55 protein-coding genes and 4 tRNA genes (2 of these 59 only partly in view) are annotated in these 55441 nt (G+C 64.5%); 33 read left to right on the forward strand and 26 right to left on the reverse strand.

Annotation, left to right across the window (positions count from 1 at the left end):
• Positions 1-391, reverse strand: partial view of a DUF4132 domain-containing protein gene (locus tag SK1NUM_RS03985; RefSeq protein ID WP_212325646.1) — the beginning only. It extends 455 nt beyond the left edge of the window; 391 of the gene's 846 nt are visible here — the first part of the coding sequence; it begins with the start codon at positions 389-391; its stop codon lies beyond the left edge, outside the window.
• A gap of 233 nt (positions 392-624) precedes the next feature.
• Here SK1NUM_RS03985 and SK1NUM_RS03990 point away from each other — a divergent pair, with 233 nt between their 5' ends.
• Positions 625-1956, forward strand: coding sequence for a hypothetical protein (locus SK1NUM_RS03990; RefSeq protein WP_212325648.1), 1332 nt, complete (start codon positions 625-627; stop codon positions 1954-1956).
• A 73-nt stretch (positions 1957-2029) separates the two neighbouring features.
• On the opposite strand, the gene SK1NUM_RS03995 is transcribed toward SK1NUM_RS03990, so the two are convergent.
• Together SK1NUM_RS03995 and SK1NUM_RS04000 are read right to left on the reverse strand one after the other, a co-directional pair.
• Positions 2030-3067 (reverse strand): 2-oxoacid:ferredoxin oxidoreductase subunit beta, encoded by a 1038-nt coding sequence (locus tag SK1NUM_RS03995; RefSeq protein ID WP_212325650.1) that lies wholly within the window; start codon positions 3065-3067, stop codon positions 2030-2032.
• On the reverse strand, positions 3067-4932 hold the full coding sequence (locus tag SK1NUM_RS04000) for a 2-oxoacid:acceptor oxidoreductase subunit alpha (protein WP_212325652.1): 1866 nt from the start codon (positions 4930-4932) through the stop codon (positions 3067-3069). Before SK1NUM_RS04000 ends, SK1NUM_RS03995 begins: the two co-directional genes overlap by 1 nt.
• A 454-nt stretch (positions 4933-5386) precedes the next feature.
• On the opposite strand from SK1NUM_RS04000, the gene mptB reads away from it, so the two are divergent.
• A complete protein-coding gene (gene mptB, locus SK1NUM_RS04005; protein ID WP_212325654.1) occupies positions 5387-6877 on the forward strand; it encodes a polyprenol phosphomannose-dependent alpha 1,6 mannosyltransferase MptB in 1491 nt (496 codons plus the stop codon).
• Here mptB and SK1NUM_RS04010 read toward each other — a convergent pair.
• Positions 6853-7761, reverse strand: a complete 909-nt coding sequence (locus SK1NUM_RS04010) for an exodeoxyribonuclease III (protein ID WP_212327478.1) — start codon at positions 7759-7761, stop codon at positions 6853-6855. The two genes, mptB and SK1NUM_RS04010, sit on opposite strands and share 25 nt — an antisense overlap.
• A gap of 99 nt (positions 7762-7860) precedes the next feature.
• On the opposite strand from SK1NUM_RS04010, the gene SK1NUM_RS04015 reads away from it, so the two are divergent.
• Together SK1NUM_RS04015 and SK1NUM_RS04020 are read left to right on the forward strand one after the other, a co-directional pair.
• The gene (locus tag SK1NUM_RS04015; RefSeq protein WP_212325656.1) at positions 7861-8754 is read left to right on the forward strand and encodes a DUF808 domain-containing protein; all 894 of its coding nucleotides are present in this window, start codon (positions 7861-7863) and stop codon (positions 8752-8754) included.
• 9 nt (positions 8755-8763) lie between these two features.
• A complete protein-coding gene (locus SK1NUM_RS04020) occupies positions 8764-9384 on the forward strand; it encodes a class I SAM-dependent methyltransferase (protein WP_212325658.1) in 621 nt (206 codons plus the stop codon).
• A gap of 7 nt (positions 9385-9391) precedes the next feature.
• On the opposite strand, the gene SK1NUM_RS04025 is transcribed toward SK1NUM_RS04020, so the two are convergent.
• Positions 9392-10123, reverse strand: a complete 732-nt coding sequence (locus SK1NUM_RS04025) for a GntR family transcriptional regulator (RefSeq protein ID WP_212325660.1) — start codon at positions 10121-10123, stop codon at positions 9392-9394.
• 368 nt (positions 10124-10491) lie between these two features.
• On the opposite strand from SK1NUM_RS04025, the gene deoC reads away from it, so the two are divergent.
• Together deoC and SK1NUM_RS04035 are read left to right on the forward strand one after the other, a co-directional pair.
• The gene (gene deoC, locus SK1NUM_RS04030; RefSeq protein ID WP_212325662.1) at positions 10492-11241 is read left to right on the forward strand and encodes a deoxyribose-phosphate aldolase; all 750 of its coding nucleotides are present in this window, start codon (positions 10492-10494) and stop codon (positions 11239-11241) included.
• Positions 11242-11896: 655 nt separating this feature from the next.
• Positions 11897-13114: a winged helix-turn-helix domain-containing protein gene (locus SK1NUM_RS04035; protein WP_212325664.1), complete on the forward strand. Its 1218-nt coding sequence runs from the start codon at positions 11897-11899 to the stop codon at positions 13112-13114.
• A gap of 939 nt (positions 13115-14053) precedes the next feature.
• Here the strand turns inward: SK1NUM_RS04035 and SK1NUM_RS04040 are convergent.
• Entirely contained in the window at positions 14054-14545 is a 492-nt protein-coding gene (locus SK1NUM_RS04040; protein WP_212325666.1) for a YajQ family cyclic di-GMP-binding protein, read from the reverse strand.
• Positions 14546-14656: 111 nt separating this feature from the next.
• On the opposite strand from SK1NUM_RS04040, the gene SK1NUM_RS04045 reads away from it, so the two are divergent.
• Positions 14657-14738, forward strand: a tRNA-Tyr gene (locus SK1NUM_RS04045).
• 76 nt (positions 14739-14814) lie between these two features.
• Here the strand turns inward: SK1NUM_RS04045 and SK1NUM_RS04050 are convergent.
• Positions 14815-16179: a glycoside-pentoside-hexuronide (GPH):cation symporter gene (locus tag SK1NUM_RS04050; protein ID WP_212325668.1), complete on the reverse strand. Its 1365-nt coding sequence runs from the start codon at positions 16177-16179 to the stop codon at positions 14815-14817.
• 124 nt (positions 16180-16303) lie between these two features.
• Between SK1NUM_RS04050 and SK1NUM_RS04055 the strand changes: the two genes are divergently transcribed.
• From SK1NUM_RS04055 to SK1NUM_RS04065, 3 genes are all read left to right on the forward strand, one after another.
• Positions 16304-17122 (forward strand): MerR family transcriptional regulator, encoded by an 819-nt coding sequence (locus SK1NUM_RS04055; protein WP_212325670.1) that lies wholly within the window; start codon positions 16304-16306, stop codon positions 17120-17122.
• Positions 17123-17268: 146 nt separating this feature from the next.
• A complete protein-coding gene (locus SK1NUM_RS04060) occupies positions 17269-18471 on the forward strand; it encodes an ATP-binding protein (protein WP_212325677.1) in 1203 nt (400 codons plus the stop codon).
• Positions 18472-18635: 164 nt separating this feature from the next.
• Positions 18636-20423, forward strand: coding sequence for an AMP-dependent synthetase/ligase (locus tag SK1NUM_RS04065; protein WP_223927792.1), 1788 nt, complete (start codon positions 18636-18638; stop codon positions 20421-20423).
• A gap of 293 nt (positions 20424-20716) precedes the next feature.
• On the opposite strand, the gene SK1NUM_RS04070 is transcribed toward SK1NUM_RS04065, so the two are convergent.
• The 3 genes from SK1NUM_RS04070 to SK1NUM_RS04080 all read right to left on the reverse strand — a co-directional run bounded on the left by SK1NUM_RS04070 (position 20717) and on the right by SK1NUM_RS04080 (position 23732).
• Positions 20717-21595: an aminoglycoside phosphotransferase family protein gene (locus tag SK1NUM_RS04070; RefSeq protein ID WP_223927794.1), complete on the reverse strand. Its 879-nt coding sequence runs from the start codon at positions 21593-21595 to the stop codon at positions 20717-20719.
• A gap of 191 nt (positions 21596-21786) precedes the next feature.
• Positions 21787-22692, reverse strand: a complete 906-nt coding sequence (locus SK1NUM_RS04075; protein ID WP_212325688.1) for a nucleotidyl transferase AbiEii/AbiGii toxin family protein — start codon at positions 22690-22692, stop codon at positions 21787-21789.
• On the reverse strand, positions 22689-23732 hold the full coding sequence (locus SK1NUM_RS04080; protein ID WP_212325690.1) for a type IV toxin-antitoxin system AbiEi family antitoxin domain-containing protein: 1044 nt from the start codon (positions 23730-23732) through the stop codon (positions 22689-22691). Before SK1NUM_RS04080 ends, SK1NUM_RS04075 begins: the two co-directional genes overlap by 4 nt.
• Positions 23733-24065: 333 nt before the next feature.
• On the opposite strand from SK1NUM_RS04080, the gene bluB reads away from it, so the two are divergent.
• Positions 24066-24698: a 5,6-dimethylbenzimidazole synthase gene (gene bluB / locus SK1NUM_RS04085; protein WP_212325692.1), complete on the forward strand. Its 633-nt coding sequence runs from the start codon at positions 24066-24068 to the stop codon at positions 24696-24698.
• A gap of 5 nt (positions 24699-24703) precedes the next feature.
• On the opposite strand, the gene SK1NUM_RS04090 is transcribed toward bluB, so the two are convergent.
• Entirely contained in the window at positions 24704-26113 is a 1410-nt protein-coding gene (locus SK1NUM_RS04090) for an ABC transporter permease (protein ID WP_212325694.1), read from the reverse strand.
• Positions 26114-26122: 9 nt separating this feature from the next.
• Positions 26123-26962: an ABC transporter ATP-binding protein gene (locus SK1NUM_RS04095; RefSeq protein WP_212325695.1), complete on the reverse strand. Its 840-nt coding sequence runs from the start codon at positions 26960-26962 to the stop codon at positions 26123-26125.
• Positions 26963-27117: 155 nt separating this feature from the next.
• On the opposite strand from SK1NUM_RS04095, the gene SK1NUM_RS04100 reads away from it, so the two are divergent.
• The 6 genes from SK1NUM_RS04100 (at position 27118) to rplI (ending at position 30100) form a co-directional block, all read left to right on the forward strand.
• Positions 27118-27492, forward strand: a complete 375-nt coding sequence (locus SK1NUM_RS04100) for a rhodanese-like domain-containing protein (RefSeq protein ID WP_212325704.1) — start codon at positions 27118-27120, stop codon at positions 27490-27492.
• A gap of 8 nt (positions 27493-27500) precedes the next feature.
• Positions 27501-28241: an SGNH/GDSL hydrolase family protein gene (locus SK1NUM_RS04105; protein ID WP_212325706.1), complete on the forward strand. Its 741-nt coding sequence runs from the start codon at positions 27501-27503 to the stop codon at positions 28239-28241.
• Between the two features lie 92 nt (positions 28242-28333).
• Positions 28334-28621: a 30S ribosomal protein S6 gene (gene rpsF / locus SK1NUM_RS04110; protein WP_212325708.1), complete on the forward strand. Its 288-nt coding sequence runs from the start codon at positions 28334-28336 to the stop codon at positions 28619-28621.
• A 98-nt stretch (positions 28622-28719) separates the two neighbouring features.
• Complete coding sequence (locus SK1NUM_RS04115) at positions 28720-29298, forward strand: single-stranded DNA-binding protein (RefSeq protein WP_212325710.1); 579 nt, start codon at positions 28720-28722, stop codon at positions 29296-29298.
• Positions 29299-29398: 100 nt separating this feature from the next.
• Positions 29399-29638 carry a 30S ribosomal protein S18 gene (gene rpsR, locus SK1NUM_RS04120; RefSeq protein ID WP_014847330.1) on the forward strand — a complete coding sequence of 80 codons (240 nt, stop codon included), beginning with the start codon at positions 29399-29401 and terminating at the stop codon, positions 29636-29638.
• 15 nt (positions 29639-29653) lie between these two features.
• The gene (rplI, locus tag SK1NUM_RS04125; RefSeq protein ID WP_212325712.1) at positions 29654-30100 is read left to right on the forward strand and encodes a 50S ribosomal protein L9; all 447 of its coding nucleotides are present in this window, start codon (positions 29654-29656) and stop codon (positions 30098-30100) included.
• 102 nt (positions 30101-30202) lie between these two features.
• Here the strand turns inward: rplI and SK1NUM_RS04130 are convergent, their stop codons facing one another.
• The gene (locus SK1NUM_RS04130; RefSeq protein ID WP_223927796.1) at positions 30203-31993 is read right to left on the reverse strand and encodes a PKD domain-containing protein; all 1791 of its coding nucleotides are present in this window, start codon (positions 31991-31993) and stop codon (positions 30203-30205) included.
• A gap of 821 nt (positions 31994-32814) precedes the next feature.
• On the opposite strand from SK1NUM_RS04130, the gene SK1NUM_RS04135 reads away from it, so the two are divergent.
• Positions 32815-34482, forward strand: a complete 1668-nt coding sequence (locus SK1NUM_RS04135; RefSeq protein ID WP_212325716.1) for a bifunctional metallophosphatase/5'-nucleotidase — start codon at positions 32815-32817, stop codon at positions 34480-34482.
• Entirely contained in the window at positions 34479-35717 is a 1239-nt protein-coding gene (locus SK1NUM_RS04140) for a hypothetical protein (protein ID WP_212325719.1), read from the forward strand. Before SK1NUM_RS04135 ends, SK1NUM_RS04140 begins: the two co-directional genes overlap by 4 nt.
• 8 nt (positions 35718-35725) lie before the next feature.
• Here the strand turns inward: SK1NUM_RS04140 and SK1NUM_RS04145 are convergent, their stop codons facing one another.
• From SK1NUM_RS04145 to SK1NUM_RS04155, 3 genes are all read right to left on the reverse strand, one after another.
• Entirely contained in the window at positions 35726-36346 is a 621-nt protein-coding gene (locus SK1NUM_RS04145) for a hypothetical protein (RefSeq protein WP_212325721.1), read from the reverse strand.
• Positions 36343-36879: a hypothetical protein gene (locus SK1NUM_RS04150; protein WP_223927798.1), complete on the reverse strand. Its 537-nt coding sequence runs from the start codon at positions 36877-36879 to the stop codon at positions 36343-36345. The genes SK1NUM_RS04145 and SK1NUM_RS04150 overlap by 4 nt, the downstream gene beginning before the upstream one ends.
• Before the next feature lie 155 nt (positions 36880-37034).
• Positions 37035-37745: a hypothetical protein gene (locus SK1NUM_RS04155; RefSeq protein ID WP_212325724.1), complete on the reverse strand. Its 711-nt coding sequence runs from the start codon at positions 37743-37745 to the stop codon at positions 37035-37037.
• A gap of 230 nt (positions 37746-37975) precedes the next feature.
• Between SK1NUM_RS04155 and SK1NUM_RS04160 the strand changes: the two genes are divergently transcribed.
• Positions 37976-38452 carry a peptidoglycan-binding domain-containing protein gene (locus SK1NUM_RS04160; RefSeq protein ID WP_212325726.1) on the forward strand — a complete coding sequence of 159 codons (477 nt, stop codon included), beginning with the start codon at positions 37976-37978 and terminating at the stop codon, positions 38450-38452.
• 137 nt (positions 38453-38589) lie between these two features.
• Here SK1NUM_RS04160 and SK1NUM_RS04165 read toward each other — a convergent pair whose 3' ends face one another.
• The 9 genes from SK1NUM_RS04165 to SK1NUM_RS04200 form a co-directional block, all read right to left on the reverse strand.
• Positions 38590-39735: a sn-glycerol-1-phosphate dehydrogenase gene (locus SK1NUM_RS04165; RefSeq protein ID WP_212327483.1), complete on the reverse strand. Its 1146-nt coding sequence runs from the start codon at positions 39733-39735 to the stop codon at positions 38590-38592.
• Entirely contained in the window at positions 39732-39854 is a 123-nt protein-coding gene (locus tag SK1NUM_RS15410) for a hypothetical protein (RefSeq protein ID WP_263407063.1), read from the reverse strand. Before SK1NUM_RS15410 ends, SK1NUM_RS04165 begins: the two co-directional genes overlap by 4 nt.
• Entirely contained in the window at positions 39847-40209 is a 363-nt protein-coding gene (locus SK1NUM_RS04170; RefSeq protein ID WP_212325728.1) for a PTS glucitol/sorbitol transporter subunit IIA, read from the reverse strand. Before SK1NUM_RS04170 ends, SK1NUM_RS15410 begins: the two co-directional genes overlap by 8 nt.
• Before the next feature lie 18 nt (positions 40210-40227).
• Positions 40228-41235, reverse strand: a complete 1008-nt coding sequence (srlE, locus tag SK1NUM_RS04175) for a PTS glucitol/sorbitol transporter subunit IIB (protein WP_212325730.1) — start codon at positions 41233-41235, stop codon at positions 40228-40230.
• Positions 41228-41791 (reverse strand): PTS glucitol/sorbitol transporter subunit IIC, encoded by a 564-nt coding sequence (gene srlA, locus SK1NUM_RS04180; RefSeq protein ID WP_223927800.1) that lies wholly within the window; start codon positions 41789-41791, stop codon positions 41228-41230. Before srlA ends, srlE begins: the two co-directional genes overlap by 8 nt.
• 106 nt (positions 41792-41897) lie before the next feature.
• Positions 41898-42365, reverse strand: coding sequence for a transcriptional regulator GutM (locus SK1NUM_RS04185; RefSeq protein ID WP_212325732.1), 468 nt, complete (start codon positions 42363-42365; stop codon positions 41898-41900).
• A gap of 4 nt (positions 42366-42369) precedes the next feature.
• Positions 42370-44262, reverse strand: coding sequence for a PRD domain-containing protein (locus SK1NUM_RS04190; RefSeq protein WP_212325734.1), 1893 nt, complete (start codon positions 44260-44262; stop codon positions 42370-42372).
• A 42-nt stretch (positions 44263-44304) separates the two neighbouring features.
• Positions 44305-45378 (reverse strand): NAD(P)H-dependent glycerol-3-phosphate dehydrogenase, encoded by a 1074-nt coding sequence (locus SK1NUM_RS04195; protein WP_212325736.1) that lies wholly within the window; start codon positions 45376-45378, stop codon positions 44305-44307.
• A gap of 157 nt (positions 45379-45535) precedes the next feature.
• Positions 45536-46231 carry a DNA alkylation repair protein gene (locus SK1NUM_RS04200; protein WP_223927802.1) on the reverse strand — a complete coding sequence of 232 codons (696 nt, stop codon included), beginning with the start codon at positions 46229-46231 and terminating at the stop codon, positions 45536-45538.
• Positions 46232-46530: 299 nt separating this feature from the next.
• Between SK1NUM_RS04200 and SK1NUM_RS04205 the strand changes: the two genes are divergently transcribed.
• The 13 genes from SK1NUM_RS04205 to rplA all read left to right on the forward strand — a co-directional run bounded on the left by SK1NUM_RS04205 (position 46531) and on the right by rplA (position 53372).
• Positions 46531-47196 (forward strand): DUF3887 domain-containing protein, encoded by a 666-nt coding sequence (locus SK1NUM_RS04205; RefSeq protein WP_223927804.1) that lies wholly within the window; start codon positions 46531-46533, stop codon positions 47194-47196.
• Positions 47193-48137 (forward strand): CPBP family intramembrane glutamic endopeptidase, encoded by a 945-nt coding sequence (locus SK1NUM_RS04210; protein ID WP_212325740.1) that lies wholly within the window; start codon positions 47193-47195, stop codon positions 48135-48137. Before SK1NUM_RS04205 ends, SK1NUM_RS04210 begins: the two co-directional genes overlap by 4 nt.
• Before the next feature lie 65 nt (positions 48138-48202).
• Positions 48203-48275: transfer RNA gene (locus tag SK1NUM_RS04215), tRNA-Thr, on the forward strand.
• Positions 48276-48309: 34 nt separating this feature from the next.
• Positions 48310-48385: transfer RNA gene (locus SK1NUM_RS04220), tRNA-Met, on the forward strand.
• 52 nt (positions 48386-48437) lie between these two features.
• Complete coding sequence (rpmG, locus tag SK1NUM_RS04225; protein ID WP_124843412.1) at positions 48438-48608, forward strand: 50S ribosomal protein L33; 171 nt, start codon at positions 48438-48440, stop codon at positions 48606-48608.
• 73 nt (positions 48609-48681) lie between these two features.
• Positions 48682-49110 carry an FAS1-like dehydratase domain-containing protein gene (locus tag SK1NUM_RS04230; RefSeq protein WP_212325742.1) on the forward strand — a complete coding sequence of 143 codons (429 nt, stop codon included), beginning with the start codon at positions 48682-48684 and terminating at the stop codon, positions 49108-49110.
• A complete protein-coding gene (locus SK1NUM_RS04235) occupies positions 49103-49516 on the forward strand; it encodes a MaoC/PaaZ C-terminal domain-containing protein (protein ID WP_212325744.1) in 414 nt (137 codons plus the stop codon). The genes SK1NUM_RS04230 and SK1NUM_RS04235 overlap by 8 nt, the downstream gene beginning before the upstream one ends.
• A complete protein-coding gene (locus tag SK1NUM_RS04240) occupies positions 49509-50531 on the forward strand; it encodes a UDP-N-acetylmuramate dehydrogenase (RefSeq protein ID WP_212325746.1) in 1023 nt (340 codons plus the stop codon). The genes SK1NUM_RS04235 and SK1NUM_RS04240 overlap by 8 nt, the downstream gene beginning before the upstream one ends.
• Positions 50532-50618: 87 nt before the next feature.
• A tRNA-Trp gene (locus SK1NUM_RS04245) sits at positions 50619-50691 on the forward strand.
• Between the two features lie 75 nt (positions 50692-50766).
• Complete coding sequence (gene secE / locus SK1NUM_RS04250; RefSeq protein WP_223927807.1) at positions 50767-51276, forward strand: preprotein translocase subunit SecE; 510 nt, start codon at positions 50767-50769, stop codon at positions 51274-51276.
• Positions 51273-52064 (forward strand): transcription termination/antitermination protein NusG, encoded by a 792-nt coding sequence (gene nusG / locus SK1NUM_RS04255; protein ID WP_212325748.1) that lies wholly within the window; start codon positions 51273-51275, stop codon positions 52062-52064. The genes secE and nusG overlap by 4 nt, the downstream gene beginning before the upstream one ends.
• Positions 52065-52163: 99 nt before the next feature.
• Complete coding sequence (rplK, locus tag SK1NUM_RS04260; protein ID WP_212325749.1) at positions 52164-52592, forward strand: 50S ribosomal protein L11; 429 nt, start codon at positions 52164-52166, stop codon at positions 52590-52592.
• Between the two features lie 81 nt (positions 52593-52673).
• On the forward strand, positions 52674-53372 hold the full coding sequence (gene rplA, locus SK1NUM_RS04265) for a 50S ribosomal protein L1 (protein WP_212325751.1): 699 nt from the start codon (positions 52674-52676) through the stop codon (positions 53370-53372).
• Between the two features lie 664 nt (positions 53373-54036).
• Here rplA and SK1NUM_RS04270 read toward each other — a convergent pair.
• Positions 54037-55441, reverse strand: the 3' portion of a protein-coding gene (locus SK1NUM_RS04270) for an amino acid ABC transporter ATP-binding/permease protein (protein WP_212325760.1). 260 nt of this gene lie beyond the right edge of the window; 1405 of the gene's 1665 nt are visible here — the last part of the coding sequence; its start codon lies beyond the right edge, outside the window — the gene reads right to left on this strand; its stop codon occupies positions 54037-54039.

The raw sequence follows: 55441 nt of genomic DNA on the forward strand, positions 1-55441 counted from the left end.
GCTCAGCGGAGATGGACACGGATTCACCGTCCAGGTCGACGATGCCCAGGCCGTCGGAATTAGCCGCGCGCAGGAAACCTGCGATCTCGCCGTGCTCAGCCGCTACCACCAGGTCGGTCAGCCAGGAACGCCAGGCCTCATCGGCCCACACCTGTGTCAGCATCGCCCGGGGCACCGGCAGGGAACGTAGCAGCCAGCGCTCAATCTCAGCGCCCACCTCGGCATCGTGTGCGTGGAGGAAGGATAAACTGGCGTCCAGATCCTCCCACACAGGGGTTTTCTTCGCCGCAGCGGGGACTCTGAACAGCTTCTTGCCACCGTCGCTGCGCGCGACGATCTTGCCGTCGCTGATTGCCAGCTCGTGTCCGGTGCCGGTCGGGATCCACTGCATACGCCAAAAGTTACCGGGTGCCCCTGACAAGAACCCTGGCTTCGGCGCGGCCGATGCCCAGCCCTCGCGCAGAGGCAACGGCGGGTGGGCATAAACCCTAGTGATCAACAGGTGTAGCGGAATGAACTCGCTGTAGGTCATCATTGGTGGCAGTGGGTTTGACTCAGCGATGTCCTTACGAAGGGCTTGAGCGAAACCCGTGAGTTTCATGACCTGGGCTAGGAAGGATTCAGATGTCAATGCCCCATGACCCCAACAATCCTAACCAGCAGTTTGGACCTGGCCAGTCGGTGGGCGGCTCCGGCCAGCCGCCGCAGCCACCCCAGAACCCGCCGGGCCATTACTCGTCGCCTGCCGGCCCTCAGCAGGGAGGTCCTCAGTTCGCATCGCCGGCTCAGGGCCAGCAGCCTCAGGCGGGGTATCAGGGCATGCCGCCCCGGCCCGGTGCCCAGGGTCCCCAGGGAGCGCAGGGCCAGCAGCAGATGTACGCGGCTGGCTACTCCCAGCAGGGCTACGGCCAACCCGCACCGCAGAAGAAGCCGAAGACGGGGCTGTGGATCGGTCTCGGAGCTGTCGCTGTGGTGCTGGTCGCCGCCCTGGTTCTCGTCTTCTCAGGCGTTTTCGGCAACAAGACTGCTGAGAGCGGCGCCGGCGGGGACAGTTCCGCCCAGCTGCCCGCAGATCCCAAGGAGGCCGCCAAGACTGTCGTCCAGAACTACCTGACAGCTCTGTCCGAAGGCCGCGCCGACGACGCCAAGGCGCTCCTGGGCTCCTCTTCAGCATTGGATGGTGCCCTGCTGACGGCCGACGTCCTCAAGGATTCACTCAGTCGCGCACCGATCACGAACATCCAGGTCAACGAACCCACAGGAAGCGATCCCACCTTCAGGGTTCCCGTCTCCTACACCATTGGGGACTCCACCGCCACTGAGGATTTCAAGGTCGATGCTGCGAGCAAGAAGATTGAGACGCAGTTGCCCAAACTGAGGATCAGCCAGGGTAGCAAGGCAGACCTCACAGTGAATGGGACAGCGGTGAAATCGGATGAGGTCACCGTGTTTCCTGGAAGCTACCAGGTCGCCAGTGGCAACAAATACCTTGAGCTCAAGGGAGAGACCCAAGCTCTTGTGAAGAACTCGCTGGAGTCCAACTATGTGTCGGTAGAGTTCACCCCGAGCCAGGCAGGTATCGACCTGTTCCGGGAGAAAGTCCTGCCTGAGGCCAAGGCGTGTCTCGCATCCGCCAATCTCGATCCTGGGTGCAACATGGCTCTGAGTGAGTCTTTGAGCGATGGCACCACGCTTACTGACGGAACGATCAAGCGAACCCAGGATTCTGAGGCAAGCGCGACCATGGAGAACGTCACCCCCAAGGTGGGCAGCTCAGTGCCGACCATTCTCTCGTCCAACGAGTTTGGGAACTTCAAGATCAGCGCCACCTGCACTAAGGGCGGGCGGACTGGTGAATGCAACGTTCTCGGATTTGGCAGCAAGGGGACGAGGTGGCCGAAGGCCTCGATCAATGTCGCTGACGCCGATCCCAAGGTGACGTGGGAAAACAGCTAGTCACAGTGGATAGGTGGCATAAGGCCCGGCGATCCTCATGGCTCGCCGGGCCTTACCCATGCGTGGGGTTTTCTCAGCCGATCTCCCAGAAAGTCTTCCCAGCCATCGCATCTTGCAGCGCCTCGTGGGGGTTCTCCGCCCGAGCCTCGGCCACCTGCTCGCGCAGCAAGTCGTCGTAAGCTGGCCGCTCCACCTGGCGGAAGATGCCGACCGGAGCCCGGTGCATCACGCCGTGATCAGTGAGCTGCGCCAGCGCGAAGGCCTGCGAGGGATCCTGGCGCCCGGCATCATGGATGACGATCTGCCCCGGCTCAGCTGACGCGGTCTCGGCCACCGTGAGCTGTCCGTCCGCCTCCCGGACCACGCAGAACTGCTCCTCGGTACCGAAGACGACGGGCTCGCCATCCCGGAGCCGAATCAGCGAGTTCGCGGACTCCGGTCCCTTCAACGCATCAAAGGCCTCGTCATTGAAGATCGGGCAGTTCTGGTAGATCTCGATCAGCGCTGCGCCGCGATGCTGGGCTGCGGCATGCATGACCTCGGTCAGCTGCGCCCGGTCGGAGTCAACGGCGCGGGCCACGAAAGACGCCTCCGCGCCGAGTGCCAGCGCCACCGGGTTGAAGGGCACGTCCAGAGAACCGTAGGGCGTCGACTTCGTGAGCTTGCCCTGCTCCGAGGTGGGGGAGTACTGACCCTTGGTCAATCCGTAGATCCGGTTGTTGAACAACAGGATGTTGAGATTCACATTGCGGCGCAGCGCGTGGATCAGATGGTTGCCGCCGATCGACAGCGCGTCACCGTCTCCCGTGATCACCCACACGTTCAAGTCCTCGCGGGCCGCCGCAACCCCCGTCGCGATGGCCGTGGCGCGGCCGTGGATGGAGTGCATGCCGTAGCAGTCCACGTAGTAGGGGAACCGCGACGAGCAGCCGATCCCGGAGATCACCACCGTGTTCTCGCGGGCGATACCGAGATCGGCCATCATGGCCTGGAAGGTCGAGAGGATCACGTAGTCGCCACAGCCGGGGCACCAGCGGACCTCCTGATCACTGGTGTAGTCCTTGCGGGTCTGCGGCGCCTGGGCCAGGGGAACCCCTGCCAGCCCGTGCATCACTTCACCTCCAGCGCGTCGAGTTCGGCTATCAGGTCGCTCTCAAGCTCACCCACCGAGATGGGTAGGCCACGCACCCGGGAGTAGCTCTGGACATCCACCAGATAGCGGGCACGCAGCAGGAAAGCCAGCTGACCGAGGTTCATCTCGGGCACGATCACCTTGTCATAGCTCCTCAACACCTCACCCAGATTCGCGGGCATGGGGTTGAGGTGCCGCAGATGCGCCGTCGCGACCTCCCTGCCTCCCAGCCTAACGCGGCGGGCGGCGGCCGTTATCGGACCGTAGGTCGAACCCCAGCCGAGCACCAGGAGCCTGGCCTGCCCGGACGGGTCATGGACCTCGACGTCGGGGATGTCACGGACGATGCCGTCGATCTTCGCCTGCCGGGTCCGGACCATCAGGTCGTGGTTGTCCGGATCGTAGGAGATGGCCCCCGTCACGGAGTTCTTCTCGATGCCGCCGATGCGATGCTCCAGGCCCGGTGTGCCGGGGACCGCGATGGCGCGAGCCATGTTCTCGTCGCGCAGATAGGGGTGGAAGACGGGATCCCCGTTCGATCTGGTCGCGTTCGGCTCGGTGGCGTAGCCGGGCACGATGGGCGGGATGTCGCCGAGGTCCGGGATACGCCAAGGCTCGGCTCCGTTCCCGAGATAGCCGTCGGTGAGCATGATCACCGGGGTGCGGTATTTCACCGCGATGCGGCAGGCCTCGACAGCGGTGGTGAAGCAGTCAGCGGGGGACTGGGCGGCCAGCACAGCCACCGGCGACTCGCCGTTGCGACCCAGCACCGCCTGGAACAGGTCAGCCTGCTCGGTCTTCGTCGGCAGCCCCGTCGACGGGCCGGCGCGCTGCACATCCACGACCACCAGCGGCAGCTCCGTCATCACCCCCAGGCCGACAGCCTCCATCTTCAGCGCCATACCCGGCCCTGAGGTGGTGGTGACCCCGAGCGCCCCCGCATAGGACGCGCCCAGTGCGGCGCAGATGCCCGCGATCTCGTCCTCAGCCTGCACCGTGGCCACACCGACGTCCTTGCGGCGGCTCAGCTCGTGGAGGATGTCGGAGGCGGGGGTGATCGGGTAGGAGCCCAGGAACAGCTGTAGCCCGGAGCGGTCGGCGCCGGCCATCAGTCCGTAGGCGGTGGCGAGGTTGCCGGTGATCTGGCGGTAGCGGCCTGGCTTCATGGGGGCCGACGCCACGTGGTACCGGTGCTCGAAGATCTCGGTGGTCTCGCCGTAGGCATGCCCGGCCTTGAAGGCGGCCAGGTTCGCGTCGCGGATCTCCGGTTTCGAGGCGAACTTGGTCTTCAGGAAGTCGATGGTGCCGGAGGTGTCGCGCGAGTACAGCCAGCACAGCAGGCCCAGGGCGAACATGTTCTTCGTCCGGCCAGCGTCCTTGCGGCCCAGCCCGAAGGGCTTCGCGGCGGCTGTTGCCATCCCCGTCAAGTCCAGGGAGTGGACCTTCCAGGCGTCCAGGGAGCCGTCTGTCAGCGGATTGGAGGCCCAGCCCACCTTCGCCAGGTTCCGCTTCGTGAAGTCGCCCTCGTCGACGATGATCACGCCTCCTTGGGGCAGGTCGCCGAGGTTGGCCTTCAGGGCGGCGGGGTTCATGGCGACGAGCACGTCGGGCCGGTCGCCGGGGGTGACGATGTCGTAGTCGGCGAAATGCACCTGGAAGGACGAGACTCCTGGGATGGTGCCCTGGGGAGCACGGATCTCCGCGGGGTAGTTGGGGAGGGTGGCGATGTCGTTTCCGAGTGAGGCAGATTCAGCGGTGAAACGATCCCCCGTCAACTGCATTCCATCGCCGGAATCCCCGGCGAAGCGGATCACCACCCGGTCCAACGATCGTGTTTCAGCCACCAATAATCCTCTTTCTCAAAGCTCCGGGCAAGTGTATAGCGGCAATGCCGGTGACGGGTCTGGGCCGTAGGATGCCCCTCATGGGCCAATTCTGCGACTCGCCAGTGCACGTCCCCGGCGTGCTGCTGCCGCGCTGCGCCTCCGAATGGCGGCTGCCCGCCGGGGAGCGCCCGCCCGCTCCAGCTTCTGCGGATGCGCTCACGGTGCCCGGAGCTCCCGTGCCGGCGGTGGGGACTCGTGCCGGGCAGCGCTCAGATCAGTCCGTTGGCGTCTCCGGTGTCTGCCCAAGGAACGGCCGGATACACGAGGTTTCATACTCCGCGGTTAAGGAAACCAGGAAAATTCACATTGACATTGATCATCTGGCGAGGTTTTCTGCCGGCGCCCGCTCCTGGACGCTGACGCACGTGCCCGCCGCCCTTCCGCGGGCTGCCGCTCGCGATCGGGAGCAGCTGTGAAAGATGTCCTGGCAGAAGCGGTGAAGGCGCTTCGGGATGCCTTCGATGCCCGCGCGGTCCGGTTCGGTTTCCTGGGATCGGTGCTGCTGGTCCTGGGGTCGCTGACCCCCGCCTACCTGCCCCAGGTCTCGCCGCTGACCCGTGCGATGGCCTCGCTGGGGCTGGCAGGTGTCGAGTGGCGGTGGATCGGCACCATCTTCACGATGGTGGGACTGGCGCTGCTGCTCGAGTTCTGGCTCCGGGTACGCCCAGCGCGGCGGGAGTCCCGGGGGCAGCCGCAGCTGCGCCACTGGGCGGTACTGGCGATCGTCGCCGCGCCCATGCTGGCCGCCCCACCGATCTTCAGCCACGACGCCTATTCCTATGCGGCGCATGGCTGGCTGCTGCACAACGACCTCAATCCCTACCTGGTGGGGCCGGGGATACTGCCGGGGCAGTTCGCCGACCAGGTGGCGTGGGTGTGGCGCGACACCCCCGCGCCCTACGCGGCCCTGGCGCTCCAGATAAGCCACTGCCTGATCGTCCTCGTGGGCTTCGACCCCTATTGGTCGACGGTGATCATGAGGGTCCCGGCGCTGATCGGGGTGGGGATGATCGGCTGGTGCATCCCACGCATCGCGGGAAGGTTCGGCATCAACCCGGCTGCCGCCAGCTGGTTCGTCCTGGCCAATCCCATCCTCATCATCGACTTCGTCGGAGGCGCCCACAACGACGCCCTCATGATGGGCCTGGCCCTGCTGGGAATCTGGGTCACGGCCAGGTGGCGCACCTGGTGGTGGGGAGCGGTCGTGGTCGGGGTCGGCGCGTCCATCAAGCAGCCGGCGCTCTTCGTAGCGGTCGTCCTGCCGTTCATCACCCACGCGTGGACGTCCTGGCGGCTCCGCCCCCTGGCGATCGCCGCCGGCCGTGCCATCGCGTCGCTGGCCATCTCCGTGGCCGTGTTCGTCCTGTTGAGCATCGTCACGGGGCTTGGATTCGGCTGGATCAATGCCGTCGACGTCCCTGGCAGGGTGACCACGCCGTCACCGTTCACCCTGATCGGGCAGGGCATCGAGTATCTCCTGAACCTTTCCGGCATCGACCAGGGAGGCGATACGGCCGTAACGGTAACGCGTCTCCTGGGCCTGCTGGTCTGCCTGATCGGCATCGTGGTGCTGGCGATCAGGCACATCGGGAGACACCCCCTTCATTTCGTCTGCTGGGGGCTCCTGCTGGTCGCCTTCTGCTTCCCGGCCCTCCACTCCTGGTACCTGCTGTGGGGCGGGGTGCTGTTCCCCATGACCCGGCCCAGCAACCGCCGGCTGAGGATCGCGATCATCATCACCGCGGTGCTGCTCGGTTACGAGGCCATGGTCTTCGCCGTCCGGAACGGCACCTGGCTGCTCGCGCTGCTGCTGCTCTGGGCCATCTGGGAGTCGGTCAAGGCCCATGAGCTCACCCAGAACTGGGAGGCCAAGGCCCCTCAGGAAAGCCTGGCCGAGTCGTAATCGACGGCAACGGGGCAGTGGTCGCTGACCCGGGAGTCGTAGTCGGCCTCGCGCAGTGACTCCGCCCGGACCGCGGCCTTTGCCAGTTTCGGCGTGGCCAGGTGGTAGTCGATCCGCCATCCGGAATCGTTGGCGAACGCCTGCCCGCGCCATGACCACCACGAGTAGGGGCCGTCCTGGCCCGGATACGCGGATCGGATGACGTCCACCAGCGTCCGGGGACTGAGCTGGGCAGTGAACCACTCGCGTTCCTCGGGAAGGAAGCCGTCGGTGCGCTGGTTGGCGCGCCAGTTCTTCAGATCGAGCTCGGTGTTGGCGATGTTGAAATCCCCGGTGATCACGTATTCACGCCCCGCCTGTGCCGCCGACCTGCGAGCCTGGGTCAGGTAACGCGCCAGGCCTGCCATGAACCTCATCTTCCGCTCGTACTTCGGCGTGTCCGCCTCCTCGGGCCTGCGTGCGTGGTGTTTCGGTACGGCGCCCTTCGGAAGGTAGAGGGAGGCGACGCGGATGGGCGCATCGGCCAAGTCGACCTCCACGTAGCGGCCCTCGCCGGCGAAAGGTGCCAGGTCGCGGTTTCCCACCCGTTCCGCCTCGAAGTCAGCAGGGTTCCCGCCGGGCGCGATGATGACCGCTCCGCCGTCGAGGGTGGCGATCCGCTCCGGGGCCCTGCGGGTCAGGATCGCCACGCCATTGCGGCCCGCCAGCTTGCCGACGGACCAGGCGACGTGATGGTCCGTGAAAGCGCCGTCTGGCAGGTCCTTGACCTGGCAGCGCACCTCCTGCAGGCAGATGACATCAGCCTGTTCTCGCTCCCAGAGATCATGCAGGCCACGGCGCAGCGCGGCGCGGATGCCGTTGACATTGTGGGAGATCAGGCGCAGGGTGCTCATGGCGTCGCATGCTAGTGGAGTTGCCTGCCGAGAGCGGTGATTGTCTGGGGTGCTACCTTCGTGTGCGACCCGAAGCGTTGGAGGAGACCCATGGCCGGAGGCTTGGCTGCACTGCTGGATGACGTGGCCATGATCGCGAAACTGACCAGCGTCACCAGCACCAAGGCGATGGCGGTCGTCATCGACGACGCCGCGGTGACGCCCCGGTACGTCACAGGACTGAGCCCCGCCCGGGAGCTGCCGATCATCTGGCGGATCGCGAAGGGATCGCTGCGAAACAAGGCCATCATCCTGGTGGTGGCGCTCGCGCTCAGCCAGTTCATACCCTGGGTGCTCACCCCGGTCCTGATGATCGGCGGCCTCTACCTGTGCTTCGAGGGTGCTGAGAAGATCTGGGAGGCCGTTTCAGGGCATCACGAACAGGAGCCCGCGGCGGCCCGCGGCGACGAGGACATCCTCGTGCGTGGCGCCGTCACCACCGACTTCATCCTGTCCGCGGAGATCATGGTGATCTCGCTGAACTCCCTGGCCGGGGAGGGATTCTGGTACCGCGCGATCTCCCTGGCCCTGGTCGGGGTCCTGATCACGGCGCTGGTCTACGGGGTGGTGGCGCTGATCGTGAAGATGGACGACGTCGGCCTGAAACTGAAGGAGGGGAGCGGAGCCGGGCAGGTCCTTGGCGGCGCGCTGGTGACAGCCATGCCGAAACTGCTGTCGGCGCTCTCAGTGGTGGGGATTGCCGCCATGCTATGGGTCGGCGGTCATATCCTGCTGGACGGGGCCGCCACCCTTGGCTGGGGCATGCCCCTCGCCGTGGTCCACGCGCTGGCGCACGCAGTAGCCTCGGTTCCAGTGGCCGGCCAGGTGCTGGAATGGCTGGTCGAGACCGCCTGCTCAGCAGCGGTGGCGGTCGTGGTCGGGGGCCTGATCGTCGCGGTGCTGCACCTGATCCCGAGACGGCCTGCGGCATCCGCCGCCGAGTAGGCTCTGGTCATGGCTGAGGACTTTGAGGCACGTGCCGCCACCTGGGACGATGACCCGGCGAGGTTGGCGCGGGTACGGCGGGTCGCGGACGTGATCCGCGCGAACGTGCCCCTGACAGGACATCCGGTGACCGTCGAGCTCGGAGCCGGAACGGGCATGCTGTCGCGCTGCCTGGCCGCGGAACTCGGACCCGTCACCCTGCTCGATGCCTCGCCCGCGATGATCGCCGTCGCCAATCGTGCCCTCGAGACGGCTGGCCTCGGCGACTGGGCCACCGCCGTCACCGACCTCGCCACAGACGTGCCCGGCGGCCCCTATGACCTGGCGCTGGCACAGATGTCCCTGCACCACATGGACGATGTCCCGGCGCTGCTGGCCCGCCTGCACCAGGTGATGGTTCCCGGCGGCATGGTCGCGATCGCTGACCTCGACCACGACGCAGTGGGGGGCTACCACGCGAAGGCCACCGACTTCCACGGCTATCACGGTTTCCGCCGCGACGAGCTTCGCGGCTGGCTGGAGGCGGCAGGCTACCGCGGAGTCGTGTTCCACGACGCCGGGGTGGTCGGCAAGGAGGTCGACGGCGAACGCCAGGACTTCCCGTTGTTCCTGGCTCTCGCCCAGGCGTGATGGTAGGTCAGCGGCTGACCGCGGCAGCCGTGTCCATCGCCCATCTGGTGCCGACGTAGGCGGTCTCGGTGCTCTCGATCACCTTGCCATCAGTGTCGGACACCGTCCGCGACTCCACGAGCAGTGCTGCCGGGAGCTCCTGACGCAGCAGCTCACCCTCCTCGGGGCTTGCGAGGCGGGCGGTTACATAACCCGTTGCCCGGGCTGGGGTGGTGCCCAGTTCGCGGAGGGCCTGGTGGAGAGAGGCCGTTGCGAAATCCCTCTTCAGGACCGCCCGGAGCCGTCCGGGAAGGTAGGTGATCTCCCGGGCCACCGGGACCGCGTCGGAGCATCTGACCCGGTCGATTCTCACCATTGGGTCGTGCGGGTCCAAGCCCATCAGGAGCGCCTGGCTGGGGAGCACGACGAGTCCCTGCTCGATGATGATGGAGCTTGGCTCGCCGTCCCGGCGCCGGATCTCGTCGCTGAAGGAACGCAGCACTGACTCAGTGCGGTGCAGGGCGGCCTGGGCGACGAAACTGCCCACCCCCTTGCGCCGCTCTATCCTGCCGGCCGCCCGGACGGTTTCCAGCGCGTGCCTGGCGGTCATGCGGCTGACCTTGAACTGCTCGGCGAGCTGCGCCTCGGAGGGGACCGCACTGCCCGGGGGTAGCGTGGCGCACTGGGCTGTCAGCCAGTCGCTGATCTCCTGATAGCGCTGCTTGCGCTTCTCACGCTTGTCCGATGTGGCTCTGGCCATACCTGTGTCAGATCTCCTCGCCGGTCCGGTCTCTGTCGGCAGGCTACAGGGTCCAGGAACCGGGAGTTGCCTCCGCGGATCAGCCTGATCCCCAGCCAAGCATTGAAAGTATATACAGGTTTAAGGTCCCGGTTGGTTGGGCGGGAGGGTGTGGTCTTGTGCAGCGAGTTTTCGCGGCGGGTTTTGCGCAGAACATGCCGTGTGAAGATTTGACCTGTTGCTATTCCACTCTATACATGTTACGTTTTCAGTGTCGGGCTGATGAGACGTCCGGATCCTCCGGCAGATGGCCTCCGGGCTGCCGGTCATCGCTCGAGAATCACAGTCAGTGAGCCGCCCAGCAGGGCATGACCTTTCAAGGAGCAAGCATGAAACCATCCATACCGGCAGCGCAGATGACGACCGCCGAACTCGCCTCCTATATCGATCACTCGGTGCTGAAACCCGAGTTCACCCCCAGTGAGATCCGCCGTGAGGTCGAACATGGCATCGGGTACGGCTGCAAGACCGTCTGCATCAACCCCGCCTCCGTCGAGATCGCAGCACCCCTGTGCGCCGGGACGGGAACAGGGATGTGCGTCGTGGTCGACTTCCCGTTCGGCTGTTCAAGCACCGCGTCGAAGGTCGCTCAGACCCGCGTCGCCCTTGAAGCAGGTATACAGGAGCTGGACATCATCGCCAACTACGGCTGGATCAGGGGCGGCGAGCTGCAGCGCGTCGAGGAGGATCTGAGGGCTGTCATCGAACCCTGCCATGAGGCGGGCGTGCTGGTGAAGGTGATCTTCGAGACCGACGCCCTTACGCGCGACCAGATCAGGGCCGCCGCTGAGGCTGCCATCGCTGCGGGGTGCGACTTCATCAAGACCTCCACGGGCTTCTACACCGGCACCAGTCAGCACGAGGTCACTGGGGCCTTCGATGACATGGCCGCCCTGATGATGGAGTGCGCGGCCGGCCGCTGCCAGGTCAAGGGGTCGGGATCGATCCGGGACCGGGAGCACTTCCTGCGCCTGATCGATGCGGGCATCGATCGCATGGGCATTGGCTACCGTTCCACCCCCGTCGTGCTGGGGCTGGCCGAGGCCCAGCCAGGGCAGAGCGGAAAAGGCGGCTACTGAGACCTGCTCAGAGGCATCCGTGCGGGGCGAGAGAATGGCAGCGTCTCCGCTTGGTCCTGGCAGCGCAGCGGACAGCCCTGTGCGCGGCGGGAGAACGGCAGCCGGCCGTTGTAGCCACTCGCCTGCCTGAGGGGGACGGGTGAGAACAGCCTTCCTTGTCATTGCTCTGCCAGGAAAATCTTCGGACGGCCGCGCGGGGAACGCAGACGGGTGGCTGGGGCTGCCTGCCCTGTGCTGGGGACGACCCTCAAAGACTGTCCAACGACCTCAACTGGCGTCGCCCCGTTCCTACGCCGGGCACGGCCCGCGGGCGGGAGGACAGGGTGACGAGATTCAGATCACCGGCAAGGTGCGTGGCCCGCGTGCGGCGGAAGAATAAACAGACGGTTGAGGGTACCCGTCCCCGCGCCGGCTATGGGCAGCGTGCGGCGGGAGCATGAGGCGGGTGAGCGGGTTCTAGCGTCGTGTGTCTTTCGCCGGTGCTTCTCTTCTCCCGGATGTGGTGCTTCGCTTCGTTCGTCTCCCTCACGCTGCCCCCGATAGCGTTTTGCTCGGTTGCCTTGGCTCAGCATCCGCCCTGAACCCTCCCACGAACCTCCGACACGCGACGCTAGGCTCTGCCTGGGCTGTGGGAGAGCAGTGGGAGAATAGCGGCGTGACCGATGTCCTGAGTTCTGCTGAGGCGCGACGAGCGGCTCTGGCAGCTCAGGGTTTCACGGGCCGGCGCCCGGCCGGACCGCCGTCCCGGGGGAGTATCGAGCGGATCATCCGGCGCCTGCGCCTCCTCCAGCTGGACTCGGTGAATGTCTTCGAGCGCAGCCACTACCTGCCGGTCTTCTCCCGTCTTGGGTCCTATGACAAGGCCAGGCTCGACTCCCTGACCGGGGACGACCCGGTGCTGACGGAGTGCTGGGCGCACGAGGCCGCTCTCGTGCCCATTGAGGATTACGCGCTTTTCGAGTTCCGTCGCGCCCAGATGCGGGCCCGCTACGGGGGCAGTGGGGTCTATCGCGACAATCCCGGGCTCCGGACCTGGTTGCTGAGCCAGCTTGCAGAGCGCGGGCCACTTCGTGCCAGTGACATCGAACACGAGCACAACCGCCGCACCGGCCCCTGGTGGGGGCAGTCGAAGGTGAAACGCCTGCTGGAATATCAGTTCCTGTTCGGGGAGGTGGCGACGGCGGGCCGCATCGGTTTCGAACGGCGCTACGCGCTGCCGGAGCAGGTGCTGCCTGCCTCTTGCGGGGACGGGATGCCTGGGGACGAGGCCCGGGTGGAGCTGGTCCGGCGCGCCGCCGTCGCGCTTGGGGTCGCCACTGTCGACGACCTGGCCGACTATTTCCGGCTCCGCCCGGCGGAGGTGCGGGCGGCCATCGCGGAACTTGTGGCGGCGGGGGAGCTGGTGCCGGTGTCCGTTGAGGGCTGGGAGTCGCGGGGCAGGCCACTTCCCGCATGGCTGCATCGTCACGCAGCGGTGCCTGCCCGAGTGTGCCGGGATACCCTGCTGACGCCCTTCGACCCGGTGGTGTGGCACCGACCGCGTGCAGAACGGCAGGGCTTTCACTACCGCATCGAGATCTATACCCCCGCCCACAAACGTCAGTTTGGCTACTACTGCTTGCCGGTGCTGCTGGGGGATCGCCTCGCAGCCCGCGTCGACCTCAAGAATGACCGCAGGCGGGGAGTGCTCCGCGTCCAGTCGGCGTGGTCAGAGGCACATGCCCCACGCGACGCGGCTCCCCGGGTCGCGGAGCTGCTGCGCACAGCTGCTCACTGGCAGAGCCTGGGCGGTGTTGAGGTCCAGGACTGGGGAGACCTGGCGCCGCTGCTGGCTGCTGAACTGCACGTCCCCCTGACGCCCCGCCGCTCCTGATACGTGGCCTTTCTCTGTGGTTTTGTTGCGAGTCGTGCTGAACTGTGAGTCCTGCTAAGGTCCCGCTGCTCCTGATGTGCGGCTCTTATCTGTGGTCTTGTTAGAGTCGCGCCGAACTGCAAGTCTCGCTAGGGTCCCGTTGGTCTTGATGGTCCCACAGCCTGTGGTGGTTTCGGCGTCTCTGGTGGTTTCAGCTGTTCTTAGTGGCTCCGTCGCCCGGTGGTTTCTGTCAGCCCGACTGCTCCCGCTACCTCTCGTCTACCGCCCGTCGCCCGTCTATATCTCGTCATCACTCACTACCGCTCCACTGTGCACGAAACGCCGTCTGGTGCGTCGGGGCAGAACCTGGGCCGCGTGGCTGCGACATTTCCCGGCGTTTCGTGCACGACGAAGTGCCGGACTGTGGGCGGCAGTGGCTTCTCAGGTCTTGGGTAAGGCTTCCCCAGGATGGCGGTTTGTGTCCGGGATGACGGTTTGCGTTCCGTGACGTTCTGCGCGAGCACGAAACGCCGCCTGGTGCGCTGGAGACGTGCCGGGGCGACGTCATCGCGTCGTTCGACGGCGTTTCGTGCACAGGGAGGTTTCGTGCACAGGTAAAGGGTGGGGTCTGGGTGACAAAAACACTCCGATGCCCGACGGCGTGCGCAGGGAAAGGGTCAGCTATGGTCTCAGGACGTCATGGACCCGGTTCGGCGTTTCGTGGGGAAGGACCTGTTCATCATGACGGGGAGATGAACCGAGTGGGTCGCGTTCCACGCACGTGGGGAAGACCTATAGCTCGCACTCTCTGGCGAGCTGACCCGGCTCGGTGCTCTGCGCACGGGAAGGGGCCGACTCCGCTGAACCATTCTGCAGCATTGGCCGCAAGCAGCGTTCCGCACACGGGACCGATGTTTCGTGCGGGGAAGACGTGAGTTCCAGGCAGAGAGCGGGCCGGGGTTAGCGGTAGTTCACGAACTGGACGGCGAAGTCGTAGTCCGCCTCCTTAATTAGGCGCTGGACCTCCTGGAGGTGGTCACGTGACTTCGAGCTGACGCGCAGCTCGTCGCCCTGGATCTGCACCTTCACGCCCTTCGGGCCCTCGTCGCGCACCAGCTTGGAGATCTTCTTCGCGTCCTCCTGTTTGATGCCCTGCTTGGTGGTGCAGGTGATCTTCCACATCTTCCCGGAGATGCGTGGCTCGCCTGCGTCGAGGGCCTTCAGCGACACCCCACGCTTGATCAGCTTCGACTGGAACACATCGAGCACTGCCTTTGCGCGTTCCTCACCGCTCGACTCGATCTCGATGGCCTCCCCGGACCAGCGGATCGAGGAGTCGGTTCCCTTGAAGTCGAAGCGCTGCGACACCTCCTTGGCCGCCTGGTTCAGCGCGTTGTCGACCTCCTGCCGGTCAACTTTGCTGACGACGTCGAAAGAGCTGTCTGCTGCCATGTTTCCTCCTCAGATGATGGGTCACCCATTGTGCCAGCAGGTTTCCTAGTCCTCCGGGTTGGACGCGACCGCCTGGCACTGATACTCTTTCCGACGCTGGTCAGCCAGTATGGCAGGTTGCCCGAGCGGCCAAAGGGAGCGGTCTGTAAAACCGTCGGCATTGCCTACGTTGGTTCAAATCCAACACCTGCCACTGCTCTGGGTCGGATGGACCCAGAGCTTTATCTTTCTTCAGGGACTCCACCGGCCTGGCCCACGGGCGGGCATCCTCAGGCCGCCGTGGCCCCTCGCTGCTCAAGCTCGGCCACGATCTCGCCGTAGCGTTTCTCGTCAAGCCGGTACCCGGAGCGCAGAATCACCCAGCTGGCCACGATCAACACCATCGGAACGACCAGCATCACCAGCTTGAACGCGGCGACGCCGTCGGCCGTGACATCGTCGACCTGCCTCGCCCCGCTGATTCCAGAGACCAGCAGCGCCAGCCCGACGAAACCACTGCCGATGGCGTTCGACGCCTTGTAGATGAATGGCTGCACCGCCAGCGTCACCGACTCATTGCGGCGTCCCAGCTTCCACTGTCCATACTCCACGCAGTCCGCAATGAACATCAGCATGAGCAGCTGGATGAACGCCTGTCCCGTGAACAGCAGGACTCCCGCCACCCCCACCACCGGCAGCGACGACCCGGCGAACCAGAACACCACCAGTCCCGCCAGGCAAAGGGCCGTTGCGAGGCTGTGGATCTGGAGACGCTTCAGGTAGCGGCGCACCAGGGGGAAGACTGCCAGCCCCGCCAGCTGGGCTACCGCGAGGATCGCGGCGAAGACCGAGTAGGCGCCCTCGTCCCGGTAGACGTATTTGAAGTAGTAGATGCCCAGGCTCGTGACGGTCGCGTAGCCGCTCATGAAACAGAGCATCGCACCCGCCGCCCACAGCAGCTGGTCGTTTTTCCCAATGACCTGGACCAGCTCTCGGAACGGGGTGTGCGCAGCCGAGGTCGCCACCTGCTGCTTGGTGAACAGCAACGTCAGCGACTGGAAGAGCAGCTTCAACGCCACCAGCAAGGCTGCGAACACCAGCCACCCCAGCTGCTCGCTGCCCAAGGCAGCTCCCAGGGCCTTCGTCACGGGGACCACGGCGACCACGACCGCGAACAGGCCGATGTTCGCGCAGATCCGGGCGATCACCCCGATGCGTTCCCGCTCCTGCTGGTCCTGCGAGAGCGCGGGAAGCATGCCCCAGAAGGAGATGTCGTTGATGGTGTACGCCACCGACCACAACAGGTAGACGACGGTGAACCACGCCAGGAACGCCCAGCCCGTCAGACCGGTGTCGACGAAGATCCCCAGGGTTGCGGCCGCCCATAGTCCTGCTCCCAGCGCGATCCACGGCTTGAACTTCCCGAAACGGGAGCGGGTGTTGTCGACGATCACCCCCATGACCGGATCGTTGAGGGCGTCGAAGATGCGCATCACGACGATGATCACCGTGACCGCCGCTGTCGCCGAGGCGGGGATGTGCAGCACCTCGGTGAGGTAGTACATCAGGTACATGCTGACCAGCGCGGCCGACATGTCACGGCCGAGGGTACCCAGCCCAAAACTCAGCCGATTGCGCCAGGGACCCAGATTCATGAGGTTCAGTGTGGCAGGTCATCACGGGCGGTGCATGGGACGCGTGGACGATGCGAACCGGATATTTCCCCTGATTTTCAAGGGGGTTTGACCCTGACACCGTGTCAGGTCCCACGATGGTGTCATGACCGAGACGAGACTGATCCGCATCGGGGAGTTCTCCACCCTCACCCGGCTGTCGGTGCGGATGCTGCGCTACTACGACGCCAACGGCGTCCTGAGCCCTGCCACCACCGACGACTTCACCGGTCACCGGTTCTACGCATCCTCGCAGGTGCGTGATGCGACGCTGATCCGTCAGCTGCGCGACGTCGGGTTCTCCGTCTCCGCCATAGCCGCCCTGCTCCCGCAACGCGACGACCCCGAGGCGCTGGGTCGCGCGCTCGCCGTGCAGCGCGATCAACTCGTCGCCGATGCCGAGGCGGTCCGCCACCGCATCGCCGAGATCGACCGACTCATCTCCCACACCACGAGGAGGGCCACCATGGCCGACATCACCGTCACCACCCATCCCGCGCAGCTCGTTGCTGCCCTGCGCACGAAGATCGACGCCTACACCGACGAAAACACGGTGTGGGCGAAATTCATGGAGGCGTTCCAGACGCAGGGCCTCACGTACACCGGCGAGCCCTGTGGAGCCATCTTCCACGACCCCGAGTACCGCGATTCCGACATCGACATCGAGATCTGGGAACCCGTCGCCCCCGGCACCGTCGCATCCGAACCGCTCGTGATCCGGGAGCTGCCGGAACAGCGGGTCGCGGTGGCCGCCTTCCGCGGCGGTTACGACCAGTTCGGTTCCGTCAATGAGGAACTGGCCGAGTACATCACCCGCTCCGGGCTGAAGATCGCCGGTCCCATGTACAACCGCTACATCGTTGGCCCGGTACAGGTCCAGGATCCGGCGCAGTACCTCACCGAGGTCTGCGTCCCGGTCGACTGAGAACGGATTCTGCACATCCACCTCCACGATGTCTGCAAACTGATGCCTAGAGTGTCTGCAAACCGGTGCCTAGAATGTCTGCGGAATCAAGGCCAGGGAGGTGGACGGTGACCGGGGCGTATCTTCCACGCGTGATGGACGGCGCGATGAGACGCGCGCTCAGGATCTCCGGAGCGGTGATGCTGGAGGGCGTGCGCGCCTGCGGGAAGACCCGAACTGCCCTGGAAGCTGCGGGATCGTCGGTGCTCATGGACGATCCCGCAGCGCGGGCGCTCAACGACCTCGCCCCAGGGCAGCTTCTCATCGGTGCCCGTCCCCGCCTGCTGGACGAATGGCAGATCATTCCCGAGGTCTGGGACCAGGTGCGGCGCGCCGTCGACCGGGAATCCACCCCCGGGCAGTTCATTCTCACCGGATCTGCGACCCCGGCGGACGATCACACCCGGCACACGGGAGCCGGACGTTTCATGCGTCAGCGGATGCGAACCCTCTCCTGGTGGGAACACGACCCCGGATTCGGTGCGGTCTCTTTGTCGGGGCTCTTCGAAGGTGAGCGACCGGCGGGGGAACCGGAAGCGCTGACCTTCGAGGAGGTTCTCGGTCGGCTTCTGCGCCCTGGTTTTCCGGCGTGGCGTGAGGCCCCGCCCGAGGACGCGGCCCTGCTCCTGCGTGGGTATTTGGATGAGGTCATCCGCACCGATCTGTTGAGGCTCGGGGGGATCCGGAACTCACCCGCGGTGGTCGAGGCGTTGCTCACCGCCATCGCCGCGAGCAGCGCCTCCGCCGTCTCCTTCCAGACCTTGGCCCGGGATCTCGCGCCGATCGCACCGGACCTGTCGGCCACAACCGTCAGCCGCTACGTGGACCTGCTGGCCCGGATTTTCGTCGTTGAGCGGCAACAACCCTGGGCGCCGAAGCTACGCTCACGGGCCAGGCTCCGGACCTCCCCGAAACTGCACCTGGCCGATCCCGCGCTGGCCGCGGTTGCCCTCCAGGCGCCACTGTCCTCGTTGCAACAGGGCCCGGCCACCGCAGGCGCCCTGTTCGAGAGTGCGGTTCACCACGACTTGACGGTGCTGGCGATTGCTTTCGGGGGAAGGGTCCAGCACTACCGGGATTCCAACGGCTATGAGATCGACGCCGTAGTGGTGCATCCCGACGGCCGCTGGGGTGCGGTCGAGGTCAAGCTGGTCGGGGCTCGGATCGCGAACGGGCACAGGGCCCTAACCTCCGCGCTGGAGCAGATCGACGGGGAACCATCGTTCCGTCTGATCGTCACCGGAACGGGCCCGGTCCTGACCCTGGACGATGGCACGGTCACGTGCGGGCTCCACCGGCTGTGCCCGTAGTTGGGTCCTGGTGCGGAAGTCATGCCCCGGCTGCGGCGCACCGGATCGGGTGGTCCGATGTCCCGTCCGGGGCGTCCTCACCCAGGCGACGCTCTTCGCAGCAGGCCCTAAGGGACTCGCCGTCGCCATGAACCTCTATCCTTGGTTCCCGACCAGGAGGACCGATGATCCAGCACCTCGCCGTGCAGATGCGCGCGGCCATCGCCGAGCACGCCGACCGTCCAGCCACCCGGATCCGGGTCGGCGACGACTGGTGCACCCACACCTTCCGCGAGTTCGGTGAGCGCATCGACGAGGCGGCGCAGGGGCTGCTGAACCGGGGAATCCGGCCGGGCGACCGCATCGGTTTGTTCGCGAACAACTGCCCCGAGTGGTCGGAGATAGACTTCGGCGCCGCCACCGTGAGGGCCATTCCGGTGCCCATCTACGCCACCTCCACCCCGGCACAGATCCGGCACATCGCTGCCGATTCCGGGCTGCGGATCCTGTTCGCAGGCGGCCGCAGCGAGTGCGAACGCGTCCTGGAGGTCGCCGATGACCTGCCCGAACTGGAGCACGTGGTGATTCTCGAACCCTGGGACGGCATGCCGGAACGGGTCATCACCTACGACGACTTCCGGGCCGAACCCGACGCCCGGGCCTTGGAGGCCCGTCTCGCGGAGGCGGGCCCCGATGATCTGGCGTCGATCATCTACACCTCCGGTACCACCGGCGACCCGAAGGGGGTGATGCTCAGGCACTCCGCGATGATCGCCCAGAAGGAAGCGATCGAGGACATGTTCCATTTCGGGCCGGAGGAGCACTCGCTGTGTTTCCTACCCCTCTCGCACGCGCTGGAGCGGGCCTGGACCAGCATCGTGCTGCTCAAGGGCTGCATGAACACCTACGTTCCCGACGCCCGCACCGTCGCCGATGCCCTGGTGCAGGCGAAACCGACGCTGCTCGTGAGCGTCCCCAAGCTGTACGAGAAGGTGTTCGCGACCGCTCACGCGAAGGTCGCGGCCTCGGGGATCAAACGTGGCATCTTCACGTGGGCGCTGCGGGTGGGGGCCCGGAACCAGCGGGCCTACCGCAAGGGAAGGCGACCGGCGTGGTTGTGGCGCGCCCAGCTCGGCATGGCCGACCGGCTCGTCCTGTCCTCGATCCGCGTCGCCTTGGGTGGCAACAAGGCGGTCCTGGCCTGTGGTGGGGCGCCGTTGCGCAAGGAGATCGAGGAGTTCTTCTCCGCGGTTGGGATGCCCATTTACACCGGCTACGGGCTGACCGAGGCCTCGCCGCTGGTGACCTTCAACTCGCCGGGTGGGTTCAAGATTGGCACGGCAGGGCGGGTCCTCAAGGACGGGCAGCTGCACATCGGCGAGCACGGTGAGGTGCTGTTCCGCGGCCCCAACGTGATGGCCGGGTACTGGAACAACGAGGAGGCCACAGCCGCCGCCATCGACTCCGACGGCTGGCTGCACACCGGGGACGCCGGATACGTCGACGTCGACGGGTTCCTCGTCATCACCGACCGCATCAAGGACATCATCGTCACCCTCGGCGGCAAGAACGTCGCGCCGCAGCCCATCGAGGGCCTCATCCTCGCCGACCCGCTGTTCGAGCACGCCGTCCTGCTCGGCGACAACCGGCCTTGTGTGACGCTGCTGGTCAAACCGTCGCTGCCGCACGTGGAGGAGCTGGGCAGGGTGATGCAGTGGCCGGGGGAGGTTGCCGACTGGTTGAAGTCGAACGAGCTAGCTGAGGAGCTGCGCCGCCGGGTTGCCGCTCTGACCGACAAGCTGCCCAGCCAGGAGAAGCCCCGGGCCACAGAGATGATGGACGGTGATCTCACCATGGACAACGGCTTGCTCACTCCCACGCTGAAGGTGCGCCGCCGTCAGGTGGAGGAGCGGTTCAAGGAACTCATCGACGGTATGTACGAGGCACTGGAACGGCGTCGGCGCTCCAACTGAGCCATCAATCGGACAGATTCTCGCCGGATGAGCTGGAGATCACCCCTCATGAAACAGGTTGAGTCCGCCGAAGCGATCACGAATGCCGGGAACGTTCCGATCACCCCCATGAAGCTGGTTGAGCCGGACCGCGACGAAGGAAGCGGTCCGAGTCGAAACCACCTGCCGCCATCGGTGGTCTGTGTGAGTGCGAGGACGACAAGGTCCACGAGGACCTTCACGGGTTTCATGAACAGCTGTCCTCGGGTTCGCCTCGAATGAGTTCGCGGCGCCCCATGACTCGTGAACAAGACTCACAGATCCATGAACATCGACCCGGCGATGTCCCAGGAAATCTCCGCTCGGGACTCGTAGCCATGTTCTTGAAACCACATCGCGTCATCCACACTGCGCACGAGACACCACCAGCACACGGTTATTGGCTCCAGCTCAGCCATTCTGGCGAACCGTTCCACCCGTTGCCGCACCGTGTCGTTCGTTTCGTCACCACCCCGGACTTCACTCCAGCGGTTGCGCAACAACGGAACCACCTCGTACGCGGGATCACCTTTCAACGGTTTCGGATCAATGGCGGCCCACGCGTCTTTGCCACGACCAAGGATGTTGGCGTAATGAAAATCACCGTGCAGCAGCGATGACTCCGAAGGCAGGACGGCCAGCTCTGCGCACACATCGACGGCAGAGGAGACGAGTTCCTCGGGGCACGGTTCGCCGAGCCGCCGCCACTCCTCAAGGAACTCCGTGGCCCACCGGGCAGCGATGTCACCGACACGGCGAAGCCCAGCGGGCGCAGGAATGCGCAGTTCGCGAAGGAGGTAGGCGGCAGTGTCAAGCGCTTCTTGAATCGGGACATCCAGAAGGACCCGCCGCTCATCCAGTCGCTCCAGCAGCATGGTGCCGACCATCTCGTCGGTGCGCAGCACCGAGACTGCCCCATGACCGCCCCACGTACGTAATGCAACGGACTCGAGCCGGGTCTCGTCGTCGAGCCAACTCACTTTCAGAGCACCGCGTTTCCCGTCCTCGCAATGAACAGGCAGAACCACGGCGCACATCCCGTACATCGGTGGTCCCTCCTGGCGAAGGTGCCACCTGTCGAGCAAGTCTCCCACCGTATATGGCAACGCCTCCAACCAGTCTCGGGCGGCATCTCCCTCTCTGCCGAGGATCATGGCAGAAAAGTCAGTTGAGATTTGAATCAATTTGATTCTCGCATTCGGGTGCGGTTGAAGGCAGTGCCATCACTCACTTGCATTGAGTCAAGGTATCCCCAAATCCCCCCGTACTCACTACCTCAAGCAGCGGGAGGGGCTCGGCTGCGAGCCACGCCGTGCAGATCCTCGTGTTCTGCTTCCAGGCCGGCTCAAACCCATGCGCGAATCCCGGGATCCCACCGTAGGCCCTTGGTCTTCCTGGCCAGCACCGGTTCCAACAGCGCATTGATGAGGCTCGCGGCCAAGGAGACGGTGAGGTAGTCCTTGCAGTCCGGGATGGGGGAGGCAAGCCTTCTGTAGAAGGCATCCCAGTCCGGAGGTACCGTGAAGGTCTCCGGGAGCGGCAACCCTCGGGAAGCTGCTTCTCGGGTGATGGCCACATCGAGGCTGCCGCCATCGATGGTCTGTGTGAGTGTGAGGACAACAAGGTCCACGAGGTCCTTCACGCGTGTCGAAGGATGACCGTTGTAAAGGGAAAGTGTCGCACACACCTTGTCCGCCATCTGGTCGACCAAAGGGTACAGGCGATACTCGCACTGCGAGAGTTTGGGGAGTGCCAGGACATTCGACGGGATGATGGTCTCCGGGGTGTCTGTCACAACGGCTTTGACAACGAGATCGACATTCAACCGGCCCTTTTTGTTGACGCCGAGGTAGACGTCGAAGCTCACGCGGATGCCTTCGGTGTAGGCTTGCTGCTTACCGCCGAGTGAATCTGTGTGGCTGACATACTCGAAGCGGAAGAAATCTCCCAGGTCAAGGGCCGCAAGGCGCCGAAGCTCGGTCAGGGCGGCGGCCAGCGAGTGGCGCCGATTGAACAAGTCGACATCACTGGTTGCTCGCGCCGATGCGACCCTGGCCAGCAGGGCCGTTCCGCCTTTGAGAAGCCATGCGTCGGTTGGCGTCTCTGAGAAGATCCGGCACAGAAAACGGTGAAAGTACTCCAGTCGGATGCGCTCCTGGACGCTGAGGGACTTGTCGTTCCGGGCTGCTTTCTGAGCGGCCGATCGTATTGCCGACTCAACCGCCGCCGGCGTCCGGTAGGGGTCTGTCATCTAGGATCCTCGCGGTCGTGTGGCATGTCGGACTCCAGTAGCGGGGGAGTGGGATGTGATGCGCTTGCCATCAGGTGAACCAGCTGATTGTGAATCGTGTTCGCGAGCAGCTCAGCGGTTTCAGGGGTGGGGACTCTGGTTTTCCAGGTCTTAAGTGAGTTCTCGAGCACTTGGCTCACTGCCGTGAGAAATTCTTGGTTTGCTGGGGTGAAGACTTTTTGGAACTTCGATGTATCAAGGAGATTGTCGACTGCGATCGAAAACTTCTTGACAGCAGCTTGCATCTGGGGAAGGTGGGTGATTTGTATCTGGGTAAGATGAGTAACGCACTGGCTGAGGATCTTTGCCATGAGAGGTCCGTTTTCTGCGATGCGTCTGGCCCAGCTGTCCTCGTCGATTCCCGCCGACCGGGAGAGCTTTTCCAGCAGCGCCGCGCCGTCACCCGCCGCACAGCCGTTGCGGCGCGCCAGGGGAGCCAGGAGCTCGGTGAGGCGTTCGGTGTCCAGGGCGGACTGCCGGGTGGCGTCCCGGAGCGCGTCTGCGACGGTGCTGAGGTCCTGCCGATCCTCGACTAGGTCGGCGATGGTGCGTTCCCGTGTGGTCGCGGGCAGGCCGTCCCGGACGGTGACGTCCTCACGGGGAAGGTCTCGGGTGCGGTACCGGACATCGAGTCGCTGGCTCTGTCGACGTGTCGGCGAGGTGAACTCGCTCCGAGCGGCCCGGAGGTCTCCAATGCCGTGGAGCCGGGCAGCGGATTCCCCGGAGACGACGATCCCCGGGCGGTCGTCTCGTAGGCGTTCGAGAGCGAGCCTGCGGGGTTCGGCCGCGAGCCACGCTGCCCGGAGTTCCTCGTGCTCCGCACTCGGGGCACCGGCGCTGCGGTAGACGCCGTGGATGAGCCGGATCAGGTAGCCGTCATCGTTGAGCCGCTTGAGGGTCATGTGGTCGATGCCTTGCACGCGGGCCTGGGCGGTTGTGACCATGCCCCACTGGGATTCGGTCACCTCCGCCAGCTGCTGCAGCGCCACACGTGACTTCATTCTTGAATACTAACTTTTCAGTTGTTAGTTTCCAAGCGAAATCTGCATCAGGGGATGGCCGGGAGCGATCCGCGAAGGAACTGGACCGGTCGAAGCCCTTCTGATCATCAGCCGCGGCTCCTCACCCACAGCGGCTCGCTGCCCGATGCGTTTCCCGCTTCTCCTCGGCGGACCACGGTCCCCTCGGCCCATCCTCAAGGTGCGTCGCCGACGGCATGTACGAGGCGCCGGAGCGGCGTCAGCGCCCCGGCCGAGGTGCCAGGACGACCACGCAGGAGATGGTTTGATCGCCCTCCCCGAGGCCGTGGGAAAGGCGTCGCTAAGGTCTTCCGCATGGATCAGGCCTGCAAGGAAGCTCTCAAGACGATCATCAAACGCCGCCGCGACGTGCGCGCCGAGTTCACCGGCGACCCCCTGGGCGAGGAGGAACTCGCCGACCTCCTGAACGCGGCCCACGCCGCCCCGAGCGTGGGCAACAGCCAGCCCTGGGACTTCGTCGTCGTCCGCGACCCCGCCACCCTGGGCGCCTTCGCCGACCACGTCGCGCAGTGCCGGCAAGACTACGCAGACTCCCTCGACGATGAGCAGCGGGAGAAGTTCAACCCCATCAAGATCGAGGGAATCCGCGAATCCGGTCTGGGGATCGTCGCCACCTACGATGCGACGCGCTTCGGCCCGAACGTGCTCGGCCGCCACACCATCAGCGCCACGGGCGTCTTCTCGGTGGTCTGCGCCATCCAGAACCTGTGGCTGATGGCCACCGCCCTCGACCTGGGGGTTGGGTGGGTGTCGTTCTACCAGGAGCCGTTCCTGAGCGACCTCCTGGGGCTGCCCGAACACGTGCGCCCAGTCGGCTGGCTGTGCGTCGGGCGGGTGACGAAGCTCCAGGAGGTCCCGGACCTGATCCGCTTCGGCTGGAATCACCGGATAGCCCTCGATGAGGTCGTGCATCAGGAACGCTGGTGAGCCTCTCAGACCGGTTGGCGGAGGTTCTCCATCAGGGGACGACGGTCGAGCTGGGCCGGTAGCCAGGTGGTGGCGATGGCCAGCACCAGCGACGCGCCCACCACCGGCAGCAGGCCCGCCAAGGGGATCGAGGCCAGGAAGGTCGAGGGCTGGCCCGAGATCGCTGTCATGGCCACGGCGGTGATCAGCGTCATGATCAGGCCGAAGAGAATGCCGGTGACAGCGTAGATCGCGCCCTCCAGCACCGTGGAGCTAAGGATGGTACCCGACCTGGCGCCGATCACGCCGAGCAGCGCCCCCTCCTGGCGGCGGGCACGCCCCACCATGGCGATGTTCGCCACCCCGCCGACCCCGGAGATGATGAAGATCGGCACCGCGAGCGGCAGGAAGCCGTTCACACTGCCCGTCGCGCCATTGGCCTGGCCGGCACCGACGATGGAGTAGACGGTGCCCGTCATGGCGACGGCGATGGCGAACGGGGTGATCGTGGTCATGCTCATCGTTGACCGGTGCCAGGCATTGGCGCGGGCCGCGAACCATGCGGGGCTGCGGCCGGGGATCAGCCTCGTCCAGGCCATCAGCAGCGGACGGAGGGTCAGGTTCGGCAGGCACAGGGCCGCCATGGCGGCGATCATGCCGACTGCTCCCCCCATGGTGATCCGGAAGCCGGGTGACTGGAGCTCTTCCATAGTCATCGTCGGAGTACCAGGTGCGGTGTTCTCCAGGAGAACACTGGGGTTGACGTGGGCGATGATGAGCATGATGGGAATCACCACCACTCCTATCAGCAGCACCCCGGCGACGATCCACTGCCAGAGCCTGGTGCGGCTCGTGGGGGTACCCGCCTCCCGCAGCGCCTGCATCTCGGGGGTGGATGCGGCCCGGCGTGCCGCTCCCAGCCCGCCGAGCAGGCAGAAGAGCGTGGTGATCAGCACCGTGAGGGGGACGCCAAAGGCCGGCATGCTCAGCGGCAGCTCCTCAGGAAACATCCTCATCTCCCGCCAGGTCGTCAGGTACAGGCGGGTGGCGGGCAGGGCGAGCAACCCTCCGATCAGGCCTCCGGTCACGCCGACCACGCTCACCTGCCGCAGGATGATAGAGCGGATCCGTGGTCCTGGGATGCCGATCACTTTCCACAGCGCGTGCGAGCGCTGCTGTGCGGCGACGGTGAGGGCCAGTGTCGTGGAGATCACGACGGTTGTGGCCAGCCCCACATAGGTGACCAGATTGCTGCCGATCAGGTGCGCGGCCAAAATCAGGAATGCGTTTTCGGGCTGGGCACCCGCCCACTGGGAGGCGCTCCACCAGGTGGTGATGATGAGGCTGATGACGGTGCCGCCGACGGTGGCCACCAGCAGCGACCACAGCCATTGGCGGGCGTGGTGGCGTAGTTCTTTCCAGACCAGTGTTGACATGTTTCCTCCTCAGGCGATGCGGGCTGCGTGGACGAGATCGGCGATCTGCCGGGGATCGTGACTGGTCGACCATGCCGCGAGCCGGCCCTGGCCCATCACCGCGACATTGTCTGCGATAGCTGCCGCCTCGACGTCGTGGGTGACCATCACCACCGTCGTCCCCTGCTGGGTGAGCTGCCGCAGCCAGTCCAGGACGATGCGGGTGGCGTCGATGTCAAGGGCTCCGGTGGGCTCGTCGGCGAAGACGATCTTCGGCTGGCTGGCCATCACCCGGGCGATCGCCACCCGCTGGCGCTCGCCCCCGGAGAGCTGATGGGGTTTGAGGCCAGCGCGGTGCCCGAGCCCGACGGCCTCGAGCGCCTCCTGGATCTGGTGCGTGGGCAGCGGTTTCCCGGCGAGCCTCGAGGGCATGGACACGTTCTCGGCGGCCGTCAGAGACGCGATGAGGTTGTACTCCTGGAAGACGAAACCGACGTTGCTGGCGCGGAACCGGGCACGGGCGGCGGGCTTCAGGTCCGAGGTGACGGTCCCGAGGACCGACACCTGGCCGCCGGTCGGCTGGTCGAGGCCCGCCATGCAGTGCAGCATCGTCGACTTGCCTGAGCCGGACGCCCCGACGATTGCGGTGAAGCTGCCCTGGGGGAAGTCGGCGTCCACATGGTCCAGAGCCAGTACCTGGGCGTCGTCGCGCCCGGGCACGTCGTAGATGCGGGTGAGCTGCCGGATGGTGATCGCGGCATCAGGGGCTGCCGCCTGGCCGGAACGCGGGTCCGGGGAGCCGGTGCTGGCGGGATTGCCTTGGACCCGGCGGGGGAGACGTACAGGTTCTGCGGGGTTGTGAATGCTCATGGCTTCAGCCTTCCGGCCCTGGCATTCCGTCCCCATCCCGCCACCTGGCCAAACCGGGGTGGGGCTATCCCGACATGGGGAGATCTCGCAAGCCAGGACCAGGCGGTGCGGCATGGCTACGCGGCAGCTCAGGTGCCCCGTGGAATCATTGACCCATGGGTCTGTTCGACTTCCTGAGCAAGCGCTCCCCAGGGCTGAGCATTGAGGACACTGTGATGGCGCTCAGCAAGGGCGCTGTCCTGATAGACGTGCGTTCCAAAGCCGAATACGAAGCCGGTCACGCGCCCGGTGCCCGGCCCGTCGACCCGAAGGACCTGCGCGAAGACCCACTCGATGCCATCCACGGCGACGATCCCCTGGCCGAGCGTGACGCCGCCATCGTCGTCATCTGCGACAACGGGCTGCGCAGCTCCGTGGCCGCGGCGCAGTTACGGGACCAGGGCGTCCTAGCTGAATCCGTCGCGGGCGGGCTGATCGCCTGGGGCCGCGACGGGAATCCGATCATCCCCGGCCCCTACCGCCGCCGATGAGACGCTGGATGTTGACCGGCCTCGCGATGGCGGGGCTCGCAGCCGCAGCGGCCTATGCCCGGGGGCGGGCTGTGGTCAGCCGTCATGCCGTCGACTACGCCAGCCATTGGCGTGACCTAGTCACCGACGTCCCCGAGGACGCGATCCATTACGTCGCCCTGGGGGACTCCGCCGCCCAGGGCGTGGGGGCGAGCCGGGTCGATGCCAGCTACGTTGCGCTGCTCGCGGCACGCATCGCCGAGGCCACCGGGCGGCAGGTCGCGGTGACGAACCTCTCGGTGTCGATGGCGACCAGCCGCGACGTCGTGCGCTATCAGCTTCCCCGGCTCGCGGAACTGGGCCGCGCCCCCGACATCCTCACCCTGGACATCGGGGGCAACGATGTGGTCCTGCCAGGCAACAGTCTTGAGTCCTTCGAGAAACACTTCGCGGACATACTCGCCGGCCTGCCCACCGGCAGTTTCGTTGCCGACGTGCCGTGGTTCACCCTGCCGCTCTTCGCCCGGCAGTCGGAGAGGTTCAACGACGCCGTAACGGACCTCATTCCCTTGCATGGCCACCACCGGGTCCGCCTGCATGAGGCCTCTCGCGGGCTCGGTCCCCTGCGCTACCACACGAACACCGCAGGAGACCTCTTCCACCCCAACGACGCCGGCTACCTGGCATGGGCAGACATGTTCTGGGAGGCCATCGAATCCTCTGGGCAGCTGGAAAGGCTGAGTTTCCCCGCGACGGGTCCCCTCAGGTAGACTCAACCCCCGGCTGACCACCCGGTCAGCTATGCCCTCCTGCCGCGGGACCGACCCGTGGCCGCCAGTCCGAAGGAGGTTGGGCAGTACCCATGCGCAAGTACGAGATCATGATCCTCGTCGATTCCGATGTCGATGAGCGCCAGGTCCCGGGCCTGATCGAGAAGCACCTTGAGGTCATCACCGCTGGTGGTGGCAAGGTCGATAACGTCGATCACTGGGGTCGCAGGCGCCTGGCCTACGACATCAACAAGAAGTCCGAGGCCAGCTACACCGTCCTGCAGGTCACCTGCACCCCGGAGCTGGTCCAGGAGATGGACCGCCTGATGAGCATCGACGAGAAAATCGTCCGCACCAAGGTGCTTCGTCTAGAGAAGTGAGCTTTCAACACTGGCGCCTGATTCCCCTCAAGGACGGTTCCTGGCAGGGCAGGCGCTCATAGTGTTGATGAAAGACAAGTCCGATCCCGGAGGAGAACATGGCAGGCGAAACCCAGATCACGCTGGTGGGTAATCTCACCGGAGACCCAGACCTCCGCTTCACCCCCAGCGGTGCTGCGGTGGCCAATTTCACCGTCGCCTCGACGCCTCGCGCCTTCGACCGCCAGTCGGGGGAGTGGCGCGACGGCGAAGCCATGTTCATCAACTGCTCCGTGTGGCGCCAGTATGCCGAACATGTCGCCGAGTCCCTCACCAAGGGGATGCGTGTGATCGTGCAGGGCAGGCTCAAGTCCCGCAGCTATGAGACGCAGCAGGGCGATCGCCGCACGGTGTTCGAGGTTGATGTCGACGAGGTTGGTCCCTCCCTGCGGTACGCCACCGCACAGGTCACTCGCACCAGCGGCGGGGGCCAGGGCGGCGGCACCTGGCAGGGCAACCAGAATCAGGGTGGCGGACAGAACTACGGCAACCAGGGTGGCTATGGCAATCAGGCCCCGCAGGGGCAGGGCGGCCAGGGCGGCGACCCATGGGGCGGTAGTGGCGGTGGCTACAGCGGCGGGAACCGGGGCGGGAACGACCCGTGGAACCAGTCTGCCGCAGAGGAGCCCCCGTTCTGATCCACCCGCGCAACCGGCCCGCCGGGCCGGCTGGCACATTCCGTCTGACGACGGGCTTCCCATTGGGTCCCAGGGCCCGCAAGTTTAGGAGAGCACCACAATGGCCGGTCCACAGCGTAAGTCTGTGAACAAGAAGAAGATTATGCCGGTGAAGACCACTCGGGTGGCCAACATCGACTACAAGGACATCGCGACGTTGAAGAGATTCATCTCGGAGCGCGGCAAGATCCGCGCCCGCCGCGTGACCGGGCTGTCCGTCCAGGACCAGCGCAAGATCGCGCTCGCCGTCAAGAACGCGCGTGAGGTGGCCCTGCTGCCCTACGCCTCGACCGCCCGCTGATCGGAGGAAGAACAGATGAAACTCATTCTGACCAGCACCGTCGACAAGCTCGGCATCGCCGGAGACGTCGTCGAGGTCCGCAACGGCTACGGCCGCAACTACCTCGTCCCGCAGGGCAAGGCCATCGTCTGGTCCCGTGGCGCCGAGAAGCAGATCGAGGGCATCAAACGAGCCCGCGACGCCCGTGAGGTCCGTGGCGTCGAGCACGCGCAGGAGCTCCGCACCCAGATCGAGGAACTCACCATTAAAGTTCCGGCCCGCGCCGCCGAGTCGGGTTCGCTGTTCGGTGCCGTCACCGCCGCCAACCTGGCCCTGGCCGTGAAGAAGGCCGGTGGACCCGCCGTCGACAAGAGGTCCATCACCTTCGCCAAGCCGGTCAAGCGGGTCGGCAACCACACTGCCGCGATCAAGCTGCACCCCGCGGTCACCGCGAGGGTCGGCTTCGAGGTCGTCCCGGCCTGATAGGAGACTGAAGAGCAGCCCTAGCGCTAGGTGGCGCTGGGGCTGCTCTTCTATGGATAATTGCTGAGGTCCGGAGAGTCCAGCCAGCGAAGATGCCTGGCTCTACGACTCCTCTGTTCCCTCCGGTGCGGTGGGATTCCAGGCCCCTGGATCCTGGCAGGCATCCCCGGTTCCATTCTGGTCGACATCTTCCTGGGCCGGGTTGGAGACTTCTGGGCAGTTGTCGAAGTCGTCGGGCACGGTATCGCCGTCTCTGGTGACGTCGATGCGGGCAGATGCGACGGACTCGTGACCGTTGCTGTCTGTGACCCTGACCTTCGTGAGACCAGCCACAGGGCTGTCGTAGGTATGTGTGGCGATCCCTTCGGCGGTGGTTGCGTCATAGACGCCGTCATCATCGAAATCCCACTCAAACTTGGTGATCTGGCTGCTGACAGCGTAGCTACCACGGGCATCCAGCTCCATGCTCTCGCCTACTTTGCCCACGAAAGGCCGCTGCAGGATGGCCGTGGGGGCATCTAGGGAGTCGCTGACCTTCGCGACAGCAACTTTTTCCAGATCGGAGGCGTTCTCCACGGATGCAGTCTCAGTCTCTGCGCCCTGGTTCCCCTGTGCATCCTGGGATGGTGTGGCCGAGCTGGTCAAGGTCAGCACGTGGGCGGTGGAGCCGGATCCGGAGGAGGGGGATAGTTCCCCGGTAGGTACGGTGCTCGCTGAGGTCTCGTCCCCGACCACCAGGGTGGTGTGTCGTACCCCAGGTCGCCATTCCAAGGCCGTCTCTGACTCGCCTTGATCAGATGTCGTTGTCATCTGGGTGGGGTCTAGGCCTGCGACTGTACTGAGGAAGCTTTCGGTGTCCGAGGTGAAGGGCTGGATCACCTTCCGCTCGCTGGATCCGTTTGCGACTACGAGGGAAAAGCGGGCGGATCGGGCTACGGACGTTACTTCATGGGTGACGCCGGTGACCATGGTGCGGATATCCTCGACCTGGCTGCCCAGGGGACTGTCAGGATCGACGACGAACGCCATGTCCATGTCATCTCTCTGCGTGCCGACATCCTGCGCACTCGAGGTATATGAGGGACTCTGGATGAGCTTTGAGAATTCGCGATGGCCAATGAGATTCGGGTGGTACCACTCTGCTGGTGTGGTTGAGAAAGCTGCTTCAACATGGCCGCTGGAATTATAGTCTCCCTCGGTCTCCAGGAATTCGTTGAGCCAGCGGGAATCATTCTTGAATAGCACGCGAGGATCGGGCTCGTGGCCTGCGAATGTCTTCGCCGTCTCCTCGATGAACTTCACGCGGCCAGGGAAAGTCTTCTCGAGTTCGCTGACGGCTTGGCGCTGCTCCGAGATGGCGGCTTCCCCGAGTTCTCTGATTCCCCGAGATGCGTCATAACTGACGCCATCGTTGTTTAGAACATAGGCGCGATCGCTTGAGAGCAGTGGATATGCCATGAGGACCACCTGCGAGGTGTTACTGCCGGTCATTCGCTTGGTGAGTAGCTCGGATATCTGGGATTTGAGATGATTGACTACCGTTGTGAGGTTGCTCTTGGCCGATGCTATGTCGTCCCGGCACTTCGTGGCGTCTGCCCTGTGTTGGATCATCGGGATTCTGGGGCCGAAGCAATTGGTCACCAGGTGGCTGAAACCGAGGTCGTTGCCTCCCATGGACATGAGCACCAAGTCGGTCTTCGGGCCGACGAAGTCTGCTTGCGGACGGATCGTTATCTGACATTCATAGGTGTAGTCCTTCGCCCAGGGCAGCAAGCTGCTGTTCTTCTGAAGATGGTAGTCGACAGAGAGGAAATCGTCTCCTGAGGCCTTGGTGGAGCAGGCATCTGCTGCATCGAGTTTGGCCTTGGCGTCCTCGACTGACGATGCGGACACTCCCTTGGCAGACTGTTTCGGGAGCACGCGAGGAGAAAATAGGTTGTCGATGACGCCTCGTGAGCAGGCGTGGTTCTGGTAATTTGCTGCGATACCCTGTGAATTGGCCCAGGAGTTGAAGATGGATCCCCAGTTGCGACTGCTGCGATAGCAGTCTGTGGGGCCGTAGTAATTTCCGGCGCCATTGCCGGCGGAGTAAGAATCGCCCAAATGTACTATGGAGAGGGTCTTCTTCTGCTGGGGTTCTGATCGTGCAGGCAATGATATTGAAAGTGATAGTGTGCAGAGCAAGGCGCTGAGAAGCGCCGCTCCGCTTTTAAGCGGGGTCGGCATGCTGGCTCCAAATCTGTGGTTATCCTTGATGTAAATCTCAGTGGGTGCTGACCGCTACTGTGCGAGGCCGGTGTCATCTGGCGATTCCTTCAGGCCTCCTTGTCAATGCAGGCCTCCTTGTCAATGATACTGTACTCTACCATGGGCCACGTTAAGTCTTTGCTCCTGAGGGTGTCAAGGTATCCTCTGAGCTCAGATTGATGTCGATGTCAAGGTGTTTAATAATTTGAATGTTTTCAATGCAAGTATTTTTATTGATAATTTGAGCTTCTTTCTGTGAATTGAAATTGTGAGGAACATTCACGAGGGGCTTTCAGTTCGGTAAAAACCCCTGTCAGCGCAGGTTTGCCTGGGATCGTGAATAGCTCCCTGTGACCTTCGTCGACTCGGGCTTGCGGGGATGCCTGCCAGCCGTCGAGAGGTGTGGTTGATGCTGGTTGCGCACCTGCTCAGGCGATAGGCTCTCTGCGACCGATGGGAGGAGCTTCATGCCGCGACTGACCGTGTTGGCCACCACCGATGTCCATGGCACCGTCCTGAACTGGGACTATTACCGGGACCGGCCCTGGTCTGGCGGGGAGGAGGCCGGGCTGGCGCATCTGGCCAGCGTCGTGGAGCGGATCCGGGCTGAACGAGGGCCCGAGACGGTGATACTGGTCGACAATGGCGACACCATCCAGGGAAATCCCCTCTGCAGCTTCTTCGCCAGCCAGGATCCTGCTGCGCGTACCTCGTCGCATCCGCTCGCGGCGGCGTTCAACGTCATGGGCTACGACGCGGTCAACATTGGCAACCACGAGTTCAACTACGGTCTCGGTTTCCTTCAGGACTTCGCCCGGCAGCTTGATGCGCCGCTGCTCGGGGCGAACGTTATCGATGCCGTCTCTGGCCTTCCGGTGTTCCCCGCCTTCACATCAGTTGTGCGGCGTCTTGGTGGGAGGCAGATCCGGATCGGTGTCCTTGGCCTGACCACGCCGGGTGCGATGATCTGGGACCGTCAGCAGCTGGAGGGCCTGGTAGAGATCACCGACATGGTGCAGGCCGCCGGCCACTGGGTGCCTAGGTTGCGGAAGGAATTCCTGTGCGATGCCGTCATCGTCCTATGCCATGCCGGCATCGGACAGACCACCTACGCGACGAACGCCGACGCTCCCGCCGAGAACCCGGCCAGGGAGATCGCGTCGCAGGTGCCCGGCATCGACGTCATGGTCATCGGGCACACACACCGTGACGAGCCGGAACAGTGGGTGACCTGTGAGGCCACGGGCCAGCCGGTTCTGCTAACTCAACCGAAGGCCCACGCCGCGGGGCTCACCGAGGTGACCATCGATGCCGAGCCCGAGGGGGACTCCTGGCGCATCCGGGTACTGGGTGCTGTGCCCCACTACTCGCCAGGCGAACATCCCACCCCACAGGTGACAGATGCGGTTAGCGGAGCGCATGCCGCGACCCGCTCCTACGTAAACCAGCAGGTCGCGACCTCACCGCGAGAACTCAGCACCGCCGATGCCCGGTGGCGTGCCACGGGGGTCATCGACTTCATCCAGTGGGTCCAAGCCACCACCGTCGCCGAGGCACTGGCGGGTGGGGAATACCAGGACCTGCCCGTGATCAGCATCACCGCCCCCACGTCCCGCACGGCCATCATCCCGCAGGGCGCCGTCTGCATCCGAGACCTGGCGGGCATCTATGTGTTCGACAACACCCTCGCCGCGGTCCTGCTCACTGGTGCCGAGATCCGCGACCACCTGGAGCATGCTGCCCGCTACTATGCTGACCTGCCGCGGGGGCAGTGCTTTGACCCGGAGACCATGACCAGCGTGGAGCGCGGCGGCCAGACGATCTGGGACTACCAGTACGACATCGCCTGGGGTATTGACTACGAGATCCACCTGCATGAACCCGTCGGGAGGCGGATCCGCAACCTTTGCCATCCGGACGGAGCACCCGTGGCCGATGACGAGCGTTTCGCCGTGGCCCTGAACCACTACCGGCGCAGCGGTGCGGGCGACTACCCCCGCGTCTCCACCGCTCCTGTGCTGTACAACGACATGGTAGACATCCGTCAACTGCTGATTGACCGGGCCACCACTCGTGGCTTTCCTGCGCAGGGAAAAGCGAATTGGCACCTCATCTTTGACGGTATGATTCTATGAAAAACTGGCTTTCCATCTGGCTCCAACTCATGACTGACGCCGGTCGAGTACTTCGTGACCACTGGCCCCAGATGCTTGGTTTAGGTCTGATCGGTGTCATTGGCCGAATGGGTTTTCTCTGGCTAGCTGACTGGGCATCGAGAGCCAGCGCTACCCTAGGGATATTGATTTTGCCTTTAGCCCCCCTCAGCACGCTTATGACGCTGGTTTTGATGCTGCGAATGGCAGGGGAAACGCTTCCAGCATTTTACCAAATCCATCCGGGTGCTACGACTTGGGAACGGTGGTCCAGGCACCTGATCATAGCAGCCCAAGTCCTCATTCCCTTCATAGCTGCCTATGCCTGCCAAGGCCTACTCGAGCAAGATGCAAAGAGTTACGCCTACACCATTGGCCTTGAAGCCGTGGTAACTGACCCATTGAATCCTCATTTTGAGCGATATGAGTACGCATCGGGATGGTATCTGGCGGGCATGGTTATTGGAGCCTTTTTCATTCGTAAATTGATTTCCCTGACTGACGCTTTTCGTCGTTCAGCATTGGTTGCCATACTTGGTGTCTACCTAGAGTCCTTATGGGTAGTTACCTTGACCAATGTTTTCATGAGTAGCCTCAAAAATATACTTCAATGGTTTCGTGACAGGGCATTCGTCGATGGGATTCTCAAGTATCTGGAGTTTCTTTCGGCTTGGCTTGGGCCACTGGGAGATGCTATCAGGATATCGCTCGGTTGGTTGGGTGAAATCTCAGCTGGGGTCGGGATTTTTGTGGTGATGCCACTTGCGTGGTTGGCTATCGGGGCCGCCAGCTACCAGGCTGATCTTGTTGCCGGTGAGGCTATACCCGGAACTGAGAAATACATCATGAGGCGTCTGGAGAAGTTTTCTACGCGTAGCCGCCGAGTGCTCCTGGAAATCGCTGAACCTGTCATTACTCCGTTGCGAGTACTTGGGGGAGCGCTGTCTCGGGTGCTTATTACCGGCCCCGCCCCCATAATTATGTTCTGCGCCTCCTTTGTGGCGGTCGATCAGATTGGGGTTTTTTGCACCTGGATACTTGGGCGGCTAGCAGGCCCGCGGCCGGCGCTCCTGAACCTTGCCGTGGAGTCTTATGCCGAGTCGGCGGGCCGCGTTGTCTACTATGTTCTGACTGCTGCGCTATTGGCTGCTGCGCTTAACTTCATAGTAGGCGGTGGGCGGAACTTTGCCCGGAACCACGGAACAACAGAAGGTTAAAGCAAGAGCTAGAATGGTATGTATAGATATTCTGGAGTTGTCCAATACAGCCTTAATCCTTGGGGGTTTATGCCTGTAGGAATTGCGAAGGTCAAAGTGGCTGACCAGTATTCAGGTCGAGGTGGGGTGGTTTCCTCAATCTTGGGTTCAAAAGCTTTGAATCGAGGTCCTGGAGTGTCCTCCGGGACACAATCCTCCCTGGGTGAGGAGTAGTTCTTAGAATCCCCATTTTCCTTGGCGGTTTTGTTGTCATAACGCACCCCGTTGGCCTCTAGTTCTGCTGAGCAATAGGCCAGCACTTGGTCTGGTTTAGCTGAAAAATCCAGATCCACTTGCCAGAGTTGAGTATCAGTGGCTGCAGTCACTTGAGTTCCATTGGGTTGCCGGTATTCTTCGACAGGCTGAACATCCTTGACGCGCACGGCCACGGTGGTTTCATATGATGAATCAAAATTTCTGTAGTGCGTGCGTAGTATTCCCTGCCTATCCTGTCCTTCTGTGCGCAAAACTGATTCGTTGGGCACATAGAGGGTTAATAAACGGTGGGAAGAGGCTGCTATGGCTAGCACTATTAGCGGAAGTAGAGCGGCCAGCCAGCCTTTGTTTCGCGACCACCAGGGAGATGTCATGGCTTTCCTTTAAGCCGGGCCGCCTCAATTGTGATGCGCTCTGTCTCCATTGTCATTCGGGCTGCCCGGGATTCGTCGATTCCGAGGTCAATGACCGCTAGGTCATCGGGTGTTTCGATAGTATTTTTGGAATCTGATGTTATGTATAATGATGACCCTTCCAGTGCGTCTTTCGGTAACTCGAGTACCATGGTGCAGGCTGTTATGAGCCCTGGCTGGCTTGACGTGCATGGAACGAGAATTGCTTGCTTTCCTCCGAAGGTTCGTCCCTTTGAGTCTTTTAAGGACGGTTGCGGCAGGTAGTGTGACTTGATTTTTGGTATGAATTCAATATCTATCACCAACCAGATTCCAGGTGTTGTTGAAATATCTTTTTCGAATTGGATTTCCGAGGTTGTGCGAACTTGATTTACTTTGACTGAGCCAATTCGCATCTCAATCTCCTGCTCGACTTTTCCGGGCAGGAGAAACGGCAAATCAATAGCGGAATCACGGGTTGGGAGTCTCGTCGCCACCCAGGATCCGAGCAGCATCAGTAATGTTAGAATCAGTATCGATAGTTTTCCCGTCTGCTGACGGCGGGGAAAGCTGGTTCTAGCGGGTGTTACTGCAGTGGACTCCAGGCGTTGTCTGGGGAATAGTTGATCTCCTTGGGATCCTGACTTCAAATCAGATCTAGAATTATGTTTCACTGCTCTAGTTTCTCGACAGGTATGCTTATGGAGAATTTTTCCTTCTTGTCGAACCAGTACATGCCTCCGTAGACACTGCTGGCACGGTAGGTGAATTCGGATAATGTCAAAGTCAGTTCAGTTGGTAAGGGCTCTGTTTTATTCTGAGCCCAGGCTGCTACCACGTATTGGGTGAGGCCGGGTTGGAAGCTACGCTGCACTACGGCTCTATTTTGCTGAAGGTCCTGTCCGCGGAAGATAATGGGTCTGGGGTCTGGTTTTTCACTATCCTCGGGCAAAGCATAGACTTCAGAAAGCTCTGAGGCTTGAAGTGTGAGGCTTTTCGATAGAATGTCTGAGGAGACGGAGAAGTCTGTTGTTATCATCGTTTCTAGGTAAATCAAGATTCCACGTTTCCCGTCCTGCTTGGGAATTCCAAGTGACTTCAGGTCGTCTGTGATGCTTGCCCTGATGAATCTTGCTTCAAAGGGCTCAGCATGCACACTCTCATTTACTTTTATATTGGGTAGTGAGATATCACGCTCTGCAATGATGCTATTCCAGCCGCCGTTCAAGGAGACGAGCGAGACGAGGGCTAGCATGACCATGCCTGTCAAAACGAGGATGATGGCGCTTGACCTGGAAGGTCTACGTCGGGCGTTCCCGGGCGAAAGTTCATCATGGCACGCTGGACGTTCGTCAGTTGTCTGGGTACGCCACGTGGTCATGCCAGAAGTCTAGAAGATACCGCTGACGGTGGGTCTAAGGATTCCGCCATAGCGGCGGCGTGGAGCAAGTGGTACCTGGTCGTGCGTGCCGGATAGCGGGGTCGCCGCAGTCATGGGGCCTGTTCCTGTCGGCGAGGACTCGCGGGCGGTGCTACTTGACATGGTGCAGTCATGACGTATTCTCTTTGCAAGAGCGAATATTTGCGAGTGCAATCACGAAGGAGGTCATCATGACGGAAACCAATCGATCATCGGGCGGCATCAGGCGTCGCACCCTCCTGGGTTGGGCTCCCGCCGGCATCCTGGCGGCAGGTCTCTCGCTGGCTAACACGCCCAGGGCCAATGCAGCGGAGTACAGCACCTACGAACTTCAGATGAACCTCGCCTGCTTCACTCATCTAACGTGGGTGGCTTGTGATCTGACGTATGAGGATGCCGATGGCATCTTTGGAGACCAGACCACGCGGGCCGTCTGGGCGTACCAGAAACTCCGGCACATGGAAGAGGACGGGATTGCTGGGCACGACACACGAGACGACCTCGTCTTCTTGACCAAGCTGTTCCAGAACCGTCTGGGAGTCACTAATGATGGATACATCGGCCCGAACACCATCGATGCCATCTCGAAGTTCCAGAAGGGCGAGGGGACTAGGGCGTCCGGTTATGCGGACGGCCCGACACTGACCGCTCTCGGACTCACATTCTGACCGGGACAGCTGGCAGTCCCTGGCATATATCCGGCGCTGGCGTATTCGAGGCCTGTTCCCCGGTCTCGAATACGCCAGTTGCCACATCGGCCGGGCGGCCCACTGCCCACTGGGCCACACGATCCCCAGAGAGTTCCTCAGACCCAGATCCGGTCGAAGACCTCAGCGACGAGATCATCGAACAAGCCGAGCTCCCAGGCAACGTCCAGCGCCGTGTAGCGCGAACGGTAGTACATGGCCTTGGGGAACAGGGATCGCACGTCGCCAGGGGTTACGCCGATGTCCTTTGGACATGCCGGGGCGCCAGCGCGGCGCAGCTGGCTGGCCAGCTGCGCCGTTGGCACGAGTTGGGCCTGGAGACGTCCGGATACCTCAGGCCAGTTTGCGACCAACGGCCGCAACCGGTCCGCCAGCTTTGGGCCAGCAAGGTATTTCTCCCGGGTCTCACGTACCGCATGGTCGGCCAGCGCGCCCTCGAAACGGCTGCGGATGTCGGCCTCGATCTCAGGCCACGACGTACGGCGTGCCGCCACGGCATCGACGTCGATTCCCGAGAGGTCCCGGGATAGCAGCGCCTCGTAGAAGGCACACATCGCCAGCGACCCGACCGCCACCTTCGCCCCGTGCGACAGGGGCGGGTCGAGGTCGGCGCCGAGCCCCGCCAGCTCCCACAGGTGGCTGAAATAGTGCTCGGCCCCGGAGGCGGGCCGGGTCCCGCCATAGGCCTGCATCGCCAACCCGGAGAGGCACAGCCCCTCCACGAGTCCCTGGAAGGCATCGGGCCTGCCCGCGGCCAGTGCACCGGGGTCGGACAGGGCCGTGCCCACCCCCGACTGCACCAGGTGCCACACGCTGGTGTCGATGGGCTCCACGCCGGTGATGTCGGCCAGGATCCAGTCGGCCCCGCCGGGGATCTTCGCTGCCAGGTCGCCGTACCCGGAGGCCGTCAGGTGCCTCGGCGCCGCCGCCACGACGTCCAGGTCGAGGACGATCACCGCGGGTGCCTTGCAGGCCCGGGTGACCTTCACCCCGTCCTTGCTCATCGGGGCGCCCGAGCCCGTGTACCCGTCCATGGACGCCGCCGTCCCGACGCAGGCGTAGTCACGACCCAGCTCGAATGCGGCCAGTTTCGCCAGGTCGTTCAGGGTCCCCGCCCCCACGGCGACGGGAACAGCCTCTCCCAGCCCGTCACGGATCCGGTCCGCGTTGTCCTGGGAGGCGTACAGCACCGGCTGGCCGGGGAAGACCAGCGGCTCCAGGGTCCTTGCCCCTGCCGCATTCAGCGACTCCGAGGTGGCCTGGCCCGCCGCCTCCCAGCGTCGCCCAGCACCCCGCGTCCGACCGCAGCGGCCACCGTGTCGGTGGCCCGGTCGAGGGCTTCGCGCAGGACCGTGTCAGGCATGGCCGATGACCAGCTGCGCGCCGACCTCCAGCGCAGGCCCCTCATACGACCCGCGGAGATGCAGTGCCCCAGGCAGGCGTGGTTCCGCTGCCCCGTCGAAGACTAGGGTCACGTGCCCGAGCGCGCCCAGGTTCTTCTCCGCTGCGTCCCCGACGGCGGTGATCTGCCATTCCTGGTCGCCGATCAGCACCGGCTGTCCGACGGCGAGCGGGCTCGTCAACTCACCTTTCTCTATCACGAAGCAGTAGGAGCGCAGCTCCTCGGGGGCGTTGCCGGCGAAAGTGATGGCCATCTGCTCGGCGAGGAAGTCGCTGGCGTCTGGCCCGATCTCGATGATGGTGGTCTTGTAACCCATGATGGTGATCCTTTCAGGTCAGGACTGCTGGTAGAGGCCGATGCTGGCGAGCCATGCGATGGCGACCCGCGGGACACCGTTGAGGAACCGCGAGTACAGGACCGCGGGGACGCCGACCTCGATGGTCTCGGGTTCGGCCTCCGCTAGCCCCATGCCGACGGGGATGAAGTCGCAGGCGTTCTGCGTGTTGATGGCGAACAGGGCAGGCAGTGAGAGCTGCGGCGGGATGTTGCCCTTGCCGATCTCCACGCCGATCAGGGTGCCGATGATCTGAGCGATCACAGCCCCTGGGCCCAGCAGCGGGGAGAGGAACGGGAGCGAGCAGATCAGGCCGAGCACCATGAGTCCCCAGCCGGTGCCGGCCAGCGGCGTCAGCAGGTTGGAGAACCACTCTCCGAGCCCTGAGGCCTGGATGATGCCGATCAGCATCGCGACGAACCCCATGAACGGGAGGATCGTGTTGATCATCATCTGCACGGCATTGCGGCCCGCCTGGTAGAACACCGAGATGACCTTGCCGGCGCCCAGGCCGATCTTCTCCAGCAGTGATTTCTTCTGCTTGGTGGCCATCTGCTCGGTCAGTTTCATGGGGCGTCCGTTCTCCGGGACGGGTTTTACCGGCTCGGCGGCGGCCTGCGTCACCTCGCCGGCTTCGGCGGGACGCACCTGGTCGACGCCGACCGCGGAGACGTAGATGCCTTCGTGGATGTGCTGCGCCAGGGGGCCGGTCTTGCCCGTCGGCATGACGTTGATCGTCGGAATGCCCTTCTTGGGGTAGAGGCCACAGCGCAGCGAGCCGCCACAGTCGATCACCACGCAGAAGTGCTCGTCGTCGGGCACCCGCGTGTTGAAGCCATTGACTGGCTCTGCCCCGCTCAGCTCGGCGATCTTGTCGACCACCTCGGGTTTCTGGCCCCCGCCGACGATGTAGACGATCTTGTTGCGTTTCTCGTCTGGGGTGATGGTCAGGGGACCGCCGTAGCCGCTGGGTCCCTTGGAGACGGTGATCGTTCGGAACTCAGACATGAGCGTGCACCTCCTTTGACAGGGTGACTCCCTGTTGTTTGGCGACATAGGCGGTGGTGAAGTCAGTGACCCAGCCGCCGAGGAAGTTCAGGACGGCCCCGAGGAGCAGGTAGCGGATGGCCAGGTCTCCGGTGGGCAGCTGCAGGGTGATGATTCCCTGGGCGATGCCCATCCACACGAACAGCTCTCCTGGGTTGTTGTGCGGGAACAGGCCGTTGTTGGTGTGGACCATTTGGGCGACGGAGGCGTAGTAGCCAGGCTTGTACGCCTCCGGCAGGAACCGGCCGAGCGTAAAGGCCGCCGGGTTCGTCAGGAAGAAGGCGCCGATCCAGGGCAGGATCAGGTAGCGGCTGATCACGTTGCGGCCGGCTTTCGCGGCGATCCGGTTGATGCGCTCCTCACCGATCAGGGCGATCAGGGAGTTCATGGCGATCAGCAGCATCAGCACCAGCGGCACAATCCCGGTCATCCAGGACAGGAACGTCTCCGCTCCTTTGCGGAACAGTCCGACGAACCATTCAGCTGCACCCACCATCCAATTCAGAATGTCGGGCATTTCAGCTCCTTTCAGGGTGTTTTCGGGCATGACAACTCGTCAGGCCATCGGTGGAGCCCGGGCGTCGCCGCCCGGGAACGGGGGATATAGGGAAATAAAAGACTGGTTACGGGGCGGCGGTGGCGCTCTTCTTACGCCGCCATACGCCCTTGACCCTGCCGACGGTGCGGGCCAGCGCACTCGGAGGCTCGGGGGCATCGCCACCTGAGGTGATGATGCGGTAGTTCTCCTGGGCGTTTGCCACGGCGTTGCGGACCTGCCGGCCGTGACGGGCGGCAGCGGAGGGGTCGATGTCGGCGAGATGCTGGCCCGTGAACTCCTCGAAGCTCCGGAACCGGGCCAACACCGTGACGCCGTTGAGCCTGCGTCCCTCCGTGATTACGCCGTCCTCGTCGATGCCAAACAGGACGATGGCGCCCTGCACCAGCCCTCCTTTGAACCGTCCCATCGCGACCCGGCCGCGGCGGCGCATGGCGACGAACAACTTCGTGAATGCCTGGGTCTGTTTGAAGGAGAGGAAGGACTGCAGGGCCCATGCGGCCCCCAGAACTATGAGAAAGAACCAGAACGTCATCGTCTCAGCTTTCTGTGAGCGGATTGGTGGCCAGGAAGTAGTAGAACTGCTCGAAGGTCGTCAGGCGTGAGATCCGGGTGAGGAGGTCACGCCGTGTCCCCAGCCGCAGCACCGCGTCGTAGACGGGAATCAGGATGTTCTCGCTGCGGCGTGGGTCCCGTGGCAGGCCCAGCAGCACGATCAGTCTCACCCCGTCCTCCTCGGGGCGGCGGGGTATGACGCCGATCGCGAGCAGGACACTGGAGCCGGTGGTGAGGGTGGCGTGGGGAAAGCCGACCCAGGAGTCGAGCTGGGTGGTGGAACTGGCCTCGCGTTTGCGGATGCTCTCCCCGAAACCCTCCTCCGCATGGCCGCGGGCCTCCAGATGCCCGGTCATGTAGTCGAGGGCGTCGGCGTAGCTTGTTCCTGGCGGCAGGGCGAAGAAATGCTGCTCGTCGAGGGCGCCGGCGAGGATGCTGCCACCTGAGATCCCCGTGGAGCCTGGGACGTGTAGGTGGAGACGGTCCAGCTCTCGCGACAACGCACGGCGGTCCAGGATGTGTCCCACCTGCAGGACGGGGACAGGCGAGGGGAGTGGGTCCTGGCCCGTCGAGACCACGAGGTCGAACCCGGCCAGGTCTTCCTGGCTGACTGCCGGGGCTGGCAACAGGCGGTACTGGGTGGCGGGTGGGAGCAGCCGGGTCAGCTGGAGGCGGACCAGCTCGGCGGTCACGCGTCCTGCCGAGCTCACGATGGCGATCTGTAGCGGCAGCCGTGGATGCCGGTCCACAGCTTCCAGGAAAACCTGGAAATATGCTGCCAGGAACGCCAGCTCCGAGCTGTCCACCGGCAGCCCCACCTTCTTCCTGATCACCCGTGCCGCCACCTCCGCCATGCGGTGGGCGACGGGAAACTCCTCCCCGATGCTGGCCACGCCGGAGTCATCTACCCAGATGCGGTAGCGCATGCGGTTGATCATGTAGGCCAGATGCCGTGTGAACTCGGAAAGTTGTGGGGCATCCGACAGGTTGATCTGCATCTCATCATGGATGGCCTCCAGGACTGCGTCGACCAAGTCCTCAATGGGCTCGCTCTGTCCGCTGAGGACGGCCGCGAGTTCGCTGTCGCTGGGAGTGCGCATGCCCGCGATCGGCAGTGCAAGGAAAGTGATCTCGGAACCAGCGAGCTCTGTGCCGACGTCCGTCAGGAGGTGGGCGAGACGTGCGGCCAGGGTGTGGGCGGGGGTGCCGGGAAGCCCTTGGTACCGCACTGGCAGCTGCCCCAAGGGACGGGACTGGCGTGTCCTGTCCGTGGCGATGAACGCCCAGCGGGTCAGCTCTGGGATATGGACGGGGTCCAGGCCCGCTTCAGCTACCAGCTCAGCCACCGCCCGCTCGATCCGCTGCTCGCTGTGGTGATGGCCGTAGGCCGTGGCGTAGTGGTGGCGCAGGATCAGCAGCCGCTGCTGGAGTTCGGGACCAGCCAGGGACAGGCCGACGTTGGGGCGTCCCTCGACCGTCAGCTCCCACTGGCCGGCCTGCTTCCGCACCCGGTTGAGGTCGGCGACCACCGTCGTGCGTCCCACTGACATCTCCTGGGCCAACTCCTCGGTCTTGACGGGACGAGTCGCGTGGAACAGGCGGGCGATGATGAATGACGTGCGGGCAGCGGGATCATTGAAGGAGGTGCTGGAGGCCAGGCCCGACCGGAGCGCCCGGTAGCGGGGCGGATCGGCGACCAGCAGTCGATAGCGCCCCTCCACTAGGGTGATGGAGGCCACCGGGCCTAGCAGCTCCTGCAGCATCGACACCTCCCCGGCGACGGTGCGTCGGCTCACCCCGAGCAGAGCGGCAAACTCGTCCGCCGAGGTGGCGCGCGTGGACTCCAGCGCGTTCAGGATCTGGGCTGCCCTGCTCACCTCGGCTCCTTTGCTCGGGTACTCGTCGGGGATTGGCGGACGTCAGGCCTGGCCGGAGCCGTTGCTGCCGAAGAAGGTGTCCCATGGGACGGCTACAGGCTGATCCAGGCCCACGACCTCGTAGAGGTGACGCAGCAGCGGGAACCGCTCCGGCGGCACGATGCCACGCTCGGTGAGCCGCACCATGGCCTTGCCGATCACGACGATGGCGGCAGCTCCCTCAAGGGTCACACCGGGCATCTGGGCGCGGGCCTGGCTGAAGGTCATCCCTGACCCCACCAGCCGGCCGCAGCGCACGTTGCGGCCACCCATGGAGGTGACGAAGCAGTCGCCGATCCCAGGCAGGCCGATAGGGGTGGTGGGCTGCCCGCCGAGCAGCTCCATGAACTGAACCATCTCGACGGAGGCCTGGCCGAACAGGGCCGCCCCGTAGTTGTAGTTGACGTAACGGTCCCCGGCGGCCTCACCCAGGGCGTCGAGCAGGCCCTGCATGAATCCGGCGCCGAAGGCATAGCAGTTCTTAGTTGCGGCACAGACCTCGACACCCACGAAGTCCGTGTTGGTCCACACGTGGTAGTAGTCGGTGGCGAACAGCTCCCGCCAGCGCTCCAGGACAGCGGGGTCCTCACCGGTGAACACGACGCTGGTGTGGCGGTGTACCGCCACCTCGCCGGCGATGGAGGGGCCGGCGATGGCGGAGAAGCTCACCTGGGAGCGCAGTTCCTCGGGAAGCTCGGCGGCGAGCACACGCGGCAGGATGGTGAGGTTCCCGTCATCGTCGGCCTGCATGCCCTTGGCGAGGGCTATCACGTGCATCCCGGGACGCAGCAGGGAGGCGAACTGGTCGCCGGCCCAGTCAACCCCGAACGAGTTGACCCCGCTCATCACGAACTCGACCCCCTCGAAGGCCCGCGGCGCGTCCTCCAGCTGGTGGGCGGTCACCCCCTCGGGCACCTTCAGGCCCAGGTTCGGGTGGATGCCCGTTTCCTGGATGGATGTGATGATCTCCCGGTCGAGGTGGGTGCCGACTAGACGCACCTCGTGGCCGTTGTCGGTCAGGGGGGTGGCCAGGGCGGTGGCCATGATTCCCGAGCCAAGCACGGTGATGACTGCCATGGTTCCTTCTTCCTCGCGCTGCCTTGCGCGGATCGGCTGGTTTTCCCGACGCTAGTCGGCACAGCCGGGGAAAATCCATGGGAATTGGGCCGGGGTTCTGCACACGGGTTGCGACGAACCGGCCTAATCCGTCGTCATCCCACCCGGGGAGGTGGGGTCACAGGTGTTTGAGGGCCTCCCGGCGGCTCAGCCCGCTAAGCCGCGATCCGCGCGTCTCCACGAAGGCCTTCACCCAGTCCGGGTCAACGCGGGCGTGCTGCCGCAGCGCCCAGCCGATGGCCTTGCGGATGAAGAACTCGGAGCCGTGCCGCGACCCCTCCAGGTTGGAGTCGATGGCGTGGCTGAGCAGCTCCAGGTCGGTGGAGGTCTTGCGCTGCAGCTGGCAGATGATGGCGATGCGGCGCAACCACAGGTCGTCTCCCGTGGCCCAGTTCCACACCACGGCCCGCGCTCCGGGGGCGGTCGCGACCACGTTCTCCGCCAGGGGAGAGGCGATCCCGTCGACGACATCCCACCACGCCCCGGTCGTGGCGAGGTGCCGGTACAGCTCCAGGGCGCCGAGGTCCTGCCAGTCGCGGGCGTCGCGGTGGCCCGCGATCTCCAGCGCCGCGTACCAGTGTTCCCGGTGCGTGACCTCGTCCCACAGTTCCCGGATGGCCCGCTCCCACTGGTCGCGGCCGGTCAGGGGGTGTTCCTTCAGCAGCCTCTTGGTGATGCGCCGCACCTCGGGCAGCCGCACCCCGTGGAAGGGCAGCGTCGACTTCATGTAGGCCTGCTCCCGGGCGGCCTTCCCGGGATCACCGGCGGCGGCGAGCGCGCCGCGGATCTCGTTGACGAGCTGTACGGAGGTCATGAGGGTCAATCTACCCGCGCGGACATCGATTGCCGCTTTCCTCGACGAACCGCCGGCGAGGATCCGAAGGGCCGGGACCGGGCGGTTTCGCTTGCCCACTCGTCGTCTGCTTGCGCTGTAGCGCTGGCGTTCGACGGTTGGGCTGGCGGATGGCGAGAAGGCCAGCGGATCGCGCGGCCCGATGCGCCGGTCGTGAACCGGGGTCCGTGATCCGGAGGGCCCGGCGGTCCGTTCAACCGCCTGCAAATCTTGTAAAGCCAGTCTTGACAGAAGCGGTGATGTAAACCTAGCCTTTACGTATGTCGACCGACGATGTGACCGCCGAAGAGCTAGTGAAACGTCTTCGGAAGATCAGCTCCCTGGTGGCGGCGGAGCTCGCCGCCACCGACGATCCGGACGCCCCCGGGGGCGACATGACCCATTCCCTGGCCGCCGTGCGCTCGCTCCAGTCGCTGACCGACGAGATCCTGGCCCGGCTCGTCACCGCGGCCCGCGGGAGGGGGGTCACCTGGCAGGCCATCGGCGATGCCCTGGGAACCAGCCGCCAGGCGGCCTTCCAGCGTTTCGGAAACCCGACCGACCCGAGAACAGGAAAACCCATGAAGAAACCCACAGATTCCGAATTCCGCACCGCCGTCGAGAAGGCGGAGGCATTCCTCGACGCCATCGAGAAACACGAATGGCAGAAAGCAGAAGAATTGGCCGGCCCGCGCGTCGGATGGCAGCTCGACGCCGAACGGCTGGCCGACGCCTGGGCGCAGGTGATCGCGCTGGGCGGGGAGCTCGAACGGCGCGGCACCCCGACCCCCCTGGCCCTGTCGGGCGGGGTCGTCGTGGTGGAGGAACCCCTCCACATGGAGGCCGCCGACCTCGTGGCCCGCGTCAGCTACAACCGCGACGGCGACATGGTTGGCCTGTGGTTCCTGCCCTCGGGGCAGGCGCTCGCGGGAGAGGAACGGCAATGACCGCCACTGGGCGGCGGGGCGTTCACGTGCGGGCGGTCGGCGTGTTCCTGCTGGTGAGTTTCGGGGCGGCCCTGCTCCTGGACTGCGTCGTGGCCGCGACTGGCGGGCTGGGAACACCACAGGCCAAGGTGATACTGACGCTCCGGATGTTCACCCCCGCCCTGGCCGCCTGGGTGGTCTGCCGGTTCGTCACCCGCGAGTCCTGGTTGCGGGCGAGCGGGCTCGCCCGGCGATCGCCCGGTTCCGGGGGGCGTCTCGGTTGGCTTCGGATCCTCGGTTTCGCGACGATCGGGATCGGCGTCGTGGTGGCCGCGCTCGCCCTGCTGCTGACGCTGGTCATCGGCGCCGGGTGGTTCAGTCCGGACTGGGCCCTGACCTCGTTCACGAACAATCTGCGCGGCATCGCCCCGGGAGGGCCGCCGCCGCCCGTTGCGGTGATCTGGGTCCTCATGGTGGCGGCGAGCGTGTTCGCCGCTTACACGGTCAACGGCCTGGTCGCGCTGGGGGAGGAGACCGGGTGGCGTGGCTGGCTCCAGTCGGCCCTCGAACCCCTGGGGCGAAGGCGGGGAATCGTGCTCACCGGCGTGATCTGGGGTCTGTGGCACGCGCCCCTGATCGTCATGGGCTACGAGTACGGCGGCAGGCTCCCCGCGGCGGCTGGCATCGCCCTGTTCACCTGCCTGTGTGCAGGCCTCGGCACGCTGCTGTCCTGGCTTCGGGTTCGCTCCGGCAGCGTCCTGCCGGCCGCCATCACCCACGGTGCGTTCAACGCCTTCGCCTCCCTGCCCGCGATACTGGTGGCGTCCGGCGACGGCCTGGACCCGGTCCTGGTGGGTCTGATCGGCTGGCCCGCGGCGGTGCTTTTCGGCCTCCTGGCGGTCCTGCTGCTGAGCGGTTCGTGGGCCGGGCGAACCGGTGCCGGACAGGGGACGCCGTCCTGAGGGTTGGGCCTCGGCCGTCGACTTGTGCTTCTCGCGAAGGGCCGTGTAGAGTTTGCCGACGGCTGGCCCCTATAGCTCAGTAGGCAGAGCGTCTCCATGGTAAGGAGAAGGTCTGCGGTTCGATTCCGCATGGGGGCTCTGTTCTTGCCCGGCTATCCTGGGCTGGAACTTCGACGGGGTAGCTCAGTCGGTAGAGCAAGCGGCTCATAATCGCTGTGTCGCGGGTTCAAGTCCCGCCCTCGTCACCAGAAACCGGAAGTCAGCGCGCATCCGCGCCACTACACATGAGGGAAACTGATCATGGCCAAGAAGGGGCAGGACGTTCGTCCGAAGATCACGCTTGCCTGCACTGAGTGCAAGGAGCGCAACTACATCACCAAGAAGAACCGGCGCAATGATCCCGACCGGATCGAGCTGAACAAGTTCTGTCCGCGCTGCCGCACCCATCGTGCGCACCGCGAGACCCGCTGAGCCGCTCTTTCTCGACCAGGGGCCGCCTCCCGTCAGGGAGCGGCCCCTGGCGCTTTCCCGGTAGCCTTCCCCCATGCCGATTTCCGCTGAGCACGCAGGCCGGACCTATCCTCCGGCGCCCGCCTACCGCGTCAGCCGCGCCAAGATCGCAGAGTTCGCGCGCGCCCTCCAGGACGACAACCACGCCTACTTCAGCGACCACCCCATAGCCCCACCAACCTTTGCCGCAGTCATCGCCGCCCAGGCCTGGGCGGCGATCTTCGGCGATGAAGAGCTGGGACTGGCGCTGCATCGCACGGTCCACGCTGACCAGAGATTCGACTTCCACCGTCCCCTGCGCGAGGGCGACGATGTGGTGGCCCGGCTCACCATCGAACGGGTCCGCAACCGCGGCAGCCTGGACATCGTGACGATCCTCGTCGCCCTGACCGTCGGCGGTGAGCCGGTCTGCGATGCCCGCTCCACCCTGATGCACACCCGCGAGGAGGTCCCCCATGACTGAACGCGAGATCCAGGTGGGACAGGAACTCCCGGCCCTGGAGATCCGGGTCACCAGGTCGGTGGTGGTGCGCTACGCCGGCGCCTCCACGGATTTCAACGAGATCCACTTCTCCGACCGCCACGCCTGCGCCATCGGCCTGCCCGGGGTGCTGGCCCACGGCATGTGGACGATGGGCGCCGGGCTCGGCCTGATCACCCGCTGGATCGGCGACCCGGCCCGCATCGGGCGCTACTGCGTGAGGTTCACCCGCCCCGTGGTGGTTCCCGACACCGACGAGGGCACGCTGGTGCGGTTCACCGGGACCGTCGCCGCCGTCGCCGACGGGGTGGCCACCGTCAACCTGACCGCGACCTGCAGCGGCGACGCGGTGCTGGGGGCCGCGAAGGCGGAGGTGCGCATTGACTGAGGCACTCGCGAACCACACCACCTTCCGGCTCGGCGGGCCAGCGCGGCGCTTCGTCGAGGCGACGATCGAAAAGCAGCTCATCGACACCGTCGCCGACTGCGACTCCCGGGGCGAACCGGTCCTGGTCCTCGGCGGCGGCTCCAACGTCCTGATCGCCGACGAGGGCTTCGACGGCACCGTGGTCAAGGTCGCCACCCGGGGGGTCCGCGCCGAGGCCGCGGACTGCTCCGGGGCCCAACTGGAGGTCGCCGCGGGGGAGACCTGGGACGATCTCGTCGCCCGGGCCGTGGCCGCCCAGTGGTCCGGGATGGAAACCCTCTCCGGGATACCCGGGTCCGTGGGGGCCGTCCCGATCCAGAACGTCGGTGCCTACGGGGCCGAGGTGGCGACCCTCATCCAGCGGGTCCGCACCTGGGACCGGGCAGAGGGGGCCATCCGCACCTTCGCGGCCGCCGAGTGTGACTTCAGCTACCGCACGTCACGGTTCAAGCGCGAGGCGGGAAGGTACGTGGTGCTGCGTGTCGACTTCCAGCTGCCGCTCGGCGACCTGGGCCAGCCCATCCGCTATCCCGAGCTGGCCCGGGCCCTGGGCGTCGAGGCCGGGCAGCGTGCTCCAGCCGCTCAGGTGCGAGAGAAGGTGCTTGCGATCCGGCGCGGGAAGGGAATGGTGCTGGACGAGAGCGACCACGACACCTGGTCGGCTGGCTCCTTCTTCACCAACCCGGTCCTCACCCCTGAGCAGGCCGCGGCCCTGCCTGCGGAGGCCCCGCGTTTCCCCGCTGGGGAGGGCATCAAGACCAGCGCCGCATGGCTGATCCAGCACGCCGGGTTCCCGGCCGGTTACGGGTCCGGGCCCGCGACGCTCTCCACCAGGCATGTGCTGGCACTCACCAACCGTGGCCAGGCCACCACGGGGGACGTCGTCTCGCTGGCGCGTGAGATCCGGGATGGCGTGCGCGAGCGATTCGGCATCACCTTGGTTCCCGAGGTCAATCTGGTGGGGGTTGGCATCTGAACAACAATTTCGGCCCTTGCCAGGTATGCGGTAGGGTATGTCACTGGCGAGGTCGAATCCGTCTCCGGGCGGGCATGGCCGCGTCGAAGGGTAGTAGCTCAACTGGCAGAGCAGCGGTCTCCAAAACCGCAGGTTGGGGGTTCGAGTCCCTCCTGCCCTGCGAAGCACATGCTTCCAGCGCCTGCCACCCAGTGGGTGGGCAGGCATTTCGTTTGTTGACCGAAAGGGACCGCGCGTGAGCGACGACAAGACTCGGCAGGACGGGGACGACCGCTCCGATGCTGACCCCGTCGCCGACGACGAGGTGATCGCCGGTGTGGAGGACCAGGTCGGTGAGGAAACCTCCGAGGACGGCGCAGAGGACGCCGACCGCGACGAGGACGAGAGCCACGATGAGGATGCGGAGAGTTCATCGAAGAAGGACGCCTCCGGCAAGGACAGGAAGCGTCCCAAAGTGGTTGCCCGTAAGACCGCGAAGGCCCCTGTCAAAAAGACCTCGGCCACCCGGAAACGCTCTGACTCTGCTCATGAGGAGCATGATCCCTATCGGGCCAAGAACCCGGCGCAGTTTGTGCGCCAGTCCGCAGCCGAGCTGAAGAAAGTGGTGTGGCCCACCTGGGGTGAGCTCACCATGCTGTTCTCGGCCGTGCTGCTCTTTGTGCTGTTCATGATCGCCTATGTCGGGCTGCTGGATGCTGGCTTCGCTTGGGCCCTGCTCAGCCTGTTTGGAGGAACCCCCCAGTGAGTGAGAACACCGACGACTTCGAGATCGACTTGGGGGAGCTGCCCTCCACCAGCGACGAGGTCGAGATCGACCTTGGCCCGCTAGGCGAAGAGAGTGAGCCCAGGGAAGAGGAGATCACTCTCGCCGACGAGCCGGAGGACAACGAGCCCGAGCCGCAGCAGGACACCGACGACGCCACGGCCGAGGCGGTTGCGAAGCTTCGTGAGGAGCTGGAGGCCAAGTTCGGGGAGTGGTACGTCATCCACACCTATTCCGGCATGGAGAACCGGGTCAAGCAGAACCTCGACTCCCGCGCCACCTCCCTGAACATGGAGGACTACATCTTCGAGACGATCGTCCCCACCGAGGAGGTCGTCGAGGTGCGTAACAACACCCGCAAGACCGTCACCCGCTGCGTGCTGCCCGGCTACGTGCTGGTGCGCATGGAGCTGACCGACGACTCGTGGGCGACAGTGCGCCACACCCCCTCCGTGACCGGTTTCGTCGGTCACGGCCAGACCCCCGTCCCGCTGAGCCTGGACGAGGTGGTCAGCATGCTGACTCCTTCCGTCGTCGCGAAGGTCGCCGCCGAGGCGTCAACCTCCGTGTCGCGCGCGAAGAAGAAGGTCGAGGTCGTCGATTTCGCAGTCGGCGACTCCGTGATGGTGACCGACGGCCCCTTCACTGGGGTGCACGCGACGATCACCGAGATCAGCGCCAACCAGCAGCGGCTCCGGGCTCTCGTGGAGATCCTGGGCCGCGAGACCCCCGTCGACCTGGAGTTCAAGCAGGTCGAGAAGGTCGGTTAGGTTCCCGCCCGTCCGAGACCCTAGAATGGCGCGTTGCGTTACATCCCTGGCCTGTCCTGTGATGTGACTGTTTCAAACCCAAACTCATAAGGACCCAACATGCCTCCCAAGAAGAAGGTCGCAGCCCTCGTCAAGGTTGCCCTGCAGGCTGGCTCCGCCACCCCTGCGCCGCCGGTCGGTACCGCCCTCGGTCCGCATGGCGTCAACATCATGGAGTTCGTCAAGGCGTACAACGCCGCGACGGAGTCCCAGCGCGGCAACGTCATCCCCGTGGAGATCACCATCTACGAGGATCGCACGTTCACGTTCATCACGAAGACCCCGCCGGCCGCTGAGCTGATCAAGAAGGCAGCCGGCATCCAGTCGGGTTCGGACAACCCTCTGAAGAACAAGGTGGGTAACCTCACCAAGGACCAGGTACGCGAGATCGCCACGATGAAGCTGCCTGACCTCAACGCCAACGACGTCGACGCGGCCTGCAAGATCGTCGAGGGCACCGCACGCTCCATGGGCGTCACTGTCGAGTGACGTTCCCCCTGGCAGGGAAACCACTCCCATACCAGAACTGGTGGATCAGCCTGCGAGGCTGACGAGAAGAATGGAACCAGCATGAAGCACAGTAAGGCTTACAGGGCCGCCGCGGACAAGCGCGACGGCTCCCAGCTGCACACGCCCGAGGCGGCGGTGAAGCTGGTCAAGGAAATGGCTTCGGCCAAGTTCGACGAGACCATCGAGGTCGTGGTGCGTCTCGGCGTCGACCCGCGTAAGGCGGATCAGATGGTGCGCGGCACGGTGAACCTTCCCAACGGCACTGGCAAGACGGCTCGGGTCCTCGTCTTCGCCTCCGGTGAGAAGGCAGAGGCCGCGATTGCAGCGGGTGCCGACGAGGTCGGTGTGGACGACCTGGTCGAGAAGGTGGCAGGCGGCTACCTGGACTTCGACGCGGTCGTCGCCACCCCGGACATGATGGGCAAGGTCGGCCGTCTGGGTCGTGTCCTCGGCCCGCGTGGTCTGATGCCAAACCCGAAGACCGGCACCGTCACCATGGATGTCGCCAAGGCCGTCTCGGATATCAAGGGCGGCAAGATCGAGTTCCGCGTCGACCGTCATGCGAACCTACAGTTCATCGTCGGCAAGGCCTCATTCACCGAGGAGCAGCTGACGCAGAACTATTTTGCGGTGCTGGACGAGATCCTGCGCCTGAAACCAGCCGCTTCGAAGGGCCGCTACGTGAAGAAGGTGGCGATCTCCGCCACCATGTCGCCGAGTGTCCTGATCGACGGCACCGTCAGCAAGCCGGCGGAATAAAGTGAACTCAACCGGGGCGGGCACCAGCTGGGGCCCGCCCCGGTTCTGCGCCTCATGGAATCCCCAGTCCCCGCCGGGGGGTGACTTCGCAACGTGTCCTCGTGGATATCAACGGCACGTCAGAGGCCTCACGGCCCTGACGCGCGTTGCATTCCCTGGGCAGTGAGTCACCGGGTCTGTGAGTGGGCCGTTTTAGTTGCGTAGGGACCATCTATCTGTCTCTCTCCTTCTGTCTTTCTATCTGTCTCTCTCCTTGTGCACGAATCGCCGTCCGATGCAGTGAGGCGGTTCTGTGGCGACGTGCTTCTGGCGCCTCGCGGCGTTTCGTGCCCGAGGGGACGTGGTGGACCTCGCGGTAAGCACGGTAAGCACCTGTGCGGTGAACATCTTGTGGTAGGCAAGTGCATCGTGGTTTCGTGCGTGCCCCTATCGGACAGGGCTTCCGTTCCATATGGGTCAGGACTTCCGTGCTTCTCCATGCGGGGCAGGAACAGTGCACGAATCGCCGTGCGCTGCAGTGGAGAAGGCAGGCGGACAACGCGACGCGAACGTCCTGCGGCGTTTCGTGCCCGCAAGGCGGGGTGGGTGAGGACGGACAGTTGGCTGTGCTTGATGTCGGACGGTGTGGCATCGACTAATTGTCCGGCGCCGGAGCTGCCTGACCTCAGGTGCGTGCGACCACCTGACCCTGGCCGAACTCGAATACCTGATGTGCCGACCCCAGGTGCTCAAGGCGGTGTGTGATCTCGATGATGGTCAGCCCCGGGAACGCCTCGTCGAGGTTGGCCCGGATGCGTGACTCGAGACCGGTGTTCAGATTGGCCGTGAACTCGTCTAGCACTAGCACCTTCGGGTTCATCAGCAGCGCACGGGCCAGGCAGAGACGCTGCAGCTGTCCGCCTGAGAGCTCTCGCCCGTCTCTCCCGGTCCTTGTCATCAAGCCTTGCGGCATGGCGCGCACCTCGTCGGCCAGCTCAGCGATGGCTAGAGCCCGCCACAGCTCATCATCGGTTGCTTCAGGGGATCCCAGCTGTAGATTCTCCCTGATAGTTGTGTCCAGCACCTGTCCGTGCTGTGGCACCAATACGACCGCACGGCGTAGCGAGTCGAGGGTGTATTCCCTTACCGATCTCCCATCGACCAGGATGTCCCCGCCTCCCAGCTCGTCATAGCGCAGCAGCAGATGGGCGGCTGTCGACTTCCCCGACCCACTGGGTCCCACGAACACGGTTCGCTTCCCGGCAGCCGCGGTCACCGACACCCTCGATAGAGTCTGGTTGCCAGGCAGAGCGGCGGGGTAGCTGTAGTCGACGTCGCGCCACTCGACGCTCGGGGACGAAGCCAGCAGCAGCTGCTGCTGGCCGTCCGCAACCGCCTCGGGGGCATGACACAGCTCCCATAGGCGCCGCGCGGCGCTCAGCGAATGGTCCAGGTAGCCGACGGCATCCTCCACACCTCGCGGTCCTTCGAACAGCCTCAGCGACGCAGTGGCCAGGGTTGCCACCACCACCGGATCGATCCGGCCCATTGAACCAATCAGGATGATCGAGGCTACTGACACCAGCATCAGGATGAGATTGACACCGCGCCGCAGGCCCTTGAAGACCAGAGGAGGCCGGGCAGCGTCGCGGACCTCCTTGCCCAGGACATCGAGTTCGGCGGCGCGCTGCTGCTGCCGACCGTAGGAGATCACCTCGTCGACGCCGTAGACAGAGTCGGTGACGTGGGCGGCCAGCTGTCTGCGTAGCCGCAGGCCTTCGGCGGTCGAACGCAGTGAACTCCGGATTCCCAGGAACGGGATCGCCAGCAGCGCGATCGCGACACATATTGCTGGGATCATGACCAGCCCCCAGCCGGCCACCGCACCCACTGCGGTCAGAGCCACGGCCGGCACTATGAAGGCTGAGACCATGGGCGCGAAAGTGTGGGCGTAGAACACCTCGATGCGGTCAACGTCACGGGTGAGCGCCGGTAGCAGATCACCAGATCGGTTGCGCAACACCACCGCCGGAGCCTTCGGCCAAAGAGCGGAGAAGGCATGGCCGCGCAGCAGCTCCAGCGCTTTGAAC

Origin of the sequence: Arachnia rubra (genome assembly GCF_019973735.1) — a bacterium.
Classification (GTDB): Bacteria; Actinomycetota; Actinomycetes; order Propionibacteriales; family Propionibacteriaceae; genus Arachnia; species Arachnia rubra.

Excerpts from the sequence above, each read along its gene's own strand:
- rpsR (WP_014847330.1), top strand. The coding sequence starts at position 29,399 with ATGGCCGGTCCACAGCGTAAGTCTGTGAACAAGAAGAAGATTATGCCG.
- SK1NUM_RS04115 (WP_212325710.1), top strand. The coding sequence starts at position 28,720 with ATGGCAGGCGAAACCCAGATCACGCTGGTGGGTAATCTCACCGGAGAC.
- SK1NUM_RS04235 (WP_212325744.1), top strand. The coding sequence starts at position 49,103 with ATGACTGAACGCGAGATCCAGGTGGGACAGGAACTCCCGGCCCTGGAG.
- SK1NUM_RS04160 (WP_212325726.1), top strand. The coding sequence starts at position 37,976 with ATGACGGAAACCAATCGATCATCGGGCGGCATCAGGCGTCGCACCCTC.
- srlE (WP_212325730.1), bottom strand. The coding sequence starts at position 41,235 with ATGTCTGAGTTCCGAACGATCACCGTCTCCAAGGGACCCAGCGGCTAC.
- SK1NUM_RS04060 (WP_212325677.1), top strand. The coding sequence starts at position 17,269 with ATGAGACGCGCGCTCAGGATCTCCGGAGCGGTGATGCTGGAGGGCGTG.
- rpmG (WP_124843412.1), top strand. The coding sequence starts at position 48,438 with ATGGCCAAGAAGGGGCAGGACGTTCGTCCGAAGATCACGCTTGCCTGC.
- SK1NUM_RS04075 (WP_212325688.1), bottom strand. The coding sequence starts at position 22,692 with ATGACAGACCCCTACCGGACGCCGGCGGCGGTTGAGTCGGCAATACGA.
- SK1NUM_RS03995 (WP_212325650.1), bottom strand. The coding sequence starts at position 3,067 with ATGCACGGGCTGGCAGGGGTTCCCCTGGCCCAGGCGCCGCAGACCCGC.
- SK1NUM_RS04155 (WP_212325724.1), bottom strand. The coding sequence starts at position 37,745 with ATGACCACGTGGCGTACCCAGACAACTGACGAACGTCCAGCGTGCCAT.
- rplK (WP_212325749.1), top strand. The coding sequence starts at position 52,164 with ATGCCTCCCAAGAAGAAGGTCGCAGCCCTCGTCAAGGTTGCCCTGCAG.
- SK1NUM_RS04135 (WP_212325716.1), top strand. The coding sequence starts at position 32,815 with ATGCCGCGACTGACCGTGTTGGCCACCACCGATGTCCATGGCACCGTC.
- SK1NUM_RS04095 (WP_212325695.1), bottom strand. The coding sequence starts at position 26,962 with ATGAGCATTCACAACCCCGCAGAACCTGTACGTCTCCCCCGCCGGGTC.
- SK1NUM_RS04020 (WP_212325658.1), top strand. The coding sequence starts at position 8,764 with ATGGCTGAGGACTTTGAGGCACGTGCCGCCACCTGGGACGATGACCCG.
- bluB (WP_212325692.1), top strand. The coding sequence starts at position 24,066 with ATGGATCAGGCCTGCAAGGAAGCTCTCAAGACGATCATCAAACGCCGC.
- SK1NUM_RS04170 (WP_212325728.1), bottom strand. The coding sequence starts at position 40,209 with ATGGGTTACAAGACCACCATCATCGAGATCGGGCCAGACGCCAGCGAC.
- SK1NUM_RS04230 (WP_212325742.1), top strand. The coding sequence starts at position 48,682 with ATGCCGATTTCCGCTGAGCACGCAGGCCGGACCTATCCTCCGGCGCCC.
- rplI (WP_212325712.1), top strand. The coding sequence starts at position 29,654 with ATGAAACTCATTCTGACCAGCACCGTCGACAAGCTCGGCATCGCCGGA.
- SK1NUM_RS04140 (WP_212325719.1), top strand. The coding sequence starts at position 34,479 with ATGAAAAACTGGCTTTCCATCTGGCTCCAACTCATGACTGACGCCGGT.
- SK1NUM_RS04040 (WP_212325666.1), bottom strand. The coding sequence starts at position 14,545 with ATGGCAGCAGACAGCTCTTTCGACGTCGTCAGCAAAGTTGACCGGCAG.
- deoC (WP_212325662.1), top strand. The coding sequence starts at position 10,492 with ATGAAACCATCCATACCGGCAGCGCAGATGACGACCGCCGAACTCGCC.
- SK1NUM_RS04200 (WP_223927802.1), bottom strand. The coding sequence starts at position 46,231 with ATGACCTCCGTACAGCTCGTCAACGAGATCCGCGGCGCGCTCGCCGCC.
- SK1NUM_RS04185 (WP_212325732.1), bottom strand. The coding sequence starts at position 42,365 with ATGACGTTCTGGTTCTTTCTCATAGTTCTGGGGGCCGCATGGGCCCTG.
- SK1NUM_RS04070 (WP_223927794.1), bottom strand. The coding sequence starts at position 21,595 with ATGATCCTCGGCAGAGAGGGAGATGCCGCCCGAGACTGGTTGGAGGCG.
- SK1NUM_RS04105 (WP_212325706.1), top strand. The coding sequence starts at position 27,501 with ATGTTGACCGGCCTCGCGATGGCGGGGCTCGCAGCCGCAGCGGCCTAT.
- SK1NUM_RS04050 (WP_212325668.1), bottom strand. The coding sequence starts at position 16,179 with ATGAATCTGGGTCCCTGGCGCAATCGGCTGAGTTTTGGGCTGGGTACC.
- rplA (WP_212325751.1), top strand. The coding sequence starts at position 52,674 with ATGAAGCACAGTAAGGCTTACAGGGCCGCCGCGGACAAGCGCGACGGC.
- SK1NUM_RS04025 (WP_212325660.1), bottom strand. The coding sequence starts at position 10,123 with ATGGCCAGAGCCACATCGGACAAGCGTGAGAAGCGCAAGCAGCGCTAT.
- SK1NUM_RS04210 (WP_212325740.1), top strand. The coding sequence starts at position 47,193 with ATGACCGCCACTGGGCGGCGGGGCGTTCACGTGCGGGCGGTCGGCGTG.
- SK1NUM_RS15410 (WP_263407063.1), bottom strand. The coding sequence starts at position 39,854 with ATGCCTGACACGGTCCTGCGCGAAGCCCTCGACCGGGCCACCGACACG.
- rpsF (WP_212325708.1), top strand. The coding sequence starts at position 28,334 with ATGCGCAAGTACGAGATCATGATCCTCGTCGATTCCGATGTCGATGAG.
- SK1NUM_RS03990 (WP_212325648.1), top strand. The coding sequence starts at position 625 with ATGTCAATGCCCCATGACCCCAACAATCCTAACCAGCAGTTTGGACCT.
- SK1NUM_RS04195 (WP_212325736.1), bottom strand. The coding sequence starts at position 45,378 with ATGGCAGTCATCACCGTGCTTGGCTCGGGAATCATGGCCACCGCCCTG.
- SK1NUM_RS04205 (WP_223927804.1), top strand. The coding sequence starts at position 46,531 with ATGTCGACCGACGATGTGACCGCCGAAGAGCTAGTGAAACGTCTTCGG.
- SK1NUM_RS04150 (WP_223927798.1), bottom strand. The coding sequence starts at position 36,879 with ATGCTGCTCGGATCCTGGGTGGCGACGAGACTCCCAACCCGTGATTCC.
- SK1NUM_RS04145 (WP_212325721.1), bottom strand. The coding sequence starts at position 36,346 with ATGACATCTCCCTGGTGGTCGCGAAACAAAGGCTGGCTGGCCGCTCTA.
- SK1NUM_RS04100 (WP_212325704.1), top strand. The coding sequence starts at position 27,118 with ATGGGTCTGTTCGACTTCCTGAGCAAGCGCTCCCCAGGGCTGAGCATT.
- SK1NUM_RS04015 (WP_212325656.1), top strand. The coding sequence starts at position 7,861 with ATGGCCGGAGGCTTGGCTGCACTGCTGGATGACGTGGCCATGATCGCG.
- SK1NUM_RS04055 (WP_212325670.1), top strand. The coding sequence starts at position 16,304 with ATGACCGAGACGAGACTGATCCGCATCGGGGAGTTCTCCACCCTCACC.
- SK1NUM_RS04080 (WP_212325690.1), bottom strand. The coding sequence starts at position 23,732 with ATGAAGTCACGTGTGGCGCTGCAGCAGCTGGCGGAGGTGACCGAATCC.
- srlA (WP_223927800.1), bottom strand. The coding sequence starts at position 41,791 with ATGCCCGACATTCTGAATTGGATGGTGGGTGCAGCTGAATGGTTCGTC.
- SK1NUM_RS04090 (WP_212325694.1), bottom strand. The coding sequence starts at position 26,113 with ATGTCAACACTGGTCTGGAAAGAACTACGCCACCACGCCCGCCAATGG.
- SK1NUM_RS04065 (WP_223927792.1), top strand. The coding sequence starts at position 18,636 with ATGATCCAGCACCTCGCCGTGCAGATGCGCGCGGCCATCGCCGAGCAC.